This is a genomic window from Nocardioides sp., from assembly GCF_031397825.1.
Taxonomy (GTDB): Bacteria; Actinomycetota; Actinomycetes; order Propionibacteriales; family Nocardioidaceae; genus Nocardioides.
Window position 1 is genome coordinate 1 of record NZ_JANNML010000117.1, and the last position, 56,685, is coordinate 56,685.

Annotated in this window: 49 protein-coding genes, 1 tRNA gene and 2 pseudogenes (1 of these 52 only partly in view); 27 read left to right on the forward strand and 25 right to left on the reverse strand. The window is 72.5% G+C overall.

Annotation, left to right across the window (positions count from 1 at the left end; genetic code table 11):
• Positions 1-532, forward strand: a pseudogene (locus RMN98_RS10080) (hypothetical protein); the annotation flags it as partial.
• On the opposite strand, the gene RMN98_RS10085 reads toward RMN98_RS10080, so the two are convergent.
• Genes RMN98_RS10085 through RMN98_RS10095 form a run of 3 tightly spaced genes read right to left on the reverse strand, consistent with a single transcriptional unit; the run spans position 507 to position 3,540 of the window.
• Positions 507-1,508, reverse strand: a complete 1,002-nt coding sequence (locus RMN98_RS10085; RefSeq protein ID WP_309648682.1) for an NAD-dependent epimerase/dehydratase family protein — start codon at positions 1,506-1,508, stop codon at positions 507-509. The pseudogene RMN98_RS10080 and the gene RMN98_RS10085 sit on opposite strands and share 26 nt — an antisense overlap.
• Positions 1,509-1,531: 23 nt before the next feature.
• On the reverse strand, positions 1,532-2,986 hold the full coding sequence (locus RMN98_RS10090; protein WP_309648683.1) for a M1 family metallopeptidase: 1,455 nt from the start codon (positions 2,984-2,986) through the stop codon (positions 1,532-1,534).
• Positions 2,983-3,540, reverse strand: a complete 558-nt coding sequence (locus RMN98_RS10095; protein WP_309648684.1) for an RNA polymerase sigma factor — start codon at positions 3,538-3,540, stop codon at positions 2,983-2,985. Before RMN98_RS10095 ends, RMN98_RS10090 begins: the two co-directional genes overlap by 4 nt.
• A 57-nt stretch (positions 3,541-3,597) precedes the next feature.
• Here RMN98_RS10095 and RMN98_RS10100 point away from each other — a divergent pair, with 57 nt between their 5' ends.
• The gene (locus RMN98_RS10100) at positions 3,598-5,034 is read left to right on the forward strand and encodes a serine/threonine-protein kinase (protein WP_309648738.1); all 1,437 of its coding nucleotides are present in this window, start codon (positions 3,598-3,600) and stop codon (positions 5,032-5,034) included.
• Here RMN98_RS10100 and RMN98_RS10105 read toward each other — a convergent pair.
• The gene (locus RMN98_RS10105) at positions 5,031-5,693 is read right to left on the reverse strand and encodes a hypothetical protein (protein ID WP_309648685.1); all 663 of its coding nucleotides are present in this window, start codon (positions 5,691-5,693) and stop codon (positions 5,031-5,033) included. The genes RMN98_RS10100 and RMN98_RS10105 overlap by 4 nt on opposite strands.
• A 59-nt stretch (positions 5,694-5,752) precedes the next feature.
• Between RMN98_RS10105 and RMN98_RS10110 the strand changes: the two genes are divergently transcribed.
• Positions 5,753-7,234 (forward strand): amidohydrolase, encoded by a 1,482-nt coding sequence (locus tag RMN98_RS10110; RefSeq protein WP_309648686.1) that lies wholly within the window; start codon positions 5,753-5,755, stop codon positions 7,232-7,234.
• Between the two features lie 6 nt (positions 7,235-7,240).
• Here the strand turns inward: RMN98_RS10110 and RMN98_RS10115 are convergent, their stop codons facing one another.
• Complete coding sequence (locus tag RMN98_RS10115; protein ID WP_309648687.1) at positions 7,241-8,197, reverse strand: SGNH/GDSL hydrolase family protein; 957 nt, start codon at positions 8,195-8,197, stop codon at positions 7,241-7,243.
• A 51-nt stretch (positions 8,198-8,248) separates the two neighbouring features.
• Positions 8,249-9,385 (reverse strand): helix-turn-helix domain-containing protein, encoded by a 1,137-nt coding sequence (locus RMN98_RS10120; protein WP_309648688.1) that lies wholly within the window; start codon positions 9,383-9,385, stop codon positions 8,249-8,251.
• Positions 9,386-9,472: 87 nt separating this feature from the next.
• Here RMN98_RS10120 and RMN98_RS10125 point away from each other — a divergent pair, with 87 nt between their 5' ends.
• The 5 genes from RMN98_RS10125 to RMN98_RS10145 all read left to right on the forward strand — a co-directional run bounded on the left by RMN98_RS10125 (position 9,473) and on the right by RMN98_RS10145 (position 15,953).
• Positions 9,473-10,600, forward strand: a complete 1,128-nt coding sequence (locus RMN98_RS10125; protein ID WP_309648689.1) for a ferredoxin reductase — start codon at positions 9,473-9,475, stop codon at positions 10,598-10,600.
• Between the two features lie 46 nt (positions 10,601-10,646).
• A complete protein-coding gene (locus RMN98_RS10130) occupies positions 10,647-11,888 on the forward strand; it encodes an acyl-CoA desaturase (protein WP_309648690.1) in 1,242 nt (413 codons plus the stop codon).
• 79 nt (positions 11,889-11,967) lie between these two features.
• Complete coding sequence (locus RMN98_RS10135; protein WP_309648691.1) at positions 11,968-14,307, forward strand: DUF6351 family protein; 2,340 nt, start codon at positions 11,968-11,970, stop codon at positions 14,305-14,307.
• A 48-nt stretch (positions 14,308-14,355) separates the two neighbouring features.
• Positions 14,356-14,559, forward strand: a complete 204-nt coding sequence (locus RMN98_RS10140; protein WP_309648692.1) for a hypothetical protein — start codon at positions 14,356-14,358, stop codon at positions 14,557-14,559.
• Entirely contained in the window at positions 14,559-15,953 is a 1,395-nt protein-coding gene (locus tag RMN98_RS10145) for a GAF domain-containing sensor histidine kinase (RefSeq protein WP_309648693.1), read from the forward strand. Before RMN98_RS10140 ends, RMN98_RS10145 begins: the two co-directional genes overlap by 1 nt.
• Before the next feature lie 10 nt (positions 15,954-15,963).
• Here RMN98_RS10145 and RMN98_RS10150 read toward each other — a convergent pair whose 3' ends face one another.
• The 7 genes from RMN98_RS10150 to RMN98_RS10180 form a co-directional block, all read right to left on the reverse strand.
• Positions 15,964-16,638 (reverse strand): hypothetical protein, encoded by a 675-nt coding sequence (locus tag RMN98_RS10150; RefSeq protein WP_309648694.1) that lies wholly within the window; start codon positions 16,636-16,638, stop codon positions 15,964-15,966.
• Between the two features lie 27 nt (positions 16,639-16,665).
• Positions 16,666-16,959: a hypothetical protein gene (locus RMN98_RS10155; protein WP_309648695.1), complete on the reverse strand. Its 294-nt coding sequence runs from the start codon at positions 16,957-16,959 to the stop codon at positions 16,666-16,668.
• A 21-nt stretch (positions 16,960-16,980) separates the two neighbouring features.
• A tRNA-Gly gene (locus RMN98_RS10160) sits at positions 16,981-17,054 on the reverse strand.
• A gap of 65 nt (positions 17,055-17,119) precedes the next feature.
• Complete coding sequence (locus tag RMN98_RS10165) at positions 17,120-17,830, reverse strand: peptidase E (protein ID WP_309648696.1); 711 nt, start codon at positions 17,828-17,830, stop codon at positions 17,120-17,122.
• Positions 17,827-19,485 carry a phosphoglucomutase (alpha-D-glucose-1,6-bisphosphate-dependent) gene (pgm, locus tag RMN98_RS10170; protein ID WP_309648697.1) on the reverse strand — a complete coding sequence of 553 codons (1,659 nt, stop codon included), beginning with the start codon at positions 19,483-19,485 and terminating at the stop codon, positions 17,827-17,829. The genes RMN98_RS10165 and pgm overlap by 4 nt, the downstream gene beginning before the upstream one ends.
• A gap of 34 nt (positions 19,486-19,519) precedes the next feature.
• Positions 19,520-20,272 (reverse strand): polyphosphate--glucose phosphotransferase, encoded by a 753-nt coding sequence (ppgK, locus tag RMN98_RS10175; protein WP_309648698.1) that lies wholly within the window; start codon positions 20,270-20,272, stop codon positions 19,520-19,522.
• A 70-nt stretch (positions 20,273-20,342) separates the two neighbouring features.
• Positions 20,343-20,645 carry a hypothetical protein gene (locus RMN98_RS10180; RefSeq protein ID WP_309648699.1) on the reverse strand — a complete coding sequence of 101 codons (303 nt, stop codon included), beginning with the start codon at positions 20,643-20,645 and terminating at the stop codon, positions 20,343-20,345.
• Between the two features lie 296 nt (positions 20,646-20,941).
• Here RMN98_RS10180 and RMN98_RS10185 point away from each other — a divergent pair, with 296 nt between their 5' ends.
• Both RMN98_RS10185 and RMN98_RS10190 read left to right on the forward strand, forming a co-directional pair.
• Positions 20,942-22,297 (forward strand): DUF222 domain-containing protein, encoded by a 1,356-nt coding sequence (locus RMN98_RS10185; RefSeq protein ID WP_309648700.1) that lies wholly within the window; start codon positions 20,942-20,944, stop codon positions 22,295-22,297.
• Between the two features lie 20 nt (positions 22,298-22,317).
• Positions 22,318-22,836, forward strand: coding sequence for a GDSL-type esterase/lipase family protein (locus RMN98_RS10190; protein WP_309648701.1), 519 nt, complete (start codon positions 22,318-22,320; stop codon positions 22,834-22,836).
• Here the strand turns inward: RMN98_RS10190 and RMN98_RS10195 are convergent.
• Positions 22,823-23,788, reverse strand: coding sequence for an RDD family protein (locus RMN98_RS10195; RefSeq protein WP_309648702.1), 966 nt, complete (start codon positions 23,786-23,788; stop codon positions 22,823-22,825). The two genes, RMN98_RS10190 and RMN98_RS10195, sit on opposite strands and share 14 nt — an antisense overlap.
• Positions 23,789-23,820: 32 nt before the next feature.
• Between RMN98_RS10195 and RMN98_RS10200 the strand changes: the two genes are divergently transcribed.
• Genes RMN98_RS10200 through RMN98_RS10210 form a run of 3 tightly spaced genes read left to right on the forward strand, consistent with a single transcriptional unit; the run spans position 23,821 to position 26,685 of the window.
• The gene (locus tag RMN98_RS10200; RefSeq protein WP_309648703.1) at positions 23,821-24,978 is read left to right on the forward strand and encodes a zinc-binding dehydrogenase; all 1,158 of its coding nucleotides are present in this window, start codon (positions 23,821-23,823) and stop codon (positions 24,976-24,978) included.
• 16 nt (positions 24,979-24,994) lie between these two features.
• The gene (locus RMN98_RS10205; RefSeq protein ID WP_309648704.1) at positions 24,995-25,660 is read left to right on the forward strand and encodes a LysE family translocator; all 666 of its coding nucleotides are present in this window, start codon (positions 24,995-24,997) and stop codon (positions 25,658-25,660) included.
• Positions 25,661-25,695: 35 nt separating this feature from the next.
• Complete coding sequence (locus RMN98_RS10210) at positions 25,696-26,685, forward strand: aldo/keto reductase (RefSeq protein ID WP_309648705.1); 990 nt, start codon at positions 25,696-25,698, stop codon at positions 26,683-26,685.
• 7 nt (positions 26,686-26,692) lie between these two features.
• Here RMN98_RS10210 and RMN98_RS10215 read toward each other — a convergent pair whose 3' ends face one another.
• Together RMN98_RS10215 and RMN98_RS10220 are read right to left on the reverse strand one after the other, a co-directional pair.
• Entirely contained in the window at positions 26,693-27,070 is a 378-nt protein-coding gene (locus RMN98_RS10215) for a response regulator (protein ID WP_309648706.1), read from the reverse strand.
• Positions 27,071-27,170: 100 nt separating this feature from the next.
• Complete coding sequence (locus tag RMN98_RS10220; RefSeq protein WP_309648707.1) at positions 27,171-28,727, reverse strand: adenylate/guanylate cyclase domain-containing protein; 1,557 nt, start codon at positions 28,725-28,727, stop codon at positions 27,171-27,173.
• Between the two features lie 111 nt (positions 28,728-28,838).
• Between RMN98_RS10220 and RMN98_RS10225 the strand changes: the two genes are divergently transcribed.
• From RMN98_RS10225 to RMN98_RS10235, 3 genes are read left to right on the forward strand one after another with little or no spacing between them, the layout of a single operon-like run.
• Positions 28,839-30,911 carry an acyltransferase family protein gene (locus tag RMN98_RS10225; RefSeq protein WP_309648708.1) on the forward strand — a complete coding sequence of 691 codons (2,073 nt, stop codon included), beginning with the start codon at positions 28,839-28,841 and terminating at the stop codon, positions 30,909-30,911.
• Between the two features lie 10 nt (positions 30,912-30,921).
• Positions 30,922-31,662, forward strand: a complete 741-nt coding sequence (locus RMN98_RS10230) for a lytic transglycosylase domain-containing protein (RefSeq protein WP_309648709.1) — start codon at positions 30,922-30,924, stop codon at positions 31,660-31,662.
• Positions 31,663-31,679: 17 nt separating this feature from the next.
• Entirely contained in the window at positions 31,680-32,654 is a 975-nt protein-coding gene (locus RMN98_RS10235; protein ID WP_309648710.1) for an SGNH hydrolase domain-containing protein, read from the forward strand.
• A 3-nt stretch (positions 32,655-32,657) separates the two neighbouring features.
• Here RMN98_RS10235 and RMN98_RS10240 read toward each other — a convergent pair whose 3' ends face one another.
• The 3 genes and pseudogenes from RMN98_RS10240 to RMN98_RS21035 all read right to left on the reverse strand — a co-directional run.
• Positions 32,658-33,554, reverse strand: a complete 897-nt coding sequence (locus RMN98_RS10240; RefSeq protein ID WP_309648711.1) for a sulfite exporter TauE/SafE family protein — start codon at positions 33,552-33,554, stop codon at positions 32,658-32,660.
• A gap of 123 nt (positions 33,555-33,677) precedes the next feature.
• Positions 33,678-34,097 (reverse strand): helix-turn-helix domain-containing protein, encoded by a 420-nt coding sequence (locus RMN98_RS10245; protein WP_309648712.1) that lies wholly within the window; start codon positions 34,095-34,097, stop codon positions 33,678-33,680.
• Positions 34,098-34,237: 140 nt separating this feature from the next.
• A pseudogene (locus RMN98_RS21035) lies at positions 34,238-34,459 on the reverse strand (transcriptional regulator); the annotation flags it as partial.
• Between the two features lie 397 nt (positions 34,460-34,856).
• Between RMN98_RS21035 and RMN98_RS10250 the strand changes: the two are divergent.
• Complete coding sequence (locus RMN98_RS10250) at positions 34,857-35,837, forward strand: TerC family protein (protein WP_309648713.1); 981 nt, start codon at positions 34,857-34,859, stop codon at positions 35,835-35,837.
• Positions 35,838-35,896: 59 nt separating this feature from the next.
• Positions 35,897-36,220, forward strand: a complete 324-nt coding sequence (locus RMN98_RS10255) for a hypothetical protein (protein ID WP_309648714.1) — start codon at positions 35,897-35,899, stop codon at positions 36,218-36,220.
• Between the two features lie 72 nt (positions 36,221-36,292).
• Here RMN98_RS10255 and RMN98_RS10260 read toward each other — a convergent pair whose 3' ends face one another.
• Positions 36,293-37,150, reverse strand: coding sequence for a hypothetical protein (locus RMN98_RS10260; RefSeq protein ID WP_309648715.1), 858 nt, complete (start codon positions 37,148-37,150; stop codon positions 36,293-36,295).
• A 125-nt stretch (positions 37,151-37,275) separates the two neighbouring features.
• On the opposite strand from RMN98_RS10260, the gene RMN98_RS10265 reads away from it, so the two are divergent.
• The 6 genes from RMN98_RS10265 to RMN98_RS10290 are packed head-to-tail and all read left to right on the forward strand — an operon-like array spanning position 37,276 to position 47,492.
• The gene (locus RMN98_RS10265) at positions 37,276-37,779 is read left to right on the forward strand and encodes a nuclear transport factor 2 family protein (RefSeq protein ID WP_309648716.1); all 504 of its coding nucleotides are present in this window, start codon (positions 37,276-37,278) and stop codon (positions 37,777-37,779) included.
• A gap of 47 nt (positions 37,780-37,826) precedes the next feature.
• Entirely contained in the window at positions 37,827-38,318 is a 492-nt protein-coding gene (locus RMN98_RS10270; RefSeq protein ID WP_309648717.1) for a PGPGW domain-containing protein, read from the forward strand.
• Between the two features lie 49 nt (positions 38,319-38,367).
• Positions 38,368-41,748 (forward strand): exodeoxyribonuclease V subunit gamma, encoded by a 3,381-nt coding sequence (recC, locus tag RMN98_RS10275; protein WP_309648718.1) that lies wholly within the window; start codon positions 38,368-38,370, stop codon positions 41,746-41,748.
• Between the two features lie 10 nt (positions 41,749-41,758).
• Positions 41,759-45,088, forward strand: coding sequence for a UvrD-helicase domain-containing protein (locus tag RMN98_RS10280; protein WP_309648719.1), 3,330 nt, complete (start codon positions 41,759-41,761; stop codon positions 45,086-45,088).
• Positions 45,085-46,842, forward strand: a complete 1,758-nt coding sequence (recD, locus tag RMN98_RS10285) for an exodeoxyribonuclease V subunit alpha (protein ID WP_309648720.1) — start codon at positions 45,085-45,087, stop codon at positions 46,840-46,842. The genes RMN98_RS10280 and recD overlap by 4 nt, the downstream gene beginning before the upstream one ends.
• A gap of 44 nt (positions 46,843-46,886) precedes the next feature.
• On the forward strand, positions 46,887-47,492 hold the full coding sequence (locus RMN98_RS10290) for an ACT domain-containing protein (protein WP_309648721.1): 606 nt from the start codon (positions 46,887-46,889) through the stop codon (positions 47,490-47,492).
• A gap of 20 nt (positions 47,493-47,512) precedes the next feature.
• On the opposite strand, the gene RMN98_RS10295 is transcribed toward RMN98_RS10290, so the two are convergent.
• Entirely contained in the window at positions 47,513-48,976 is a 1,464-nt protein-coding gene (locus tag RMN98_RS10295) for an alpha/beta hydrolase (protein WP_309648722.1), read from the reverse strand.
• 65 nt (positions 48,977-49,041) lie between these two features.
• Between RMN98_RS10295 and RMN98_RS10300 the strand changes: the two genes are divergently transcribed.
• A complete protein-coding gene (locus RMN98_RS10300; RefSeq protein WP_309648723.1) occupies positions 49,042-49,839 on the forward strand; it encodes a cyclase family protein in 798 nt (265 codons plus the stop codon).
• Positions 49,836-50,753, forward strand: coding sequence for a 1,4-dihydroxy-2-naphthoyl-CoA synthase (locus RMN98_RS10305; protein ID WP_309648724.1), 918 nt, complete (start codon positions 49,836-49,838; stop codon positions 50,751-50,753). The genes RMN98_RS10300 and RMN98_RS10305 overlap by 4 nt, the downstream gene beginning before the upstream one ends.
• A gap of 58 nt (positions 50,754-50,811) precedes the next feature.
• Here the strand turns inward: RMN98_RS10305 and RMN98_RS10310 are convergent, their stop codons facing one another.
• Positions 50,812-51,591 carry an SDR family oxidoreductase gene (locus RMN98_RS10310; protein WP_309648725.1) on the reverse strand — a complete coding sequence of 260 codons (780 nt, stop codon included), beginning with the start codon at positions 51,589-51,591 and terminating at the stop codon, positions 50,812-50,814.
• A gap of 156 nt (positions 51,592-51,747) precedes the next feature.
• On the opposite strand from RMN98_RS10310, the gene RMN98_RS10315 reads away from it, so the two are divergent.
• Positions 51,748-53,391, forward strand: a complete 1,644-nt coding sequence (locus tag RMN98_RS10315) for a M28 family peptidase (protein ID WP_309648726.1) — start codon at positions 51,748-51,750, stop codon at positions 53,389-53,391.
• A gap of 16 nt (positions 53,392-53,407) precedes the next feature.
• Here the strand turns inward: RMN98_RS10315 and RMN98_RS10320 are convergent, their stop codons facing one another.
• The 3 genes in view from RMN98_RS10320 to RMN98_RS10330 are tightly spaced (at most 10 nt apart) and all read right to left on the reverse strand, a layout consistent with a single transcriptional unit that may run on beyond the window.
• Positions 53,408-54,130 carry an SGNH/GDSL hydrolase family protein gene (locus RMN98_RS10320; protein ID WP_309648727.1) on the reverse strand — a complete coding sequence of 241 codons (723 nt, stop codon included), beginning with the start codon at positions 54,128-54,130 and terminating at the stop codon, positions 53,408-53,410.
• Complete coding sequence (locus RMN98_RS10325) at positions 54,127-54,744, reverse strand: TetR family transcriptional regulator (protein WP_309648728.1); 618 nt, start codon at positions 54,742-54,744, stop codon at positions 54,127-54,129. Before RMN98_RS10325 ends, RMN98_RS10320 begins: the two co-directional genes overlap by 4 nt.
• A 10-nt stretch (positions 54,745-54,754) precedes the next feature.
• Positions 54,755-56,685, reverse strand: partial view of an arylsulfatase gene (locus RMN98_RS10330; protein WP_309648729.1) — the 3' portion only. 352 nt of this gene lie beyond the right edge of the window; the window shows 1,931 of its 2,283 coding nt (coding positions 353-2,283); the start codon falls outside the window, past its right edge — the gene reads right to left on this strand; its stop codon occupies positions 54,755-54,757.

Here is a 56,685-nt window from a genome sequence, read left to right on the forward strand (position 1 = left end):
CGGGCTCTACCTGCTCCTCGCGACCGTCGGCACGACGAGCACGGTGGTCTTCGTGATCCTCGCCGGGTTGATCATCAGCTTCTACGGCGGCGGTTTCGCGACCGTCCCGGCCTACCTGCGCGACCTCTTCGGTCCCTTCCAGGTCGGCGCGATCCACGGTCGCCTACTCACCGCGTGGGCGGCGGCCGGTGTCGCCGGCCCGCTGATCGTCAACGGCATCCTCGACCGGCAGGGCGACCCGTCGCAGCTGGTCGCGGCCGACTACCGCCCCGCGCTCTTCACGATGGTCGGCGTGCTCGTCGTGGGTCTGCTCGCCAACCTGATGGTGCGCCCGGTGGACGCGAAGTTCCACGAGCCCGAGCAGGCGGGGTCCCGCACGACCGACGACGCCCCCGCCCCCGCGGAGGTCGACGGCAACGATGCGCCGGCACCCACCTCGGTCCTGCTGCCGGTCGCCTGGCTGCTGGTGGGGCTGCCGCTGGTGTGGGGCGTCTACGAGACGGTGGTCAAGGGGTCTGCCCTGTTCGGCTGAGGCCGAGCACCTTGGCCTCCCGCTCGCGCGTCATCCCGGACACCACCGCGTCCGGGGTGGCGCGCAGCCACGTGAGCGTGTCGCGCGCTGTCTCCGCGACCGGCCGCGTCGCCAGCCCCGCCGCGAACGACGGGGTCGGGTCGTGCGCCAGCATGCCGTCGTACGACGGACGCGGGAGCCAGAGCGGCAACGACCCCGGACCCGACCACGGCTCCACCTCGTGCGCGGCGAGGACGTCCTGGTCGACCCAGGTCCACGACGGCTCGGCGCCGAGCCCGGCTGCTACCGCGGCCAGCAGGGAGTCGATCGGCATGACCGGCCCGACCCCGTCGAAGTCCCCGGCCAGCCCGCTCTCCACGCCGTCGACGATCCAGGTCGCGAGGTCGCGCACGTCGATGACCTGCACGCGGTCGTCGGGTGACCCGGGCGCCAGCACCGGCTCCCCGGCCGCGATGTCGGCGAGCCGGGCGGGCCAGTAGGTGAAGCGACCGGTCGGGTCGCCGGGACCGACGATCAGCCCCGGTCGCACCACCATGGCCGACGCCGCACCTGCGCGGACGATCTCCTCGCAGCCCACCTTCATCGGGCCGTAGGCCCCAGGGTCGACGGCCAGGTCGACGTCGTCGTGGAGCGGCTGGCGCAGCATGCCCGTGGCAGGGGTCAGGCCGGGTGTCGACTCGTCGGGGTAGACGTTGATCGTGGAGACGAAGACCCAGTGGGCGCTGGGGAAGGCGGCCACGGCCGACCGCACGCGTGCGGGGTGGCGGGCGACGTCGACGACCGCGTCGAAGGGCTCCGCGAGCAGCTCGGCGGGCGGCGCCGGCAGGTCGCGGTCCCACACCACCAGCCGCGCACCGTCGGGCACCGACCCCGAGGAGCCCCGGGCGGCACAGACGACGTCGTGCCCCCGTCGTACGGCCTCGGCCGCGGTCTCGTGGGACAGGAAGACCGTGCCGCCGAGCACCAGGATCCGCATGGCACCCAACCTAGGCCAGCGGATCAGCCGCGGGGAGGAGTCCGCTTCCCCAGCAACCACGCGTCGAAGAACGCCGACAGCTCCCTGCCGGTCTGCTCCTCGAGCCACGGCAGGTAGTCGTCGCGGCCCGCGTTGGTGTTGGTGCGCTCCTCCGGCCAGGCCCGCATGATGCGGAAGAACTCGTCGTCACCGATCCTCTGGCGCAGCTCGTGCCACATCAGCGCCGGGCCGTAGTAGATGTTGCCGGAGCCGAAGGACTGCGGGTCGTAGTCGGCGGGCGGGCCGGCGAGAGCGCGCTCCTCGTCCTCGAAGCGCGCCCACTCGTCCATGACAGCGTCGACGGGACGGCGGTCCTGGTCGGCCTGCCACATGCCCTGGAGGTACATCGCCATGCCCTCGTTCATCCAGACGTCGCGCCAGTCGTCGGGCGTGACCGTGTCGCCGTACCACTGGTGCGCGAGCTCGTGCAGCACCACCGCGGGCGAGGTCGTGTAGTCGGTGTCGCCCAGCGTCACCATCGTCTGGGTCTCCATGCCGCTGTCGGAGTCGACGACCACCGTGCCGAACGTGTCGAACGGGTAGGGCCCGAGCTTCTCCTCCAGCCACGCGATCGCGGCCGGCGTGGTGCGCAGCCCGGGCATCACGTGAGCCGGCGCGTCGGGCTGGACCCAGTAGGTGATCGGGACACCGCTGGGCGAGACGTCCTCGGTCATCTCGAAGTCCCCGAAGGCGACGGTCGTGAGGTAGGACGCCGCCGGCTCGGCCAGGTGCCAGGTCGTCGTCGTGACACCGTCCTCGTCGTCGCGGTCGGTCAGCTCGCCGTTGGCCACGCCCACCCAGGGTGAGGGCACGGACAGCTCGACGTCGTAGAGCGCCTTGTCGGCGGGCTGGTCGTTGACGGCATACCAGGTGTAGGCACCGAAGGGCTCCTGCATCGTCCAGGTCTCGCCGGTGTCGGTGATCGTGAAGCCGGTGTCGCTGAAGTCGCCGCGCATGGTCGGTGCGGGCACGGCCTCGGGGGTGCCGGCGTAGTCGACGCCGAGCACGTAACGCTCGTCGGCCGTCACCGGCGCGGTCACGACCAGGTCCTTGCCGACGTGCTCGAAGTCGACCGTCTCCCCGTCGAACGTCACCTCGGTGACCTCGAGCGGCTCGCCCAGGTCGAGCTGGAAGGTGTCGCCCGTGGTGGTCGCGCGGAAGGTCAGCTCCTGCTCACCCGTCAGGACGCGCGCGTCCGGGTCCCAGGTGAGGTCCAGGTCGTAGTGCAACGCGTCGACCGACGGGTCGCCGACGTCGGGGTAGACCGAGTCCTCCACCGGCTCGCTCAGCGCGACGTCGTAGTCAGGTGCAGCCTCCGGGGTGACGGGTTCCGAGGGGGCTGCTCCGGGTGCCGGCTCGGCGTCGCCGCTGCACCCCGTCAGGACGAGCGCGCCGGCGCAGGCGAGGACCGACAGGGTGTGGCGCGCGGGGTTCCTCACGGGGTGCCTCTCAGCAGGGGGCGGACCAGCTTGCGGCCGTGGTGGATCTGGGCCTTGATCGTGCCGAGGGGGGCGCCGACCTGCTGGGCGATCTCCTCGTAGGACATGCCGTAGACGTCGCGCAACAGCAGTGGCTCGACGAGCTGCGGATGCTCGCGCTCGATCGTCTCCATCGCCTCGAGCAGGTCCAGGCGGGTGCCGGCGATGACGCTGGTGGTGCGGGGATCGGGTCGCTCGAGCTGCGGGGTGTCGGTGGCGACGGCCTGGTTCTTCAGCCGGCGGTAGGTCGTGCGCGCGGAGTTGACCGCGACGACGTGCAGCCAGGTGGTGAAGCGCCCGCGCCCGCCCCACTGGCCGATCTTGGTCGCGACGTTGAGCAGCGCCTCCTGGCAGGCGTCCTCGGCGTCGGAGGAGTGCGGCAGGACGCCCCGGCAGACGTTGAGGGTGCGGGGCCGTACGGCGCTCAGCAGGGTCTCGAGCGCGCCACGATCGCCGTCACGCGCACGGCGTGCCAGCTCGTCGGTCTCGTCGGGCGTGAGCCCCTCGGTCGTCATGCCCACCCTCCTACCCATGCCGCCCCCGGATGAGTCGAACATAATGCAGCGGTGTCCATGCCCAGCCGGATCGGTCGCTACGTCGTCAGACGTCGCATCGGCGCGGGCGGGTTCGCCACGGTGTGGCTGGCCTACGACGAGCAGCTCGACTCCCCGGTCGCGGTGAAGGTCCTCGCCGACAACTGGACCGAGGACCACCACGTCATGCAGCGCTTCCTCGAGGAGGGGCGCTACCTGCGCCGGGTCGAGTCGCCGCACGTGGTGACCGTCTACGACGCCGGCACGCTGGAGGACGGTCGGCCCTACCTGGTCATGACCTATGCCGACCAGGGCACGCTCGCCGACCGGCTCGAGGTCGAGGGGCTCACCACGCGGCAGGCGCTGGAGGTTGTGCGGCAGGTGGCGGCGGGCCTCCAGGCGCTGCACGACCGCGACATCCTGCACCGCGACGTCAAGCCGGCCAACGTCCTGTTCCGCACCGTCGACCACGACCTGCGCGCGATGGTGGGGGACCTCGGGCTCGGCAAGGCTCTCGACATGTCGTCGCGGTTGACGATGATCGCCGGCACGCCGTCGTTCGTCGCGCCCGAGCAGGCCCAGGCCGAGCCGCTCGATGCCCGCGCCGACCAGTACTCCCTGGGCGTCCTCGCCTACCTGCTGATCACCGGACGCCCGCCGTACACACACGCGGACCTGACCGCCGCCGCCTCCCCGGGCGAGGTGCCGCCCCTGTCGACGCCGGAGCGTCCCGTGCCCACCGCCGTCGACCACGTCGTACGACGAGCCCTGGCGCTCGAGCGCGGCGAGCGGTTCGCGTCGGTCACCGGCTTCGCCGCCGCGCTGGCCGACGCCTTCGGCGACGACGTGGCCCCCGAGGGCCAGATCGCCGAGCCGTGGCTGCCCCTCGACCCGCAGCTGACGATGCCGGGGGTGCGGCCCTCGCCGGCGCCGCTGCCGGTGCGTCGCCGCCGGCGCTGGCCCGCCGTGGTCGTGGGTGGGCTCGCCCTCGCGCTCGGTGCGGGCGCGGGGCTGGTGCTCGGCCGGCTGGGCACGCCGGCCGACGTCGAGGTCAGCGACGCCTCGGGCACGGTGTCGGTGATGGTGCCCGACGCGTGGGAAGGCGCGGTGGCCGACGGTGGCTGGGCCCCGCCCAACGACCCCGACGGCGCCTACCCGGCCCTGTCGGTCGGCACCAGCGCGACCTGGACCGCGGTCGAGTCACGCTCCCAGGGCGTCTTCCTCGGGCTCTTCCCGGGCGAGGCGCTGCCGACGCTGCTGCCCCAGCACCCCGAGTGCGAGGAGGTCGAGGACCCGGTCAGCGAGTCCAGCGGCGACCCGTCGACCACGGTCGTGCACACCGACTGCCCCGGCGGGGTCACCATCGAGCGGGTGGTGCAGGTCGCCGCCAACCGGCTGCTGTGGGTGCAGGTCCGCAGCGGTGACCGGGCCACCGCCAACCGGGTGCTCGACAGCGTCGAGACCCATGGCTTCTAGCCGGCGCCCGAGGAGCTCGACCGCACCGCGCCGGCGCTGACCCGCTCGAGCAGGTCGGTGAGGCCGATCCGGTCACGCTCGCGGCCGATCGCGACGATCGTGACGTAGGCCTGGTCCTCCGCGCTCGGGCTCCCGTCGAGCGAGAGGAAGCGCTCCATGGTGAGTCGGCGGTAGTTGTCGTAGACGTAGGACGCGACGAACGTGTCGGCGGTCTGCGACTCGAGCTCGAAGTCGGTCACCACCGACTCCAGGGTGTCGCGACGGTCGGCCAGCGCCTGGGCGACGGTGAGGCGCTGCCCGCTGATGATCTTGACCCGCAGGAGGAACGTGTTGAGCGGGGCACCTGCGGGCGCCCAGGAGGTCTCCTCGAGCAGCCGGTCGTTGCGCACCCACCCGTCGGGCACAGGGAGAAGCACCCCGAAGGCCTTCGAGCCCATCCGCTCGTCGTGCAGGTCCAGCGCCGGCTCGAGGGCCGGGGTGTCCGGGTCGGGCAGGACGTCGACCACCGGGTCGCTGGGGAAGGTGGGCGACTCACCGGCCACCGGGTCGGCGGCGCGGATCGCGGCCGGGGGGCCCTCGCCGCCACGGCCGATCGCCCAGCCGCCGGCGAGCCCGACCAGGGCGAGCACCAGCGCGACCCCGAGCAACCGCACGTTCATAGCCAGCACCGTAGCTGCCGGCGTACGACGGCGCGCGGTCAGCCGCTAGCGTGGTGGGAGTGCTGATCCGCGATGCCCGGCTGGTGCCGGTGACCCCTGGCCAGACGACCGACCACCCTGTCGACGTCCTCCTCGAGGGCGGCGTCGTCGTCGCCGTCGGGCAGGACCTCCCGCGACCCGAGGGTGTCGAGGAGGTCGACGCGGCCGGGCGCTGGATGATCCCCGGCCTCTGGGACCAGCACACCCACCTCGGTCAGTGGGCGCTGACGTCGACCCGGCTCGACCTCAGCGGCACCGACTCGCCCGAAGCGGCCCTCGACCTGGTCGCCGCGTGGTTGGCCGAGCACCCGGGGCAGCCGCTGGTCGGCTTCGGCCACCGCCCCGCCGTGTGGGACCGCCAGCCGACCGTCGACGAGCTCGACCGGGTCGCCGGGCTCGTGCCGGTGGTCCTGATCGCGGGCGATGCCCACCACGCCTGGCTGAGCAGCTGGGCGCAGCGGGCGCTGGGGCTCGAGGTGCGCGACGACAACATCTACGAGAACGAGTGGTTCGCGGCCTACGACGGCCTCCCCGGGCTGGTCGGCAACGACGGGATCTCGCCCGCCGGCTACCGCAACGCGCTGCACCGTGCCGCCGAGAAGGGCGTCGTCGGCACGGTCGACTTCGAGTTCGGCGGCGGGCCCCACGACTGGATCGCGCGCTGGACCGAGGGCTGCGACATCCTGCGGATCCGCGTCGCGATGTATGCCGATCGCCTCGAGGAGGTCATCGACATGGGCCTGCGCACCGGCGACCGCCTCTTCGTGGGCGACGACCGGCTGACGATGGGGCCGCTCAAGATCATCAGCGACGGCTCGCTCAACACCCGCACGGCCTGGTGCTGCGAGAGCTATGCCGGGGGCGAGATGGGGGCGGCCAACCAGACCCCCGAGGAGCTGCACCGTCTCGTGGAGCGGGCCTGGGGCAACGGGCTCGAGGTCGCGACCCACGCGATCGGCGACGCGGCGGTGCGCGACGCGCTCGACGTCTATGCGGCGACCGGCGCCCACGGCACCATCGAGCACGCCCAGCTCGTCACCCGTGCCGACGTACGCCGGATGGCCGGGGTCAACGTCCGCGCCAGCGTGCAGCCCGCTCACCTCCTGGACGACCGCGACCTCACCGAGCAGATCTGGCCGGCGTGGACCGACCGCTGCTTCGCCTTCCGCTGGATGCTCGACGAGGGCGTGCCGCTCGTGCTCGGCTCGGACGCCCCCGTCGCACCCCTCGACCCGTGGTTGGCGATCGCCGCCGCGGTGCACCGCGGCGACGACGAGCGCGAGCCCTGGCACGCCGAGCAGGCGTTGACGCCGCAGGAGGCCCTGCGCGCCTCCGTCGACGGTCAGCCGACCGTCGGCGTCGGCTCCCGCGCCGACCTGGTGCTGCTCGACCGCGACCCGCTGGCTCCCGGCGAGGACAGCCTCGACATCGCCCGTGCGCTGCGCAGCATGCCGGTCGCGCTCACCGTCGTGGCGGGTTGCACCCAGTACGACGCGCTCTGAGCGACGTCAGAGGATCTCGAGGATCATCTCGGCGACGGCGGTCTGCTCGGCGAGGAACGGGTGCAGCGCCAGCGCGGCGTTGGCCTGCGTCTCGATGCCGTTGACCCACGGCTCGTCGGAGCAGATGTCGTGGCCCTTGCTGGCGGTGTAGGCGTCGATCACCTCGGCGCCCGCGGCCTCCCCTCCGGCGCTCACCGCGTCGGAGAGCGCCTTGTTGATCGACAGCGCGTAGGGGTAGTCGCCGGTGGCCAGCGGCAGCCGGTCGGGGCAGGTGCCCTGCGACGGCACGAACTGCGGGTAGTTGACGACGATCACCCGGGCGTCGGGGGCGCGGTCCTGGATGCCGAGCGTGATGGCCTCGACCCGGTCCTGGATCTTGCGCGCGCTCTCGAGCAGCTTGTCGCGGCCTCCCGCGGTGTTGGCGTCCTTGCAGGGCGAGCCCTGCGGGTCCTGCTGGGCGGCCTGCAGGCAGGTGAACATCAGCCCGGAGAACAGGTTGAAGTCGTTGCCGCCGATGCCGAGCGTGACCAGGTCGGCGTCGGGCGTCAGTGAGTCGAACTGCGGGAGCTGCTGGGTGTCGCCGGTGATCTGCACCCCGATCATCGAGGTGCTGGTGGCGCCCGAGCAGCTGACGTCGACGAGGTCGTAGTCGTCGAGCTCGGAGACCACCTGCTGGGGGTAGTTGTTGGTGGAGCGCAGGCAGCCCGTGCTCATGTCGGTCGTCGGCACCAGCGGGGCGGAGACGAAGGAGTCGCCGAGGGCGACGTACAGGTTCTCGGCGGGCGCCTCACCCGTGTCCTCGGTGGGCTCCTCCGAGGGGGTCCCCTCCACCGACGGGCTCGACTGCGGCGTCTCCTCGGCCCCCGGTGAGGCGTCACCGCTCTGGCAGGAGGAGAGCAGGAGCACGACGGGGAGGAGAGCACCTGCGAGCAGGCGCGCTCGTAGGGCGCGGGACGACAGCATGTCCTCAACGGTACGAGACGAGGCCAGACGCCCCGAATCGGCCGACCCGCATCAGCGATCAGGGGCGCCGAGGGCCACCGTGAGGGCCAGCACGGTCTCGGGGTCGTCGAGCCGCTCGCCGTAGAGCTCGCGCAGCTGACCCATCCGATAGCGCACGGTCTGCGGGTGCACGAAGAGCGCCTCGGCGACGTCCTCGCGGCGACCCTGGTGCAGCAGCCACGCGCGCAGCGTCTCGGTGAGCTTCTCCGCGACCGCCGGTCGCAGCTCAGCGAGGGGGAGCAGAGCCTGGGTGCGGAGGTCGCTCAGCGCGTCACCGTCGGCGGTGAGGACCAGCTGCACCAGGTGGGCGTCGGTGTCGCCGTCGAGACCCAGCGTGCGCGTGCGCAGCGCCCGCTCGTAGGACGCCCTCGCCTCCAGCCACGGCCGCGCGGGCCCCGCTACCGCGCCCCGGCCCTGCAACGTCCGCAGGAGCGCGGTGCGGCGGCGACCGTGCGCGTCGGGGACCAGGAGGAGGGCGGCGTCGTCGAGGTCCGGTCCCTCGGCCTGGAGGGTCTGCGGGGAGACCTCGGCCAGCACGGGGCGCACCTGCGACTCGGTCAGGATGATCGCGGTCAGGGTCGTCGGCGCCGGCCACCCGGCACGCTCGGCGGCGTTGCGCACGGTCTCCTGGGGCGAGCCGGCGAGCAGGTGGTGCGAGATCCGCTCGAGCAGGCGCTGCCGCACGCGGCCCGAGGTGGCGAGCTCGTCGGTGTGGCCCGCGACGCTGGAGGCGGACAGCTCGTCGATGTAGGCGAAGACCAGCTCGGCGAAGGAGACCAGCGTCTCGGCCGACAACCCGCTCTGCACGGCGTGCATCGACATCTCGCGCCAGGAGACGCGAGCCCCGATCCGGTACGCCGAGAGGAGGGCGTCGGTCGAGCGTCCGCTGCGGGCCTCGCCGCGGCCCAGCTGGTAGGCGCCCTCGACCGCCGGCGCGGCCGGGGTGCGCGGGTCGGCCCCCAGGCTGCCGCCGGCCAGCGACAGGAAGCCGCCGAGCGCGATCTGCACCGCGGTGCGGATGGTCTCGCCCATGGGGCCGCTGAACGCGTCGTCATAGCTGGGGACCTCGGCGATGATGGCCGCCACGACCTCGTCGGCGACCGCCGGCAGGTGGACGCGGATCTCGGCGATCGCGGCGTCAGGAATCATTTTTTGTCTCCTACGAACAAATGTGACGTGAATCTTCACGTCAGGTGGTCAGGACTTTACCTCTGGCCGTGCAGGAGAGTAAGTGTCATGACCTCCGTTGCCCTGATGCGCACCTCCGGTGGCGCCGACACGCCCCGCTCCCGCTCGCTGCGGGACCGCCTGGTGCGGGTCGCCGAGGCGGCCGTGACGCCCCTGGTGCCGGCCGACGTCCTCGACATCTTCGACCCGCTGCGCTCGGGCGCCGACCTGCGCGGCCGGATCGTCTCGGTCACCGCCGAGACCGCCGACTCCGCGACGATCCTGATCAAGCCGGGCAAGGACTGGGCCGGCCACCTGCCGGGGCAGTACCTCCGCGTCGGTGCCGACGTCGACGGCGTCCGACTGTGGCGCACCTACTCGTTGACCCACGGCCCCCGCGCCGACCGGTGCATCTCGATCACCGTCAAGGCGATCCCGGACGGCAAGGTGTCCAACCACCTGGTCCGTCACGCCGAGGCCGGTCAGCTGCTCCACCTCGGCCAGGCCGAGGGCGACTTCGTGCTCAGCGACCCGATGCCCGACAAGCTGCTGCTCGTCACCGCCGGTTCGGGCGTCACGCCCGTGATCGGCATGCTGCGCAACCTCTTCTCCAAGGCGGCCCCGCTGCCCACCGACATCGTCCTGCTGCACTCGGCGCTCTCGCGCTCCGAGGTGATCTTCGGCGAGGAGCTGCGACGCTACGCGGCGGAGGGCCGGCTGCGCCTGGTCGAGCTGCACACCGACACCGACGGGATGCTCGACGTCGCCGACCTCGACCAGATCGTGCCCGACCTCGCCGGCCGTACGACGTACGCCTGCGGCCCGGTGGGCCTGCTCGACGCCCTCGAGGCTCACCACACCGAGCGTGAGCTGCCGCTCCACATCGAGCGCTTCCGCAGCGCGGTCGTCGCGACCGCCAAGGATGGGCAGAGCGGCGGCTCGGTGACCTTCGCGAAGTCCGGCATCACCGTCGAGGGCGACGGCTCCACCCCGATCCTCGACGCCGCCGAGGCCGGTGGCGTCCTGATGCCCAGCGGCTGCCGCATGGGCGTCTGCTTCGGCTGCGTGCTGCCGCTGCGCGAGGGCGCCGTGCGCGACCTGCGCAACGGAGAGATCACCGTCGCGGCACCCGGCGACGGTGTCGCCATCCAGACCTGCATCAGCGCCGCTGCCGGCGCCTGCCACATCGACCACTGACCCATCCGATCGACCACCCACCCGATCGAACGCTGAGGAGATCGACATGACCGTCATCCAGAAGAAGTCCGAGTCCACCAACCCGGTGGCCCACCTGACACCCGAGGAGATCGAGCGCATCGGCGTCGAGCTCGACGCGATCCGCCAGTCGATCCTCGACACCCGCGGCGAGGCCGACGCGGCCTACATCCGCAAGGTCATCGACGCCCAGCGCAAGCTCGAGCTCGCCAGCCGCGCGGTCCTGCTCGCCAGCGTCTTCCCGCCGGCCTGGGTGCTCGGCACCGCGGGCCTGAGCGTCGCCAAGATCATCGAGAACATGGAGATCGGGCACAACGTCATGCACGGCCAGTGGGACTGGATGCGTGACCCCAAGATCCACTCGACCACCTGGGAGTGGGACAACGCCTCGCCGGCCGAGCAGTGGAAGCACTCGCACAACGAGCTGCACCACACCTACACCAACGTCGTCGGCAAGGACAACGACCTCGGCTACGGCATCATGCGCGTCGACGAGGACCAGCGCTGGATCCCGATGTACCTCGCCCAGCCGCTGTGGAACTTCATCAACGCCTGCTTCTTCGAGTACGGCATCGCGGCCTACGACCTCGAGCTCGGCAAGAACCTCGCCAGCGAGAAGCGTCGCCAGAGCCCGGAGTTCAAGGCCCGCTACCAGCAGACCCTCAAGAAGATCCGCGCCCAGGCGACCAAGGACTACGTCGTCCACCCGCTGATGTCGCTGCCGACCGGCTCGCTGCTCCCGACCCTGGCGGCCAACTTCACCGCCAACCTGGTCCGCAACCTGTGGACCCACTCGGTCATCATGTGCGGCCACTTCCCCGAGGGCGTCGAGACCTTCGAGCGCACCTCGATCGAGGGCGAGACCCGCGGCGACTGGTACCTGCGCCAGATGCTCGGCTCGGCCAACATCTCCGGCTCCAAGGCCATGCACTTCATGACCGGCAACCTGTCGCACCAGATCGAGCACCACCTCTTCCCCGACCTGCCCAGCAACCGCTACGCCGAGATCGCCCCGCAGGTGCAGGACGTCTTCCAGCGCTACGGCCTGAGCTACCACATGGCCCCGCTGCCGCAGCAGGTCGCCAGCGCCTGGCACAAGGTCGTCCGGCTCTCGCTGCCCAACGACTTCCTGTCGCAGACCACGGTCAAGAACGCCCCGCAGCAGCTCAAGCTGCTCTGGGCCATGACCACCAAGGGCCCCAAGGTCCGTCGCGCCGCCCAGGCCCGGCTGACCCAGCAGGCTCGCAGGGCGAAGATCGCCGCCGCCTGATCGACGTGCGCCGACTCGGCCGTGTCTGTGACGGCAGTCACGCGTTAGACCTCCTGAGAAACCCTCAGGAGGTCTTCGCATGTCACGTCGTCTGGTCGCCCTCGGAGCGACCCTGCTCCTCCCGCTCGTCGCGCTCGCCCCCATCCCGTCGGCCCCGGCCGCGCCGCCCGCGGCACCTGCCGCACCTGCCGCACCTACATCAGAGCAGCGCCAGCGGCCGGCCCTGATGATCAAGGTGCTGTCCAACCGCGCCGACCTGGTCTCCGAGGGCGACGCGCGGGTGGCGGTGGCGCCGGCGAAGGGCGTGCAGCTGCGCGCGATCCGGGTCAGCCTGGGCCAGCGCGACGTCACGAGGCGTTTCGCCCTGCGGCCCAACGGCCGCTTCGAGGGGATCGTGACGGGGCTGAAGATCGGCCGCAACGTGCTGACCGCGCGTGCCGGCGGGTTCTCCACGAGCGTGACGATCACCAATCACCCCGCCGGCGGGCCGATCTTCTCCGGCCCGCAGCTGGGCCCCTACGAGTGCCAGGCCACCGCGCGCGACGCGCAGTGCAACGAGCCGGCGTCGTACTCCCTGCTCTACCAGTCCTCCGACCCCAGCAAGGGCGGACTCCAGCCCTACGACCGGGAGGACCCGCCGAGCGACGTGGCGACCACGACGACGGACACCGGCGTCACCGTCCCGTTCGTCGTACGCCGTGAGGACGGCTTCCAGGACCGCGACCGCTACACGATCCTCACCCTGGTGCAGCTCGGGAAGCCGTGGGCCCCGTGGGCGCCCCAACCGCAGTTCAACCACAAGGTGCTGATGACCCACGGTGGCAACTGCGGCGCGGCCTACGCGCCCGGCGAGCCGCCGCTGGAGGACTACTCCGGCACCATCCCGGCCGACACCCCGGGCATCACGCAGAGCTACGTGACCGCGCTCGGGCTGGGCTTCTCGGTCATCTCGACCGCCCTCGACAACACCGGGCACAACTGCAACGTCGCGATGCAGGCCGAGTCGCTGATGATGGCCAAGGAGCGGTTCGTCGAGCGCTACGGGCTGATCCGCTACACGATCGGCACCGGCTGCTCGGGTGGCTCGATCGCCCAGCACACGGTGGCCAACGCCTACCCGGGCATCTACCAGGGGCTGATCACGACCTGCTCCTACCCCGACACGTTGTCGGCCGGCGCGCAGTTCGCCGACTACCACCTGATGCGGCGCTACTTCGAGGACCCGAGCGGCTGGGCGCCGGGCGTGGTGTGGTCGCCGACCCAGATGGCCGACGTCGAGGGGCACATCTCCATCGTCAACTCCGTCGTCGCCGACGAGGGCCTCTTCAAGGCGGCGCTCGACCCCGAGACCCCGTGCCCCGGCACGAAGGAGCCGGTGGCCGGCAACCGCGCGACGCGCTACGACTCCGAGACCAACCCCGGCGGGGTGCGCTGCTCGGTGCTCGACATCATGCAGAACGCGATCGGCCTGCGGCCCCGCTCGGTCTGGACGCCGCAGGAGAAGGCCGCGGGCCGTGGGTTCGCGGGGGTGCCCTTCGCCAACAAGGGCATCCTCTTCGGACTCGAGACGTTGAAGGCCGGCCGGATCACCGCGGCCCAGTTCCTCGACCTCAACGAGAAGTTCGGCGGGCTCGACGTCGACTCGCAGCCGATCGCCGGGCGCACCCAGGGTGACGACGCGTCGATCCGACGGGCCTACCGCACCGGGCTGGTCAACGAGGCGGAGAACCTCGACGACGTCGCGATCATCAACTTCGGCGGGCCCGACCCGGGCATCGCGCACGACTACGCCCACGCGTTCTGGACCGAGGAGCGCCTGATGCGCGACCAGGGCCACACCGACAACCGGGTCATGTGGTTCGGCGCCGCGCCGCTGATCGGCGACCCCGGTTGGGCCAACGAGGCCCTGACCGAGATGGACCGGTGGCTGCGTGCGGTGGAGCGGGACCGCCGTACGGTCCCCCTGGCGCGCAAGATCGTCCAGGACAAGCCCGCCGACCTCACCGACCGCTGCTCCAACGTGCCGGGGGTCGGCGACGTCGCCGGTGAGGAGGACGAGGTCGACTGCGCGCTGCCCGAGTCACTGCAGCTGCGCCTCAGCACGCCGCGCGAGATGGCAGGGGACGACGTCTTCAACGACCGTCTCGCCTGTCGCCTGATGCCGCTCGAGCGCAGCACTTTCGACTTCCTGCTGCTGCCTCTCACCGACGCCCAGTGGGAGCAGCTCCAGGCGGTCTTCCCCGACGGCGTCTGCGACTACTCCGTGCCCGGTCGCGGCCGGGTGCGCACGCAGACCTGGCTGAGCTACTCCGACGCCTCCGGCGAGGTGGTCCACGGCGGGCGCAACCTGCCGCCGCTGCCCGCCGGGTCGGCGGACGGCTGGTCGAGCGCGTCGTTCCGGGAGATCCTCCGACGCTGAGCCGCTGCATGGCGCACAATCCCCCTGGGAGCCGAGGGGGCGGGGGCCATGGCGGTCGCAGGGCATGAGGGCTGGTCCGACTCGTCGGCGCGCGCCGTGCTGCAGCTGATGGTGGAGTCGGTCGCGGAGCTGATCGGCTTCGAGGTGGCGGCGCTCTCGGTGGTGGTCGACGACCAGCTCGCGACCGTCGCCTACACCGGGCCCGAGGAGTACCGCACGGCCCCGACGCCTGGCGGCCGCACGACGTGCTGATGGCGCTGCTGACCGACGACGACGGGCGGCTGGTGGGCGTGCTCTCGGTCGACCGGCCGGTCTCCGGGCTACGGCCCGACGAGCCACGGCGACGCCTGCTCGAGCGCTATGCCGCGCAGGCCGAGCGTGCCGTGCTCACCGCCTTCGAGCGCGAGGAGCTCGTGCGCCGCGTCGCGCACGCCGAGTCGGCCCGCCGGCTGATCCGCTCGGCCTCGATGCCGGCCCAGGCCTCGCTCGAGGCGGTCCTGGACCACACCCACGGCCCGCTGGTCGAGGGCTTCGGGGCGAGCGGCTCCTGGATCCAGGTGCTCGACCCGGAGGGCCACGACCGTGGCCGGGCCCGCGCCCACGACGGGACGACCATCGAGCTGACGGGTCGCATGGTGGAGCTCGCCCACCGGCTGGCTCCGCGGCTCTGGGCCCACCAGCAGGTCCTGGAGCTCAGCGCGGACGAGCCGACGATCGACGACCGGTTGCACGACGTCGCGCGGCAGCAGCTGGCCGATCTCGGGCTGGCCCGCGCACTCGGCATCCCGCTGGGCGTGGGGGCGGAGTGCCTGGGCTTCCTGGTGCTGACCCGCCGTGCCACGGACCCGCCGTGGTCCTCCGACGAGGTGGACTCGGCGCTGCCGATCGGCCACGATCTCGGCGCCGCGCTGATGACCGCGCGGGCCTTGGAGCGGGAGCGTTCGGTGGTGCGGGAGCTCCAGGCGCTCGACGACTACCGCCGCCAGCTGATCTCCACGCTCTCCCACGAGCTGCGCACGCCGCTCGCGGTCATCGCCGGCAACCTCGAGCTCATGGCCGACCTCGACCTCGACGGGTCGGGCGTGCGCTACCGCGACGCGATGAACCGTGGCACGACACGCATGCAGAAGGTCGTCGACGACCTCCTCCTGCTCGCCCGCGTCAGCCACCCGCTGCACCCGATGGACCTCGTCGACGTCGACCTGTGCGAGGTCGTCGGCGACATCGTCGAGCTGGTCGCCTCCACGGCCGTGGCCAAGGCCCTCAGCCTGCGGCTCGAGCTCGAGCCCGGCGGCCTCGTGGTGCCCGGCGACGCCGGCGAGCTCGACCGCCTCGTGGGCAACCTCGTCAGCAACGCCGTGAAGTACACCGCCGCAGGCGGCACCGTCACCGTCTCCGCCTGTCGTCGCGGCACCGATGCGGTCCTCCAGGTCGCCGACGACGGCCTCGGCATCTCCGACGAGGACCAGATCGGCCTCTTCCACCCGTTCTTCCGCACCACCAACCCCGAGGCGCTCCGCGAGCCCGGCACCGGCCTGGGCCTCGCCATCGTCGCCACGATCGTCGAGCGTCACGCCGGCCGGGTCGAGGTGCGCTCGCAGCGCGGCGTCGGCACGACCTTCGTCGTGACGCTACCGGCGGGCTGACGTCGCCGGGCTACGGAGCCGGGTGCTCGAGCTCCTCCGCGAGGTCCACGATCGCCCGACCGACCCCCGCGGGGTCGTGCAGCTGGTGCAGGTGGCCCCCCGCGATGGTCCTCGTCGGCCAGCCCGCCCGGATCGCGAGGTCACGCTCCTCGGCGTAGGTGTCGCCGAACGCGAGGTATGCCGCCCCTCGCTCCCGCCAGTCCCTCGGGGTCGGGACGAGGCTGGTGAAGTAGTCCAGGGGCAGCCGCTGCTGCTCGGCCTCGATCGCTGCTCGCGTCGCCTCGTCGGGGAAGAGGTCGGCGACGTCGTCCCACCACTGCGTCCACGGCGGCAGCACTCCGTCCTCGTCCGCCAGCGTGCGCAGGAGGTCGAGGAACGCCGGCGGCGCCAGGGGTGTCTCCTCCTCGCTCGCCGGTCCCGGCAGCGCCGCGTCGACGTAGACCGTGGCCCGGACGTCGACCAGTGTGGCGAGGTGGGGAGCATAGAGCCCGGCGTTGCTGTGCGGCACCAGCACCACCTCGCGGTCGCCGGCCGCTGCTGCCACGGCGGTGAGGACTCCGTCCGGCGTGCGGCTCCGCGCGCCGAGGTCGACTGTCTGCGCCTCGTGGGCCTGCTGGCTCAGCCATCGCTCCACGCCCCGCCACGTAGCGGGGCCCAGCAGCGGGCTCGGGACGAGGAGGAACACCGGATCAGTGTGGCTGGGGCGCTCGTCTCAGGACTCGCGAGGCGCGTTGCGGCGTCGTCCGAGCCGGAAGCCGAGCCCCCCGGCGAGCACGACCAGACCCGCCGCCGTCACGGCACCGCCCATCAGCTGCCATCGCGACACGACCATGGCCGAGGTGCCGCTCAGCGTGTCGCCCCACCCCATCTGCCAGTCGGCGCCCTCGCTCGGCGGCGTGTAGGCGAACCAGCCGACGTCGCTCGAGGACGTCTGGGAGGACAGCACGACGGCGACGCCGCCGAGCACGAGCGCGAGGCCGAGGACCCACCACAGATGACGAAGCACTTGGCGAGTATCCGCTGCTGGTGGAGCGGACGCGAGGATTTGAACCTCGACCCCTTCCCTGGAAGGGAAGCGTGCTGCAACTACACCACGTCCGCGGAGCCAGCCTCTGACGAGCCTGACGCGTCAGAAGTATGGACCATGACGTCGGGCGTCAGGCAGGTCACCCCAGGTAGCGCACGTCGATCGGGGTCTCGCCCGTGAGGTGGACGCGCCAGGCGCCGGCGCCCGGGCGAGACGAGACGGCCTCGTGGAGCTCGCCGTCGCGGAAGACCAGGGCGCAGCCGTCGTCGGCCGCGACGCCGGCGGGGAGGGAGCCGGTGGTGACGAGGTCGACGTACGTCGGGCGACGCTCGGCCTCGCCGTCGAAGTGCGGGCAGGCGGAGCCGGTGAGGAGGCCGAGGCCGTCGTGGAGCGGGGCGAGGGGACCGAAGGAGTCGGTGACGGACGACTCGAACCAGCAGTTCATGCCGGCGCTGATGCCGGCGAGGACGACGCCGGCCTCCGCCGCCTCGGCGAGGATCTCGTCGAGGCCGTGCAGGCGCCACAGGGCCAGCAGGTTGGCGGTGCTGCCGCCGCCGACGTAGATCACGTCCTGGTCGAGGACGAAGGAGCGCAGGTCGACGTGGTCGAGGTCCTCGAGGTGGAAGAGCTGCAGCGTGCTGGTCTCGGCGCGTCCCTCGAAGGCGGCGAGGAAGCGGTCGACGTAGCTCTCCGCGTCACCGCTCGCCGTCGGGACGAAGCAGACCCGGGGCAGCCCGTCCGCGCCTCGGCGGCGGGTGGCCAACGAGAGCACGTGGTCGTCGAGCAGGGGGTTGTCGGGCTCCATCGAGAAGCCGCCGCCCCCGAGGGCGACGATGGTTCCGCGCCTCATCCGAGAGCGGCCGAGACGACCACGCGGGCTTCGTCCTGCACCCGGGCGAGGTGCTCGGGCCCCTGGAACGACTCGGCATAGATCTTGTAGACGTCCTCGGTGCCGGAGGGCCGCGCGGCGAACCAGGCGGAGGCGGTGGTGACCTTGAGGCCGCCGATCGTGGCGCCGTTGCCGGGGGCCTCGGTGAGCTTGGCGGTGATCTCCTCGCCGGCGAGCGTGGTGGCGCTGACGTCGTCGGGCGAGAGGGCGGCCAGCTTGGCCTTCTGGGCGCGGTCGGCGGGGGCGTCGATGCGGGCGTAGGCCGGGTCCCCGTGCTCGGCGACCAGGTCGGTGTAGTGCTGGCTGGGGGTGCGGCCGGTGCGCGCCAGGATCTCCGAGGCCAGCAGGGCCAGGATGATCCCGTCCTTGTCGGTCGTCCACGTGGTGCCGTCGGTGCGCAGGAACGACGCGCCGGCCGACTCCTCGCCGCCGAAGCCGAACGACCCGTCGATCAGGCCGGGAACGAACCACTTGAAGCCGACCGGCACCTCCACCATCGGCTTGCCCAGCGACGCAGCGACGCGGTCGATCATGGAGGAGGAGACCAGCGTCTTGCCGATGCGGGCGCTGTCGGGCCAGCCGGGGCGGGCGCCGCCGAAGAGGTAGCCGATCGCGACGGCCAGGAAGTGGTTGGGGTTCATCAGGCCGCCGTCGGGGGTGACGATGCCGTGGCGGTCGGAGTCGGCGTCGTTGCCCGTGGCGATGTCGAAGGCGTCCTTGCGGGCGATCAGCGACGCCATGGCGTTGGGGGAGGAGCAGTCCATCCGGATCTTCTCGTCCCAGTCGAGGGTCATGAAGCGCCACGTCGGGTCGACCAGCGGGTTGACGACGGTGTGGTCGAGGCGGTGCCGCTCGGCGACCGCTGCCCAGTAGTCCACGCTCGCCCCGCCCAGCGGGTCGGCGCCGATCCGCACGCCGGCCTCGCGGATCGCGTCGAGGTCCACCACGTGCGGGAGGTCGTCGACGTAGGTGCCGAGGAAGTCGTAGGAGGACGCCGCGGCCCGGGCACGGGCGAAGGGGACACGTCGTACGCCGTCGAGGCCGGCCGCGATCAGCGCGTTGGCGCGCGCCGCGATCACCGAGGTCGCGTCGGAGTCGGCGGGGCCGCCGTGGGGCGGGTTGTACTTGAAGCCGCCGTCGCTCGGCGGGTTGTGCGAGGGGGTGACGACGATGCCGTCGGCCAGCCCGGCCGAGCCCGCCCCCGAGCGTGACAGCGACTTGCCGAGGTTGGCGCGCAGGATCGCGTGGGAGACCGCGGGCGTGGGGGTGAAACGGTCGTCGGCGTCGACGAGGACCGTCACGTCGTTGGCGGCGAGGACCTCCAGCGCCGTGGCCCAGGCCGGCTCGGAGAGCCCGTGGGTGTCGCGGCCGATGAAGAGCGGGCCGTCGTAGCCCTGCTCCTTGCGGTAGTCGCAGATCGCCTGGGTCGTCGCCAGGATGTGGTGCTCGTTGAACGACGTCCTCAGGCTGGTGCCGCGGTGCCCGCTGGTGCCGAAGGCGACCTGCTGGTCGACGTCCTCGGGGTCCGGCGTCTGGGTGTAGTACGCCGTCACCAGGTGTGCGACGTCCACGAGGTCCTGGGGCTGGGCGACGGTGCCTGCGCGGGATTCGGCCATGGCGCCATCATGCACCGCGTCGGCGGGGGTGCGGCTAGAAGCGACCCTCGCGGGCGTAGAGCGCGGCGCCGATGATGCCGGCCTTGTTGCGCAGCAGGGCCGGGATGATCGGCGTCTCGATGTCGATCATCGGCAGGAACGTCGCGGCGTGCTTGCTGACCCCGCCGCCGACGACGATCAGGTCGGGGGAGAAGAGCCGCTCGAGCACGCGGTAGTAGGTGGTCAACCGCTCGGCCCACTCCTGCATGCTCAGGTCCTCGCTCTCGCGGGCGCTGTTGGCTGCGCGGTGCTCGGCGACGTGGCTGTCGATCTCGAGGTGCCCGAGCTCGGAGTTGGGGACCAGGACGCCGTCGTGCACCAGCGCGGAGCCGATGCCCGTGCCGAGGGTCGTGAGGATGACGAGGCCGCGCTGGTTGCGGGCCGCCCCGAAGCGCACCTCGGCGATCCCCGCTGCATCGGCGTCGTTGAGCACGTGCACGTCGCGACCCGTGGCGGCGGAGAACAGCTGGTCGGCGTCCGCGCCGATCCAGGCGTCGTCGATGTTGGCGGCGCTCCCGACGACCCCTCGTCGTACGACGCCGGGGACGGTCACTCCCACCGGGCCGGTGTGGTCCGGGAAGCGGCCGAGGAGCTCGGCGAAGACCTCGGCGACGGCCGCGGGGGTCGAGGGCTGCGGGGTCGCGATGCGCTCGCGCTCGGCCGCGAAGTCGCCGGTCTCGAGGTCGACCGGTGCCCCCTTGATGCCGGAGCCGCCGAAGTCGATGCCCAGGGGGTGGTCCGTGCTCATGACGGTCATCACATCACGGCCACAGGATGCGTCACCGAGGTGCACGCGGGTGAGCTGGTCCCGGCGGCGGCTACGGGCCGGTCTTGATGCGCAGGTCGGTGCCGATGGTCTGGGTGCCGCGCTGAAGGCCGTGGGAGTAGGTCAAGTCGACGCCGTCGGTGCGGACGACGCCCGGTCGTGACGCGGTGACGAGCAGGACCAGCTGCTGGGAGAGCGTCGAGCCGGTGTCCAGGACGGTGTCGTCCGCCAGCGGTGTCCGGTCCGCACAGACGTCGGCGAGGATGTCGCGGCCCCCGACGCCGAGCGCGCCGGTCCGCTCCGGCTCGACGGTGCACACGAAGAAAGCGAAGGTGGCGTCGGCCGTGTTCTCCACGACCCTCGCCTCGGCCGCGTGCAGGTGTGCCCATGGTGACGTCTCCTCGAGTGACGGCATCTCAACGGACTTGGTATCACGCTCACAGCTCTCGGACCGGCAGAGACGTGGGGCACTGAAGTGGTGGTTGCAACTGTGGTGGGTGAGAGGCCATGCGGTCATGGCTGGAGCACGGTTGACGGTGGAGGAGCGGCGAGTGGCCGCCTCCAGCACGAACCCTCGACGCGAGGTTCGTTGCAGCAACAGGTTGAGCTGAAGCGTTGACCCTGAGGGGGAATTGACATATAATCAAACGTATGTTCGATATCTCGGCACTGGCTGGAGCGGTGGGGTGCGCGGCCGCACCCACCGATCGCTCCGGCCTGCCGGTCGACGCGGCCCTCGCCGCCGACGACCGCTGTCTGGTGGACCAGCTCGAGGCCCTGGAGCGGCGGACGAGCGCGGCGGCAGCAGCGAAGGCCCGTCTGACGGCCGAGCTCCACGCCCGCCGGGTCGCCCGCGACGTTGAGCGGAAGGTCCCGACGGCGCGCCGCGGACGCGGGGTGGCCCACGAGGTGGCGCAGGCCCGCCGCGAGTCGCCCCACCACGGCCGGGAGCACCTCGCGCTCGCGCTGGCCCTGGTCCACGACCTCCCCGAGACCCTGGCCGCGCTGGAGCGAGGTGACATCGACGAGCGCCGCGCGATGATCATCGCCCGCGAGTCCGCCGATCTCCCGCGCGAGGACCGGCTGGCCCTCGACGCGGGCCTCGCCGGCTCGACGCCGTCGCTCGGCGAGCGCGAGCTCACCGTCGCCGCACGCCGCCTGGCCTGCGAGCTCGACGGCTCCGGGGCCGACCAGCGGTCCCGTCGCGCCCGCTCCCGCCGACGGGTCACGATGCGTGCCCTTCCTCATGCGATGGCCCGGATCAGCGCCGAGGTCCCGGCCGAGGACGCCGTGCTCGTCTGGGACTCCCTAAGCGAGCACGCCGACCTGCGCCGTTCGATCGGTGACGATCGCGGCCGTGACCAGGTCCTCGCCGACGAGCTCGTGCAGCGGCTGGTCCGTCCCGTCACGTCCACGGCGCGCAACGTCGAGGTCCAGCTCGTCATGGACGCAGCCACCTTGCTCGGCGCCGAGGACACCTCCCCGCCCCACCTGGTCGGTCACGGGCCGATCCCGCACGGCGTCGCCACCGAGCTCCTCGCCGACGAGGACGCCCACGTGCTGATCCGGCGCCTCTTCGCCCACCCCGACGACGGCACCCTGGTCGCGATGGACTCGAAGGGCGTCATGTTCACCTCGCGGCTGCGCCGACTGCTCTTCGCGCGCGATGGCGAGACCTGCCGCACTCCGTGGTGCGACGCCCCGGTGCGTCACGGCGGCCACGTCACTCCGCGGGCCCGCGGCGGCGCCACGACCCTCGACGGGGGTCAGGGGCTCTGCGAGGCCTGCAACTACGCCAAGGAGTCACCCGGCTGGCGCCACCGCACCCGTTCGGCGTGGCCGGCGCGACATCACGTGGAGATCACCACTCCCACCGGGCACATCCACGACTCCCACGCCCCACCCCTGCCGGTCGGAGCGAGCCCGGCGTGCACGTGTCGCACCACGGCCATGACCGTCGAGATCTACCGACCCCTGCGCCAGGTCGACGTCCAGCTCACCGCCTGAGCCTTCCTAGGGTGGGGGTCATGCGCACCGTGCTGCTCGGGGACAGCCACCTGGCCCGCGTCCGCCGCAGGCTCGACGTGATCGGCGCTGACGTCCTCAACGCCGCGGTCGGTGGTGCCTCGGTGCAGGCGCTCGGGGTGCAGGCTGTCACCGCCGGTCTCCGCAGCGACGACATTGTCGTGGTCTCGGTCGGCACCAACGACGCGGCGCCGTGGAAGCAGGTGCCCCTGGCGGACTTCAGCACCCTCCTCAGCGAGTGGGTGCGCTCGATCGACGTCGACGGCTGGGTCTACGTGGCGCCACCCGGTATCGACGAGCGCCGGCTCACCGGACCGGGCGATCGCACCAACCAGGTGATCGACAGCTACCGCGCCGTGGCGATCGAGGTCTTCGGGTCGGCGGGTGCCCGCGTGGTCCGCGCCGACCGGCTGCTGGCTCCGCTCGGGCCGGCTGCCTTCGTCGACGACGGGCTGCACCTCACGGGCAGGGCCTACGACCTGGTGCTCCCGGCCATCGCGGCTGCCGTCACCGTGCCGTAGCCGGTCCCGACCCGTCGAGCATCGAGGCCGACACGGCGGGCGGCAGCTCGACGCGTCGGGGCGTCCAGTCGTGGACCACGGAGGAGCCGGCGACCAGGTCGTGGAGCGCGCGGCGGTCGGGGTGCACGACGGCGAGGAGGTAGCCCAAGCCCAGGAGCAGCGCGCTCACTGGCAGCATGACGGTGCGCACCAGCGACCCCCAGGCGCCCAGCGGCGCGCCGTCACGTCGTACGACGCGGAGGCCGACGAGCGTCATCCCGGGGGTCCGGCCGGCCACCTCGAGGCTGAGGAACACGTAGGCGAAACCAGCGAGCGCGGCCAGCGCCAGCCACCACGGCTGGGTCGACAGGTCGACGGTGATCGCGGTGTCGAAGAGCGTGCGGGAGAGGAAGTCGAGCCCGGCCAGCGCGAGCGTGCCGGAGGTCGCGAGCAGCCAGACGTCGGCGGCCGCGGCGGCGAGGCGGGTCACGGGCCCGGCGTAGCGACCGGTCACGTCCAACCGACCGTCCCGGCTCACCACGGGCTCGGTGGTCCCGAGCCTCGAGGGTGACTGCCCCCAGGCCGAGCGCCGTCGGCGCAGGAGCGAGTCGACGACACGGGCGACGAGGACGTCGATGACCAGGAGCTGGCGACGGGCGGTGTCGAGCGCGGTGCCGGCGAAGCGCCCGGTGCTCTCGGCGACGATGTCGGGGACGCCGGAGCGGCGCACCAGCGCGTCGACGTCGGCGCGCTCCAGGAGCCGGTCGATGTCGACCCGGTCGAGCAGTCGGTCCACGTCGACCCGCTCGAGGAGCCGGTCGACGTCCACCCGGTCGAGCAGGGCGTTGACGTCGACCTGGTCGAGCACGATGTCGGGGTCGATGGCGCCGACCACCCGCCCGGTCACTGCGCCGCCGAACCGGCCGAGGATTCCGGCGAGATCCGCATTGCGGGACGGATCGGGATCGGTCACCTCGACATCATCGCACCGGTAGCCTCACGCAGGTGAAGGCTGTGACCTGCCAGGACGGCGTCCTCGACGTCGCCGACGTGCCCGACCCGCAGCCGGCCCGCGGGCAGGTGCTGCTCGACGTCCTGGCCTGCGGCATCTGTGGCTCCGACCTCCACGCGCGACACCACTGCGACGACATGGCGCAGGACGCGGCCGAGTCCGGCTACGACGCCTTCATGCGCTCCGACGAGTCGGTCGTGATGGGCCACGAGTTCTGCGGCGAGGTCGTCGACCACGGCCCGCGGACCCGCCAGCGCTTCAAGCCCGGCACCCCGGTCGTCGCCATGCCCCTGCTCCGCAACGCCGGCGGCGTCCACACGACCGGCCTCTCGACGCTCGCCCCCGGCGCCTACGCCGAGCAGGTCGTCGTCCAGGACGCCCTGACCTTCGCCGTCCCCAACGGCCTCGACCCCCACGCCGCCGCGCTGACCGAGCCGATGGCCGTCGCCCTCCACGCCGTACGACGGGGGCAGGTGGGCAGGCGTCAGGTCGCCTTCGTCATCGGCTGCGGCCCGATCGGCCTCGCCGTCATCGCCATGCTCAAGGCCACCGGAGTGCGCACCGTGGTCGCCAGCGACTTCTCCGCCGGTCGGCGCGCGCTGGCCACGGTCGTGGGCGCCGACGTGGTCGTGGACCCGGCCGTCGAGTCGCCGTACACGTCCTTCGAGGACCGCTTCATCACCGCCGCCGGTCTCTTCGAGCTCGCCGTCGGCACGATGGAGAAGCTGCGTGCGGTGCCGCTGCTGCCCTGGTCGAAGGTCATGCACGCCGCCGAGGCGGCCGGTGCCAACCCGTCGGGTCCGGTGGTCTTCGAGTGCGTCGGGGTGCCCGGCATCATCAACCAGATCGTGACCGACGCACCGATCTACTCCCGCGTCGTGGTGGTGGGGGTCTGCATGGGCGCCGACCAGCTGCGCCCGGCGATCGCCATCAACAAGGAGATCGACCTGCGCTTCGTGCTGGGCTACACGCCCCGCGAGTTCCACGACGCGCTGCAGCTGCTCGGCGAGGGCACCGTCGACCCGACGCCGCTCATGACCGGCACCGTCGGCCTCGGCGGCGTCGACGCCGCCTTCACCGCCCTCGGCGACCCGGAGAAGCACGCCAAGATCCTGGTCGTCCCGCGCAGCGCAGCCACCACGGTCGTCTGAGGTGGGGTCACCTGAGATGGACGTCCCCTCGCCGACCGGCAGCGCCTGGCTCGCCTTCCTCGTCGCGAGCATCCTCTTCATCCAGGTCCCGGGCCCGAGCCTGCTCTTCACGATCGGGCGCGCCCTGACCGTCGGGCGCCGCGACGCGCTCCTCTCGGTGGTCGGCAACGCGCTCGGCATCCTGGCGCAGATCGTCCTGATCGCCCTCGGCCTCGGAGCGGTCGTGGCCGCCAGTGCGACGGCCTACACGATCCTCAAGCTCGCCGGTGCGGCGTACGTCGTGTGGCTGGGCGTGCAGTCGATCCGGCACCGCCGCGACGCGCGGGCGGCGCTCGTCGGGCTCGAGAGCGGGGCGATCTCCCCCCATGCGGTGCGGACGAAGGCGACCCGGTCGCTGAGGATCGGCGCCATCGTCGGGGTGACCAACCCCAAGACCCTGGTGTTCTTCGTCGCGTTCCTGCCGCACTTCGTCGACGAGTCAGCCGGCAGCACCGGCGTCCAGGTCGTCCTCCTGGGCGTGGTCTTCTGCCTCCTCGCGGTGGCTTCCGACAGCGTCTGGGCCCTGGCCGCGAGCAGGGCGCGCGACTGGTTCTCCCGACGCCCCGAGCGCCTCGACACCCTCGGCGCCGCCGGCGGCACGATGATGGTCGGCCTCGGCGTGACCATGGCCGTCGTGGAGTAGTCGCCGAGTAGGACCCGTCTCCTAGGGTCGGACCCATGGAGCAACGGACACTGGTGACATCCCCGATCTCGGTCGTGGGCCTCGGGACCTGTCAGCTCGGCGCCGACTGGGGCGAGGTCTCGGAGAGCGACGCCCGCGACGTGCTCGAGGCCTCGGCCGAGGCGGGCGTGACGTTCTACGACACCGCCGACGTCTACGGCGACGGCCGCAGCGAGAAGGTCCTCGGCCGCTTCCTCGCAGCCCACCCCGACGCCGGACTCACCGTCGCGACCAAGATGGGCCGCCGCGCCGAGCAGGTGCCGGAGAGCTATGTCGCCGCCACCTTCCGCCAGTGGATCGACCGCTCGCGCACCAACCTCGGCGTCGAAACCGTCGACCTCGTGCAGCTGCACTGCCCGCCGTCGGCCACGATCGACGACGACCGCACCTACGACGCCCTCGACGCGCTGGTCGAGGACGGTTCGATCGCCGCCTACGGCGTCAGCGTCGAGACGGCCGCCCAGGCGCTCAGCGCCATCGCCCGGCCCCACGTCGCGTCGGTCCAGATCATCGTCAACGCCTTCCGCCTCAAGCCCCTCGACGAGGTGCTGCCGGCCGCTCAGGCCGCCGGCGTCGGCATCATCGCCCGGGTCCCGCTCGCCTCGGGCCTGCTCTCGGGCCGCTACGACCGCGAGACGACGTTCGCCGCCGACGACCACCGCACCTACAACCGCGACGGCAGCGCCTTCGACATCGGCGAGACGTTCTCGGGTGTCGACTTCGAGACCGGCGTCCAGGCGGCGCAGGACTTCGGCCGGCTCGTGGCGGCCGAGGCACCCGAGGGCGTCACACCCGCCCAGGCCGCGATCGCCTGGATCTGGCAGCAGCCCGGCGTCACCACCGTCATCCCCGGGGCCCGCAACACCGAGCAGGCGCGGGCCAACGCCGCGGCCGGCGACGTGGCGACGCTCGGCGAGGACTTCCTCGCCGGGGTGCAGGACCTCTACGACGCGCGGATCCGCCCGGCGGTGCACGACCGCTGGTGAGGGTCGACTAGCCGGTCTGCGCCTCGGCCAGCAGCCTGTCGACGAGGACGACCAGCCCCCTGAGGCTGAAAGGCTTCGTCACGTAGTCGTTGGCCCCGGCCAGCAGCCCGCGCTCGCGGTCGTTGGGGTGGGCGAGTGCCGTGAGCAGCACGATCGGCATGTCCGGGTGTCGGGTGCCGGCGCGCACCTCCCGGATGACGTCGAGCCCGGACTTGTCGGGCATCGACACGTCGAGGACGGCGACGTCGAAGTCCTGCTCCGCGTGCCTCGCGAGGGCGTGCGCGCCGTTGGACACCGCGACGACGTCGTGGCCGGACTTGGTCAGGTGCAGCTCGAGCAGGAAGCAGATGTCGGGGTCGTCGTCAGCGACCAGCACGGACGCCATCAGTCACACCCCCACCCCCGGGCCGCGCTCCCGCGGCTCTCCTCGCAGCCCAGCATGTCACCGGGGCCTGCGTCGTGGAGGACGAATCGGTGAGGAGCTGTCAGACAGGTACGGCGAGGTCCGTCGGCCCCGTGCGCCCGCGCAGGACCGTGCTGCCCTCCCGACGCCAGCGCCGGGCCTCGTCCTCACCGGCCGACTCGACGCTCTCCCAGGAGACCAGCAGCCGACCCTCGACGTCCTTGGCCAGGTCGGTGAGCCGGGACGCGGAGTTCACCGCGTCGCCGATGACGGTGTACTCGAAGCGCTCGTGGTGCCCGACGTTGCCGGCCACCACCTCTCCGGTGGCGACGCCGACGCCGGCACCGATCTCGGGGACCTCGACCGCCAGCCGCTCGGCCATGGCGCGCGCGGCGGCGAGCGCGGCACCGGCGTGGTCGGGCAGCTGGACCGGAGCGCCGAAGATGGCGAGCACGGCGTCACCGATGAACTTGTTGACCAGGCCGTGGTGCCGGTCGACCTCGTCGACCACGACGCCGAAGAAGCGGTTCAGCACCGCGACCACCTCGGCGGGCGAGTGCTCGCTGGCATAGGTCGTGGAGCCCACGAGGTCGACGAAGACCACCGAGACCACCCGCGTCTCGCCGCCGAGCTCGACCAGGCCCGAGGAGGCAGCCTCCGCCACCTCCCGACCGACGTGGCGGCCGAAGACGTCGCGGATGTGCTCTCGCTCGCGCAGCCCCTGAACCATCTGGTTGAAGCCGCTCTGGAGCATGCCGAGCTCGGTGCCGTCGTAGACCACGACCTCGCGGTCGAAGCGGCCCCGCTCGACGTCCAGGAGCGCGTCGCGCACCGACAGGATCGGTGCGACGACCGACCGGGCGTTGAGGATCGTGATGAGCAGGCCGAAGCTCAGCACCACCGCGCAGAGCACCAGCGTGATGACCGCCAGGCGCTCGAGCGAGGTCTGGTCGTCGACGAGCGCGAGGATGGCCGCGATCGCCAGTCCCGTCACCGGGGTCGCCGTGCCCAGTATCCAGAAGATCACCACCCGCGCCCCCACGCCGGCTCCGCGGGGGCGTGTGCTGACTCGTTCGTCGGCCAGCGCGCGCGCCGAGATCGGCCGCAGGGCGAACTCCGAGAGCAGGTAGGCCACCCCCGACACGATCAGCCCGGCGATCCCGACGGTCAGACCGGTCGCCGTAGCGCGGCCCGGCTGGATGAGCACGGCGAGCAGGGTGAACAGCACCGTCGCCCCGAGCCACAGCAGCGCCTGCATCTGGGTGAGTCGCAACGGCACCCGCAGAGCCGTACGACGGTCCCCGTCGTCGGGCGAGCGGCCCGAGGTCGCCCAACGCAGGGCCCGCAGCGTGGTCGCCGTACCGACCGAGGCGCCGACGACCACGGCGACCGCGACGTAGACCGGCACGGCGATGGCCAGGGCGACGACCGTGGCGGCGCTCGGCCGGGGCGCGGGCACCATGAAGGAGGAGATGAGGAAGACCAACCCGGCGCCGATCAGGTTGGTCGTGACGAGCAGCAGCGTGAGCAGGACCTGGACCCGGATCCGCAGCGCACGGGCGGACTGGTCCACCGCGCCGAGGAGGCGCGAACCGAAGGGGTTGCGCCGCCGTGCCCCGGGATCGTCGCGCTGCGGCATGCTCGGACCCTAAGGCCAGGGTCCCCGTCGCGTGACCGCATCCCGGCTTTCCCGCCCGCGACTAGGCGCGACATCGCATACTTTGCGGGTGAGCGCCATGGGGAGCAACAGGTGAGTCAGGCGACGGCTGAAGCCGTCGACGCTCCGAAGCGCACCCGGCTGAACTACCGCCCCGACATCGACGGGATCCGCGGCGCCGCGGCGATCGGCGTCATGGGCTACCACGCCAACGTGCCCGGCTTCGAGGGCACCTTCATCGGGCTCGACCTGTTCTTCGTGCTGTCGGGGTTCGTCATCGCCAACCTGCTGCTCAACGAGTACGACCGCAGCGGCACCATCAAGTGGGGCGCGTTCTACGCCCGTCGCGCCCGGAGGCTGATCCCCGCCAAGATCACCATGCTCCTCGGTGTGCTGATCCTGAGCTACTTCCTGCTCACCCCGGTCGGTGCGCAGCAGGAGACCGCCCGCTCGGTGGCCGCCGCTGCCGGCTTCGTGTCCAACATCTTCTTCTGGCAGATCTCCGGCGAGGTCGAGTACTTCGCCCACCAGCCCGGCACCGGGGTGCTGCTGCACACCTGGTCGCTCTCGGTGGAGGAGCAGTTCTACCTGGTCCTCCCGATCCTGCTGATCCTGGCGGTGGCGATCTCCCGCCTGCTGCGCTTCGACGTACGCCGGATCCTGCTGGTCGCCTGCCTCGGCCTCACCGCCGGCTCGGTCTACCTCGCGGTCGCCTGGGCGGAGTCCAGCCCCGAGGCCGCCTACTACCTGCCGATGTCGCGGGCCTACGAGTTCCTGCTCGGGGTCGCGCTCTCGCTGGTCGTGGCCAAGGTGAGCCTGCCGCGCTGGATCCGCGAGATCCTCGGCGTCGTCGGGCTCGCGATCGTCGTCTACGCCGTGATCTTCCCGCTCTCCACGGTCGGCTACCCCAACACCACCGCGCTCGTGCCCTGCGCTGCGGCGATCGCGTTGGTGTGGGCCGGCTGCGGCTCGGACACCCTGGCCACGAAGGTGCTGAAGTTCCCTCTGTTCGTGGGCCTCGGCCTGGTCTCCTACGGCTGGTACCTCTGGCACTGGCCGCTGCTGGTCATCGGCGAGTCGGTCAACCTGGCCCCGCCGCCGCTGGCCATCCGCATCGGGCTGGTGCTGCTGGCGCTGGGCATCGCCCTGCTCAGCTATCGCTACATCGAGGGCGTCTTCTACGCCCGCGGTGGCGGTGCGGCGCCGTCGATCAGCTTCAAGCCGCGCAACGCGATCCTCGTCGGGGTCACCGCCATGGCGACGGTCGCGGCCCTCGGCGGCGGTGCGCTCGCCGTGGCGCGCGACCAGGCCACCTCGGACAAGTGGACCCAGGTGCAGGCCCAGCTCGACGACTACCCGCTGATGCCGCCGGTGTGCGTCAAGCGTGAGGACCTCATCCCCCAGCGGCCCGGGGCCTGCAACCTCACGGCGTTCGACGCGGACCGCCCCACCATCGTGCTCTGGGGCGACTCCCACGCCTGGATGATGATCCCGGCCGCGCGGGCCGCGATCGCCAACCGCGACGTCAACCTGGTCGCCTTCGTCATGGGCTCGTGCCCGCCGATGGACCCGGATCGGTCGGCCACGGCCCGCAAGCGGCCCCTCGACTGCGTGGTCAACAACGAGCTGGCCCTGGACTACGTCCGCGACCTCGTCGATCGCGGCCGGACGGTGCGCGTCGTGCTCGGCGCCAGCTGGGAGATCTACCGCGGGGTCGAGTCGGGCTCACTGATGACCAGGCGCGCCACCGAGCTGGGCCAGCCGCGCTACCTCGACACCATCCAGCCCTACTTCGAGAAGGGCACCCCACGGGTCTTCCAGACGCTCGGCCGCCTGGGCGTGCCCGTGGACGTCATCGCCCCGACCGCCGAGCTGCCGCGCAGCGCACCGCTGTGCCTGTCGGGCCCCCGGCCCTACTCCTGCGACTCGGTCGCCGCCGAGATCAGCCGCAGCGAGGCCTCGACGCGCATCTGGCTCGCCGGGCAGATGGGTCGCCTGGCCGGGAGACCGCGCCTGATCGACGTCAACAAGACGATCTGCGACGACGTCTACTGCCGCGCCGAGATCGACGACACGATCGCCTATTTTGACGACGACCACCTCAGTGCGACCATGGCGCGTTCCCTGAAGAACTACTTCAAGCCGACGGTCGACAGCCTGCTGTGATGCTCCCCTGATGCGCCGCCCCTTCCGCAGTGCCGCGTCGTTCGTGCTCGCCCTCGTGGCGGTCTCGGCCGTGGTCTTCCTGCTCCAGCAGATGCTCTACCCGCGCCAGGAGATCCTCGACCTGACCCCGACGTCGGCGCCGCCGACCGCTCCGCCGCCGGCCACCGCGGCGGCTGCTCCCGTCAGCAGCGCCTCGGTCGTGGATCCCGCGTGGGTCGGCGACACCGCGGCGCGCACGGGCATCCCGGGTCCGGCGCTGCTGGCCTACGCGCGCGCCACCCTGCGGGCGCCCGAGTCGTGCGGACTGGGCTGGACCACGCTGGCCGGCATCGGGTGGGTGGAGTCGCAGCACGGCACGATCGGTGGTCGCAGCCTGCGTGAGGACGGCACCTCCTCCAGACGCGTCCTCGGTCCCGCGCTCGACGGGGTCGGGCCCGTCGCAGCGATCCGCGCGACCCCGGAGTCGACGTCCTGGCACGGGGACCCGGAGTGGGACCACGCCGTGGGTCCGATGCAGTTCATCCCCTCCACGTGGGAGATGTGGGCCTCCGACGGCGACGGTGACGACATGGCCGACCCCAACGACATCGACGACGCGGCATGGGCCGCTGCGCGCTACCTGTGCGCCGGCGGACAGGACCTCACCACCGGCTCCGGCTGGGCCGGCAGCATCTACTCCTACAACCACGCGCAGGTCTACGTGGACATGGTCTACACCGCAGCCACGACCTATGCGGAACGGATCGGCTAGACGCTCGTTGAGGTGGCATGACCCGCCTGATCCGTGCACTGCTCGTCCTCGCTGTCGCCCTCGTCGGCCTCACGGTGACGGAGCTGACGATGGCGGGGCCCACCAGTGCCAGCGCCTCCCCTGAGAGGGCCAAGAACCCCCGCACCGACTACCCGTCGATGCCGAGCAGGTGCGTGGCTCGCAAGGACCTCATCCCGCAGACCCCCACGCGGTGCGAGATGAACGCCTACGACGGCTCCCGACCCACGCTGGTGCTCTGGGGTGACTCGCACGCCTGGGAGATGATCCCCGCGATCCAGGCGGCGCTCGGCGACCGCGACATCAACTTCGTCGCCTACGTCCTCGGCGGCTGCGCGCCGCTGGACGCCGCCATCAACACCCGCGCCAAGCGCGCCAAGGCCTCCGACTGCGACCTCAACAACGACATGGCGCTGCGCTTCGTGCAGGAGCAGCAGCAGGTCGCGCCCGTGAAGGTGATCCTCGGCGGCGCCTGGCACTACTACCTCGAGGAGATCCGCAAGGGGTCCAAGCCCGACGACAGCTACCGTGCGCGCATCGCCAACGACGTCAAGACCGACACCCCCCGCCTCTTCCGCACCCTGGGCGAGGCCCGCGTCGACGTCGACGTCGTGGGGCAGACGCTGACCGTGCCGGAGCAGGCCACCTGCAAGCAGGGTCGCCACCCCTTCGTGTGCTCCCTGCCGCGCACCCGCGCCGTGCCCAAGGCCGCGGCCAACAAGAACTACCTGCGCAACGTGATGAAACCGCTCGCCGGCTCCCCCCGCTACATCGAGGTCAACGATGCGTTGTGCTCGAAGAAGACCTGTCGCGGCAAGATCGACGGGATCTTCACGTTCTACGACGACTTCCACATCAGTGCCACCCGCTCCGGCACGCTGGGTCGGTTCTTCGCGCCCAGCGTCCGTGACATCACCCCCGCGGCGACGCCGGTGGACGGTGGCGACGGCTGCGTGCTGATCTTGTTCTGTTGAGACCTACGCCCCCGCGTACGACGCCTCGAGCTCGGCGACCTCGCGGGAGCGGCGCTCCTGGCGCACGGCCCACACGATGCCGGTGATCCACAGCGCGGCCAGCGTGGCGACGACGCCCCCGACGGTCCAGCCCGTGGCGCCGAGGGTCTCGGCGATGGTCTTGGAGTTGGTGACGACGATCAGGCCGCCGGCCGCGACGCCGAGCACCCGGGCGGCGAGCTTCTTGACCAGCCAGGCGGCGATCGGAGCGGCCACGACACCGCCGCAGAGCAGCGCGAGCGCGTAGCCCCACGGGATCTCCGAGGAGCTGAGGGCGAAGAGGAAGCCGAGGGAGCCTCCGACGGCGACCACGAACTCCGAGGTGTCGATCGAGCCGATGACCTTGCGCGGCTCGAGTCGACCCGAGGAGAGCAGGGTGGTCGTGCCCACGGGGCCCCAGCCGCCGCCACCGATCGCGTCGAGCGCGCCGCCGACGAGGCCCATCGGGGCCAGCATGCGCGCCGAGGGACGGCTCTTGAAGGTGGGCCGACGACCGCCCAGCACCAGGAAGCGCCAGATCACGTAGACGCCCAGCGTCAGCAGGATGCCGGCCACCCACGGCTTGGCGGCGTCACCGTCGAGGCTGGCGAGGAACGTCGCGCCGGCGAAGGCGCCGACGAAGCCGGGGATCGCCAGGATCGACACGGTGCGCCAGTCGACGTTGCCGAGCTTGTGGTGGGAGAAGCCGGAGACCAGCGAGGTGCCGATCTCGGAGAAGTGCACCGCGGCGGAGGCGGCGGCGGGGGCGAGCCCGGCGGCCAGGAGCAGCGTCGAGGACGTGACGCCGTAGGCCATGCCGAGCGAGCCGTCGATGAGCTGGGCCAGGAAGCCGACGACGCCGAGGACGAGGAGCTTGCGCATGTGGTGCACCTTTCGGCCGTTCGGACCCTGCACCGGGCCCGACTAAGTCGAGTGGAAGTAAATGATGTAGTGAATTACTAGAGATTATGCACCGGATCGACTCGATCGTCCAACTTCGGGAGATCAGACCTGCGCGGGCGGGCGCAGCACCATGAGCTGCACACCGTCGGCCAGGCGGTAGGGGTTCGTCGACACGAGCGCGCCGACCACCCGTCGCAGCCGTGAGATCTCGGCGCGCACGGTCACCGCGTGGGCGGGGTCGCCGTAGATCGCGACGCTGAGCTGCTCGGCCGTCAGGCCCACGCGACCGACGTCGCCGAGGCGCGCCAGCAGGTCCGCGTGGCGCGGAGTGAGGGCGGTGCGCCAGGGCTCGTGGTCCGAGCGGACCTCGAGCACCGGGTTGCCCGGGGAGCCGGTGAGGTCGAGCCGGGCGGTGATCGTGTGGTCGAGCTCGGTGGGGCGCACGAGCCAGCCGTCACCGATCCGCTCGGGCAGGCACAGGCCCAGTCCGGGGATGGCCAGGGCCCGATGCGCGACCGGCACCTCGATCCGGTCGCGCCGCGCGACTCCGCCAGGCGTACGGCGCTCTCGATCAGCGCGCCGATCGCCGGGTGCAGCGTGAGGGCCGGTCCGCTGACGTCGACGACCCCGAGGAGCTCTCCGGTGCGGGGGTCGTGCAGCGGGGCCGCGGTGCAGTACCAGGGGTGCTGCTTCTGCTCGTAGTGCTCCGCCGAGAACAGCTGGACCGGGGCCGCCTCGGCGAGCGCGGTGCCGATCGCGTTGGTGCCGACGACGCGCTCGGTCCACGTCGCCCCCTCGGAGAACCCGAGGTCGTCGGCGCGCACCCGGACCCGGGCGGCGCCCTCGCGCCACAGGATCACGCCGTCGGCGTCGCACACCACCATGAGGAACTGGGACGCGTCGGCCACGCTGGTCAGCACCCGCCGCAGCTCGTCGACGACCGGCGCCAGTGGCGAGGCTCGGCGTCGGCGCACCAGCTCGATGTGGGGGAGCGGGAGGGTGGCCGGCTGCCGCCGATCACCGCGTCGTGGATGCGCCGGAGCTCCCGCGCGCGACGCGACAGGTCAACTGGCATGGGCCCTCCTGTGAGCCCGGTCACTGTGTCACGCCCAGGGTTGGCGCACTGTTGGTGACATGTCCTAAACTTGTCCGCGAGGGGAGTACCCCGCTCAGCACCACCCGGTCAGTACGGCGCCCCCACGGGCGTCCCGGGTGGTCGCCGCCCGGCTCGGGCGGTGGGGGAGACCTCAGGCGCACCACCATGTCTGAGGAGAAACCTTCATGCTCGACACCATCGGCACCCCCACCCTGTGGGCGGTCACCATCGGCGCGGTCATCGCACTGCTCGTCGTCGACTTCATCGCCACGCGCAAGCCCCACGAGGTCTCGATGCGCGAGGCCGTCGGCTGGTCGGCGTTCTACATCGCCCTTCCGCTCGCCTTCGGCGGCTACATCTGGTCGCAGCACGGCAGTGAGCGCGGGGTGGAGTACTACACCGGTTACCTGGTCGAGAAGACGCTCAGCGTCGACAACCTCTTCGTCTTCATGCTGCTGCTGGCGGCCTTCGCCGTCCCGGCGGCGCTCCAGCAGCGGGTGCTGCTCTACGGCATCATCGGCGCGCTGGTGCTGCGTGGCATCTTCATCGCCCTGGGCGCCGCCGCCCTCGGGGCCTTCGACTGGGTCTTCCTGGTCTTCGGCCTGATCCTGCTCGCCACCGGCGTCAAGCTGCTCCGCGACGCGCTGCGCGGCCAGGAGCACGACGTCGACATCTCCGAGATGCGCGTGGTCAAGCTCGCCCGCAAGCTGATGCCCGTCACCGAGGAGTACGACGGCCCGCGCATGACCGTGATGCAGAACGGCAGGCGTGCGCTCACCCCGCTCGCCCTCGTCGTCGCGGCCGTCTTCGCGACCGACCTGGTCTTCGCCATCGACTCGGTCCCCGCGGTCTACGGCATCACCGGCGACCCCTACCTCGTCTTCGCCACCAACGCCTTCGCCCTGCTGGGCCTGCGCGCCCTCTACTTCGTGCTCCAAGGCGCCCTGGCCAAGCTCGTCCACCTCAGCTACGGTCTGGCCGCGATCCTGGGATTCATCGGCGTCAAGCTCGCCCTGCACTGGGGCCACATGACCTGGGCCTCGGTCCCCGAGATCCCCACGCTGGCCTCGCTGGGCGTCATCGTCGGCATCCTCGTCGTCACGACCACGACCTCGCTGATCGCCGCCAAGCGCGCCGAGGCCGAGCGCGAGACCGTCGACGCCTGAGGGCTGCAACAGCCTGCAACCCTGGTGCGGGCGGGCGGTGGCGGTGTGGTCTGGCTCCCATGACCCAGACCGTCGATCCCCCGACCACCACGTCCCCGCAGACCCGCACCGATGCCTGGCTCGCGTCGTTCGAGGAGGCGCTGCGCGGCACCCACCGTCCGATGGGCGCCCAGCACGGCGCCGACAAGCACCGCACGACGTGGCTGGAGAAGCAGCAGGAGGAGGCCGTGTCGCTCGGCTCGACGACCCAGCCGGAGGTGCTGGTCATCGGCGGGGGTCAGGGCGGCATCGCGCTTGGCGCCAGGCTCCGCCAGCTCGGCGTGCCCAGCGTCGGGATCGACACCCCGGTCTACGGCCGCCAGGAGGTCCACCACGTCAGCTGATCGTCAACGACACCGCGCCGCCACCCAGCAGGGTGACGGCGCGGTGTGCGTTGCTGCGGCGCTGGGAACTGCTCAGCCGACGAGGTCGCAGACGACCGGGATGTCGAGCGTGTCGCAGACCGTGCCCAGCGGGAGCTGGTTGGTCAGCGGCGAGAGCAGGGCCAGCAGCGTGTCCAGGCCCGGGACGTCCGGGATGCCCGGGAACGCCGGGAAGTCCGGGATGCCCGGCAGGCCGCCGGGGATCGGCAGGGTGTCGAGACCGACGCTGCCACCGGCGAGGTCGCAGATGCCCTGGGGCAGACCGGCGTCGCAGAGGGCCTGGATCGGGTTGTCGGCACCGGGCACCGGAAGGTTGGTGGCCGCGTCGCAGATCGCCTGGGGCAGACCCGCGTCGCAGAGGGTCTGGATCGGGCTGGAGGCGCCGGGGACGCCGCCGGGCAGCGGGAGGCTGTCCACCGCGTCGCAGACGGCCTGGGGCAGACCGGCGTCGCAGACGGGCTGGAGCGGGCCGGCCGTGCCGCCACCGCCACCGGCCTGCTGGCAGGCACGCAGCTGCTGGGCAGCCACGGCGACCAGGTTGCGGGCCTTCTTCAGGTTGCGCGTCTTGACGGCCTTGGTGGCCTTGGCGCGCTTGACGCCCTTCTTGGCGTTCTTGATCAGCGCCCTCTGGCCGGACTTCTTGGCCTTCACCAGGCGCCTGTTGGCCTGCTTGAGGACCTTGGCCGCCTTGGCGAGCTGGGCTCGCTTGATCTTCGCGTTGCGCTGGGTCTGGGCCACGCGCGCCTGCTGCTGGCCGCACTCGTTGGCCCGCTCGGCGCCTTGGCCGGCCGCCGCACGCACGGGTGCCGCGGTGGCGCTCGTGCCGGTGAATCCGGCCACCAGCGCGATGGCGACGAACGTCGCAAGCGCCAGCTTCCACAACTTGGTCATATCCGGGTTTCCCTCCCTCGGTTGCTCGGATGGAGAGTTCCGAGCGGACGAAACGTAACCCCGCTCGGGTGCCCGGCGGGGTGCTTCTCGTGACATCGGTCACCGAGGATGGGACCTTAGGCCCCGTGACAGATCCCGTTTTCCGTGCTGAGGAGATCACCGAGGCCTACGCCGCCATGCACGCGCGCGTCCAGGAGCACGCCCGCACCGGCGACTGGGACGACTTCGCCCTCAACTTCACCGAGGACGCCGACTACGTCGAGCACGCCTTCGGCACCTTCCGCGGCCGCGACGCGATCCGCGAGTGGTCGGTGGCCACCATGACGTCCTTCCCGGGCGGGGCGATGACGTCGTTCCCGCTGGCCTGGCAGGTCGTCGACGAGGCAACGTCACGGCTGGTCTGCGAGGTCCGCAACCTGATGCCGGACCCCGGCGACGGGTCGCTGCACGAGGCCTCCAACCTCACGATCATGACCTACGCCGGCGACGGGCTCTTCAGTCGCGAGGAGGACGTCTACAACCCGCTGCGGTTCATGCGGATGACGATCCGGTGGGCCAAGGTCGCCGAGGCGCACGGGCGCCTCGGCGACGAGGGGCGCGCCTACCTCGCGACGTACGCCGGCACCTGAGAGCGCGTCCGCGCGCGCGCCTTGTGCCGGTCTGCCAGAGTCATGGCATGAAGGGTGCCGCGAAGAGAGTCGCGCTCGAGGTCGTCGGTTGGGTGCTGGTCGTCGCCGGCATCGCGGCGCTGATCCTGCCCGGACCCGGGCTGCTGATGGTCTTCGGTGGCCTCGCCATCCTGTCGCAGCAGTACGAGTGGGCCGAGCGGCGCCTCGCGCCCATCAAGTTCCGCGCGCTCAAGGGCGCGGCCGAGAGCGTCGAGACCGTCCCGCGCGTCGTGGCGTCGGTCGTTGGCGCCCTGCTGCTCTTCGTCGCGGGTGCCGTGTGGATCTGGAGCCCGCCGGTCCCCGGCTGGTGGCCGGTGAGCGACGCGTGGTGGCTGCCCGGCGGCATCGCGACCGCGGTCACGCAGATCGCGTCGGGCTTCATCGCCCTCGTGCTGGTGGTCTACAGCTACCGCCGCTTCCATGGCGACCCCGACGCCGTCGCCGAGCTCGAGGAGGAGCGCGAGCGGGCCGACGCCGACGCCCATCGGGGCGACGACTGACCGTCACCCTCGGTGCCGTCGTCGGCGGCGCCGTCTAGGGTCGGCCGCGATGAGCCTGCACCTGCACCGCGCCTCGCGCACCGACCAGCTCGCCGCCGCGCTCGGCGACCTGCTCGCGACTCCGCTCGAGGACCCCTTCGCCCAGGAGCTGGTGGTGGTCCCCGCCAAGGGCGTCGAGCGGTGGCTCACCCAGCGGCTCTCGCACCGGCTCGGGGTCGGCGGGGGCGGCGCCGACGGGGTCTGCGCGGGGGTGCGCTTCCTCAACCCGCGGTCGCTGGTCTCCGTGCTGCTCGACCGCGGGCGCGAGGACGTCTGGGACGCCGACCGCCTGGTCTGGCCGCTGCTCGCCACGATCGACGCGAGCCTCGACGAGCCCTGGGCGGCCACGCTCGCCGCCCACCTCGGCCACGGCCGCGACGGCGAGGAGGGAGGGCTGCGGCGCGACCGACGCTTCTCCGTCGCGCGGCGGCTGGCTGGCCTCTTCTCGTCCTACGCCGTCCAGCGGCCCCAGCTGGTCACCGACTGGCGCCACGGGCACCTGACCGACGGGGCCGGGGGTGTGCTGGCGCCCGACCTGGAGTGGCAGGCGGTGCTGTGGCAGCGGCTGCTGGAGCGGGTCGACGCGGAGCCTCCCGACGTGCGACACGACCGGGCACTGGACCTGCTGCGGTCCGGGGGTGTCGGGCTCGACCTGCCTGACCGGCTCTCCCTCTTCGGACACACCCGGCTGCCCGCGACCGAGGTCGCCCTCCTCGGCGCGCTGGCGACCTCGCGCGAGGTGCACCTCTGGCTGCCGCAGCCCTCGCCGGCGCTCTGGGACGCCCTGGTCGAGGGAGGGGTCGAGGGAGGGGTCGAGGGAGGGGTCGGCGTCGGTGGCGTGGTCGCCCGGGCCGACGACGAGTCGGCCGCTGTCGTGGGCCACCCGCTCCTGGCCTCGCTGGGCCGCGACGCCCGCGAGCTGCGCCGCACCCTGGCGCTGGTCGCCTCCGTCGACGAGCCGGTGGGGGTGCCGATCGAGGAGCCCTCGACCCTGCTGGGCTGGCTCCAGCACGACCTCCGGGCCAACGCTGCGCCGACGCCCCAGGCCCGTGAGGTGCGGCTGCCCGTCGCCTCGGACCGCAGCCTCCAGGTCCACGCCTGCCACGGCGCCGCCCGCCAGGTCGACGTCCTGCGCGAGGTGCTCGTCGGGCTGCTCGCCGACGACCCGACGCTCGAGCCGCGCGACATCCTCGTGATGTGTCCCGACATCGAGACCTACGCGCCGCTCTTCTCCGCGGGCTTCGGCCTCGCCGACGTGGTCGACCAGGCGGCCGGTGGCGGCCACCCGGCCCACCGGCTGCGGGTGCGCCTGGCCGACCGGGCCCTCACCAGCACCAACCCGCTGCTCGCCGTCGCGGCAGGCCTGGTCGAGCTCGCGTCCGGGCGACTCACCGCGTCCCAGGTCCTCGACCTCGCAAGCACCCCGGCGGTGCGGCTGCGCTTCGGCTTCACCGACGACGACCTCGACCGGGTCACCCGCTGGGTCGGCGAGGCCGGCATCCGCTGGGGGCTCGACGCCGCCCAGCGAGGTCGTTTCGAGATGCAGGGCTTCGAGCACAACACCTGGCGCGCCGGTCTCGACCGGATGCTGCTGGGCGTCGCGATGAGCGGCGACGACCACCGCCACGTCGGGCGCGGCCTGCCGGTCGACGACGTCGGCAGCAACGACGTCGACCTGGTGGGGCGGCTCGCCGAGCTGGTCGACCGGCTCGGCGCCTGCGTCGTGGCGCTCGAGGAGGCCAGCGGTGTCGACTCCTGGATGCAGGCGCTCACCGCCGGCGTGCTCGGGCTGACCGATGTCGCCCCCGACGACGCCTGGCAGGTGCCCCAGCTCGAGCGCGAGCTCACCCGAGCGGCGCTCTCGGGCCACGAGGCCCCCGAGGTGCTGCTCCGGCTCGCCGACGTGCGGGCCCTGCTGGCCTCCCGGCTGGGGGGGCGCCCCACCCGGGCCAACTTCCGCACCGGCACCCTCACGGTCTGCACCATGGTCCCGATGCGCTCGGTGCCGCACCGCGTGGTGTGCCTGGTGGGCCTCGACGACGGGGTCTTCCCCCGTGCCAGCGTCGAGGACGGCGACGACGTCCTCGCCCGACGTCCCCTGACCGGTGAGCGCGACGCTCGCAGCGAGGACCGCCAGCTGCTGCTCGACGCGTTGCTCGCCGCGACCGAGACGGTCGTGGTGACCTACACCGGCGCCAACGAACACTCCGGCGCTGCACGTCCGCCCGCCGTGCCGCTGGGGGAGGTGCTCGACGCCGCCGACCGCACGGCGGCCGTGCCCGTGCGCGGGACCGTGCTGGTCGAGCACCCGCTCCAGCCCCACGACCCGCGCAACCTCCAGCCCGGGCGGCTGGTGCCCGGCGACCCCGGTCGGCCCTTCAGCTTCGACCGGGCCGCGCTGGCCGGCGCGCGCGCGATGGTCGGCCCCCGGACCCCCCGGCCACCGCTGCTCGACGGGCCCTTGCCCGAGCGACCGACCGAGGACGTCTCGCTCGCCGACCTCAAGGCGTTCTTCACCCACCCCGTGCGCGCCTTCCTCCGTCAGCGGCTCGAGGTGTCGGTGCCGCTGTCGCCCGACGAGCTGCGCGACGCGATCCCCGTGGAGCTCGACAACCTCGAGGCCTGGCAGGTCGGTGACCACCTGCTCCGCGAGGTCCTCGCCGGTCAGGACCCGACCGCGGTGATGACGGCCGAGCAGCTGCGCGGCACCCTGCCGCCCGGTGGGCTCGGCTCGGGCGCGCTGGCGAAGGTCGTCGCGGAGTCGCAGAAGCTCTTCGACCGCACCGCCGACCTGCGGGTCGGCGAGGCGCGGTCGGTGGACGTCGACGTCGACCTCGGCGGCGGGCGCCGGCTGTCCGGCACGGTCTCCGGCCTCTACGGCGCCAAGCTGGTCTCCCTGGGCTACTCCCGGCTCAAGCCCCGCCAGCGGCTGCACTCCTGGATCGACCTCCTCGCGCTGAGCGCGGGCCGGCCCGACTCCAGCTGGACGGCCCACGCGGTCGGTCGCGAGCGCGCGGGGCCGCGGCGCGCCCTCGCGGGGCCGCTCGACCACCGTGCCGTCGACCACCTGCGCACCCTCGTGGAGCTGCGCGACCTCGGCCTGCGCAGGCCGCTGCCGCTGCCGATCCAGACGGCGGCCGCCTGGGCGGAGGGCCAGGCCCGCTCGCTGATGGGCGACGACGTCTCTCCCGTCGAGCTGGCCCGCCGGGCGTGGACGACCGACCCGCACAACGCCTTCGGGATCGAGGGCGAGGACGCCGACGACCACCACGTCCGCGCCTTCGGCCCCGACCAGCCCGTCGAGGTGCTCCTCGACGCCGGCCTCGCGACCCACGCGTGGCAGGTGTGGGAGCCGCTGCTCACCGGCGGCGAGAGGGTGGCAGCCCTATGAGGAATGGCCTGTGACGAGCGACCTGCCCACCTTCGACATCACCGCGCCGCTGCCCGGCGTCGGCACCACCCTGCTCGAGGCCAGCGCCGGCACCGGCAAGACGTGGACCATCGCCGCCCTCGTGACCCGCTACGTCGCCGAGGGCGTCGTCGGGCTCGACGAGATGCTGGTGGTCACCTTCGGCCGTGCCGCCAGCCAGGAGCTGCGCGAGCGCGTGCGCGCCCAGCTGGTCGAGGCGGAGCGGGCGCTCGACGGCGACCCCGCGGTCGACGTCGCGGAGTCCTCGTTGCTGACCCTGCTGGTCGCCGGCGACGAGGAGCAGCGGGTGCTGCGCCACCGGCGGGTCGTCGAGGCCCTGGTCGGCTTCGATGCGGCCACGATCGCCACGACCCACCAGTTCTGCTCGCTGGTGCTGAGCTCGCTGGGCGTGGCCGGCGACACCGACGCCCGGGCACGCCTGGTCGAGGACCTCGACGACCTGGTGTCCGAGGTCGTCGACGACCTCTACCTCCGCGCCTTCGCCTTCGCGCCCGGCGGCCCCGTCTTCAGCCACGCCGAGGCCCTCGAGATCGCCCGCGCGGTCGTGCGCGACCCGCAGGCCTGGCTCGAGCCGGTCGACGCCGACCGCACGACCCCCGCCGGTCGCCGGGTGGGCTTCGCGCTCAAGGTCCGCGAGGAACTCGAGCTGCGCAAGCGCAGGCTCGGGATCCTCTCCTACGACGACCTGCTCAGCCAGCTCGCCGACGCGCTCGAGCCCGAGGACTCGCCCGCCCGGGTGCGCATGCGGGCCCGGTGGCGGATCGTGCTGGTCGACGAGTTCCAGGACACCGACCCCGTCCAGTGGAAGGTCCTCGACCGTGCCTTCAGCGGCGTCGCCACGATGGTCCTCATCGGCGACCCCAAGCAGGCCATCTACGCCTTCCGCGGCGGCGACGTCACGACCTACCTCGCGGCCGCCGAGACCGCGACGACGCAGCAGACCCTCGGCACCAACCGGCGCAGCGACGCCGGCCTGCTCGCGGGCCTCCAGGAGCTCCTGGTGGGAGCCGAGCTCGGCGACCAGCGCATCGTCGTACGACCGGTGACGGCGCACCACCAGGAGCCGCGGCTGGTCGGCACCCCCGTGGCTGCCCCGTTCCGGCTGCGGGTGGTGCGGCGCGACACCTTCGGCCGGTCGCCCGGGGCGTCGCTGGGGGTCGCCGACGTGCGCCCGCACGTCGCCCGCGACCTCGCTCTCGACGTACGCCGTCTCCTGGCGTCCGGTGCCACCTTCGACGGGCGTGCGCTGGAGCCGCGTGACGTCGCGGTCATCTGCTATCGCCACGCCGACCTCGCCGCGTCCCAGCGTGAGCTGCACGCGGTCGGTGTCCCCGCCGTCATCGCGGGCGGGGGCAGCGTCTTCGCCACCCCGGCGGCGCTGGAGTGGCTGAGCCTGCTCGAGGCCCTCGAGCAGCCGCACCGCGCGCCCCGGGTGCGTGCCGCGGCGCTGACCTGCTTCTTCCCCCACACCGCCCGCGACCTCGACGAGCGTGGTGACGCGCTCACCGAGGAGGTCGGCGAGGTGCTGCGCGAGTGGGTCGAGGTGGTGCCCCGCCGCGGCATCGCCGCTGTGCTCGAGGCCTCCTCGGCGGCCGGCCTGCCGGCCCGGGTGCTCCGTGAGGTCGGGGGCGAGCGGTCGCTGACCGACCTGCGCCACATCGGCGAGGCCCTGCACGAGGTCGCCACCACCGAGCACCTCGGCGTCGTCTCGCTGCTCGCGTGGCTGCGGGGGCAGGTGGCCGAGGGCCGGGCCGGGCGCGGGCTCGAGCGCACCCGTCGGCTCGACTCCGACGCGGCGGCGGTCCAGCTGGTCACCATCCATGCCAGCAAGGGACTGGAGTACCCCGTCGTCTACCTCCCTGCCCTCGGCGACCGGTTCGTCCCCAAGCCGACCCGACCGCTCTTCCACGACGACGAGGGCCGCCGCTGCCTCGACGTCGGTGCCGGCGGTGGCGACGGGTGGCCCGAGCACGTGCGCCGCTGGGCCGACGAGGAGGCCGGGGAGTGGCTGCGGCTCCTCTACGTCGCCATCACCCGGGCGCAGTCGCAGGTGGTGTGCTGGTGGGCCCCGACCAAGAACGCCGTGGCCTCACCGCTGCACCGGTTGCTGATGCGGCTCGACCCGACCGACGGCCAGGTCCCGCCCTCGCCCTCGGTCCCGACCGACGACGACGTCGTGGGCCTGTTCGCCCGGTGGCGCGACCGCGGCGGTCCGTCGCCCGAGCTCGCGGCCCTGGCCGATCCCGGCCCCGACCCGGTGCTGCCCGGGGTCGGCGACCTCGCGGTGCGCACGTTCGGCCGCAGCGTCGACACGGAGTGGCGCCGCACCTCCTACTCCGCGCTCAGCCACGTCGACGTGGCGCCCGGTGCCGTGGCCGTCACCAGTGAGCCGGAGCTGCTCGCCAAGGACGACGAGGACGTCGACGTCGCCGGTGTGGCAGATGGCGAGACGTCCGACTCGGTGCCGTCGCCGATGGCGGGCCTGCCCGTCGGGGCGACGTTCGGGTCCCTGGTGCACGCCGTCCTGGAGCACACCGACCCCGACGCGGCCGACCTGCGCGCCGAGCTGGGCGCCCACGTCGACGAGCAGCTGGGGTGGTGGCCGGTCGACCTCGACCGCGAGGAGCTGGTCGACGCCCTCGTCGCGGTCTGCGACTCGCCCCTGGGCAGCGTCGCCGGCGGCGCGACGCTGCGTCAGGTCCCGCTGCGCGACCGGCTCCGCGAGCTCGACTTCGAGCTGCCGCTGTCGGGTGGCGACCTGGGCGTGAGCGCGGGATCCGACGTGCGCCTCGGCGATCTCGCGCCGCTCCTGCGCCGTCACCTGCCCGAGGGCGACCCCGTGCGCGGCTACGCCGAGGCGCTGGCCCTGCCGGCGCTGGGGGAGCAGACGCTGCGCGGCTACCTCACCGGCTCGGTCGACGTCGTGCTGCGTCTCGGCACCCCGGCGTCCCCGCGCTACCTGATCGTCGACTACAAGACCAACTGGCTGGGCCCCCGCGACGAGCCGCTCACGGCCCACTCCTACCGTCCTGCGGCGCTCGACGACGCCATGGGCCACTCCGACTACCCCCTCCAGGCGCTGCTCTACGCCGCGGTGCTGCACCGCTTCCTGCGCTGGCGGCAGCCCGGCTACGACCCGGAGGTGCACCTCGGCGGGGTGCTCTACCTCTACCTCCGCGGCATGTGCGGCTCGGAGACCCCGCTCGTGGACGGCGAGCCCTGCGGCGTCTTCACCTGGCGTCCGCCCGTGGCGCTGGTCGACGAGCTGTCCGACCTGCTCGACGGAGAGGTGCGCCCGTGACCGAGCTCTTCGAACCCGTGGGCGACCACGACCGGCGACTGGCGCTGGGGGCCGACGGCCTGCTCGCCGTCTTCAACCGGGCAGGCGTGCTGGAGGCGGGCGACGTGCACGTCGCCGGTCGCGTCGCCGACCTCGCGGCCGAGACCGACGAGCGGGGGCTGCTCGCGGCCGCGCTCGCCGTGCGGGCGGTGCGCTCCGGCTCGGTCTGCGTCGACCTGACCACGATCGCGTCGCTCGCCCCCGAGCTGCCCTGGCCCGAGCCGGAGGAGTGGGTAGCCGCCCTCGACGGTTCGCGCCTGGTCGCCGAGGGCGTGCTGCGCCACGAGGGCTCGCTGACCTACCTCGACCGCTACCACCGCCTCGAGACCCAGGTGGCCACCGACCTGCTCACCCGCGCCGGTGCCGACGCCCCGACCGTCGACGAGACCGCGTTGGCGGCTGCCCTCGCCCGGGTCCGCGGCGACCACCTCAGCCCCGAGCAGGAGGCTGCCGCCGCGGGGGCCGTGCGCAGCTGGACCACGGTGCTCACGGGCGGTCCGGGCACCGGCAAGACCACGACCGTCGCGCGGATGCTGGTCCTCCTGGCCGACCAGGCAGCCGCCGCGGGGCGCCGCTGCTCGATCGCGCTCGCCGCCCCCACCGGCAAGGCCGCGACCCGGCTCCAGGAGGCGGTGCTCGGCGAGCTCGCGGGCCTCGACCCCGCCGACCAGGAGCGCGTGGGCCGGCCCGACGCGATGACGCTGCACCGGTTGCTCGGCTTCCGCCACGACAACCGCACCCGCTTCCGCCACGACCGCGCCAACCGGCTGAAGTACGACGTCGTGGTGGTCGACGAGTGCTCCATGGTCGAGCTCACCATGATGGGCCGGGTGCTCGAGGCGGTCCGGCCCGAGGCCCGGTTGCTGCTGGTCGGCGACCCCCGCCAGCTCACCTCGGTCGGGGCCGGAGCGGTGCTCGCCGACGTGGTCCGCGGCTTCGAGGGGCACCCCACCTCGCCCGTGGCTTCGCTGACCGAGAACTTCCGCTCCACCGAGGACATCAAGGACCTCGCCGAGGCACTCCGCGTCGGTGACGCCGACGCCGTGCTGGCCACGCTGCGTCGCGCCAGCGACGAGGTGGAGTTCGTCGAGACCGACGACCCGGCCACCGCGCTGCGCGAGGACGCGCTGGCCTCTGCGCTCGCCGTCCGCGAGGCGGCCGTCGCCGGAGACCACCAGCGCGCCCTCGCGGCCCTCGACGGGCACCGCCTGCTGTGTGCCCACCGGGAGGGACCCTTCGGCGTACGACACTGGAACGCGCAGGTCGAGCGCTGGGTCGCCGAGGAGACCGGGGTGCCGATCTACACCTCGTGGTACGTCGGTCGCCCGGTCCTGGTCACCACCAACGACTACGCGTTGGGGGTCTACAACGGCGAGTCGGGCGTCGCGGTGCTCCAGCCCGACGGGCGGCTCCGGGTGTGGATCGCGGGCTCGGAGTCGCCGCGCGACCTCGCACCGGGCCGCCTCGAGGCGATCGAGACGATGCACGCGATGACCATCCACAAGAGCCAGGGCAGCCAGGCCGAGCGGGTCACGGTGCTGCTGCCGGAGGCGGGGTCGAGGCTGCTGACCCGCGAGCTGTTCTACACCGCCGTCACCCGGGCCCAGTCGCGCGTGCGCGTGGTCGGGTCCGAGGAGGCGGTGCGAGCGGCGGTCGCGACCCAGGCCCAGCGGGCCACCGGGCTGCGGCTGCGGCTGCACGGGTCCAGCGGGTGAGTGGCCGAAACGGCGCGGCAACCTCCGGAGGCTAGGGTCCTCGGGTGCCTTACCTGTTGCGTGTCGAGCTGCCCGACGTCCCGGGGTCCCTGGGTCGCCTCGCGTCCGCCGTCGGTGAGGCCGGCGGCGACATCGAGGCCATCGAGATCGTGGAGAAGCGCCACGACGGCACCGCGGTCGACGACGTGCTCCTGGAGATGATCGACGGGATCATGCCCGACTCGATCGTCTCGGCCTGCAACGCGCTCGACGGCGTCAGTGTGGTGTGGATCAGCCGCTACGCCGCCGGCGGCAACCTCTTCCTCGACCTCGAGGCGGTCGAGGACCTCACCGCGCACCCGGCCGAGGCGATCAACCGCCTCGTCGACCTGCTCCCGATGACCTTCCGCTCCGACTGGGCGCTGCGCCTGCACCGGGTCGGCGGCGTCGTCCACGCCACCGGCGCGGCTCCCGACGAGCTGGGGTTCGTCGACCTCGACCGGGCCACCCGGCTCGAGTCCGACGACGACACGCTCTACGCAGCAGCCCGCCTCGACGGCAACGAGATCGTCGTCATCGGCCGTCGTGGCGGCCCGGAGTTCCTCGACTCCGAGATCGCCCGACTGGGCCACCTCACCGGCCTGGCGCTCTCGATCGCCCGCGTGGGCTGAGGGATCTTCCCGCGTCAGCCCTAGCAGCCGACCCCCGTCACGTCGCCCGTACGACGAGCACCGGCGCCGCCGCGCGGGTCCAGGCTGTAGGCCGAGCAGTAGTAGAAGCTCAGCAGCGCGTCGCGGCGCAGCGTGACCGGGCTCCAGCGGCCCTCGCCCGCGGGCTCGAGGTAGCGGAACCGGCCGCCCAGCAGGGCCGCGGTGTTGTCGCTGTGCTTGAGGTAGCGGTCCAGCCAGAGCTGGGTGTAGACGCTGGTGAGGTCCTGGCCGTAGCGGCTGGCCGGCAGCACCAGCGGGATGTCGGTGTAGTCCAGGTGGGTCGACGCGCGCGGCACCACGAGCATCGAGTCGACGCCGGCCGCGCGCCAGGCGTCGAAGCCGGTCTCCCGCTCCCGCAGCGGGTCGGGGCCCTCCGGCGAGGGCTGCGGGGTGATCGAGCTGCCCCCGCTGGTGAACCAGGGGGAGACCGTGAAGCCGTACTCCGACTGCACCGCGAGCGCCGGCACCACGGGACGGATCCCGTCGCCGCCGCGCAGCTTGTCGAGCGCGACGACCGCCGCGACGCGACGGTCGGTGGCCTGCACCTGCGACACCGCCTGCGCGCCGAGCGAGTGGCCGATGATCGCGATCCGGCTGGTCCGGCCCGGGGTCGCCGTACGACGGTCGGGGGAGCGGTCGAAGAGGCGCCAGTAGGGGTTGAACGGGTCCGCCTCGCCAGGTGCCGCCGACGGGTTGGCGTAGGGCTGTGACGGGGTGGCGGTGAAGAAGTCGAGCGCGTTGCGGGTGCCGACCACGAAGTTGGACAGCTGCTGGAAGGGCACGCCGTCGCAGCAGGTGGGGAAGACATCACCGGTGCTGTGCGGCAGCGTCTCGCTGGTGCCCTGGCCCTGCACGTCGTAGGTCAGCACGACGTAGCCGCGCTCGGCGAGGTCCTGGGCCAGCCACTCATGCATCCCCTCCGAGCCCTGCACCGAGCCCTCGGTGAGCACCACCCCGGGGAACGGGGCGCGCAGCACCTGCCCGGTGTAGGGGTCGCGGGCGCCGGGCTTCGGCCGCCACACGGTGCCGCGCAGGAGTGCCCCGTGCTGGTTGGTGAAGGCGACCTTGCGGCTCAGCCCGCGGGTGCCGGACCAGCCGTCGCGCAGCGGGTTGCCGACGTTCCACCCCGGGAAGAAGTTGCCGGCCGTCACGGCGGGTCGCGTCGGGGAGGCGACCTGGGTCAGCATCTGCTGCACGCTCCGCGCCGTCGTCGCCTGCACCAGCGCCGGGAGGTAGGCGGGGTTGCGCAGCTGGCCACCCGGGCCGTCGATGCGGCCGTAGGCGTCGGCGATGTTCTGCACGTCGCGCGCGGTGTACGCCGGGTCCGACGGCTCCAGCTGGGGCTGCCGGTCGGCGTTGGCCGGGCTCGCGGCGACGGCTGCGCACAGCATCAGGAAGAACGGGGCCAGGGAGAGCAGGGCCGTGGTGCGTGACGGTCGTCTCATGCCGTGCTCAACGAGCGACCCGCCGTGAGGTCTCACGCAGCCACCCGCGTGCCAGGGTGGGCGCCATGAGCGACCACCCCCTGTGGGACCTGCAGCGCAGCCTCGTGCAGGACCACGTCTTCACCGACCTGACCCATGCCTTCCACCCTGACCAGCCGCACTTCCCGGCGTTCCCCAACGAGGAGCGCAGCCAGGTCTTCGACGTGGCGGCCGGTGACGGGTTCAGCGTGCATCGCTACACGATCGTGGGGCAGTGGGGCACCCACGTCGACCCGCCGTCGCACTTCGTCGACGGCGCGCGGACGCTCGACCAGGTGCCGGTGGAGCAGATGGTGCTGCCCCTGGTCGTGCTCGACATCTCCGAGCGTGTGCGCGTGGACGCCGACGCGGTCGTGACCCTCGACGACGTCACGGCCTGGGAGGAGCGGCACGGACCGCTGCCGGGCGGCTGCTTCGTCGCGCTGCGCACCGACTGGAGCCACCGTTGGCCGGACCCGGCCGCGATGGCCAACCATGACGCCGACGGTGTCGCGCACTATCCCGGGTGGTCACGCGAGGTGCTCGAGCACCTGGTCGAGACCGTCGGGATCACCGCGATCGGCCACGAGACGACCGACACCGACCCGGGCAGCGCCACGTCGCAGGGCGACTATGGCCTCGAGCTCTACCTGCTCGAGCAGGACCGCTGGCAGATCGAGCTCCTGGCCCACCTCGACCAGGTGCCGCCCGCGGGAGCGCTGGTCGTGGCCACGTGGCCGAAGCCTCAGGGGGGCTCCGGCTTCCCGGCGCGGGTCTTCGCCATCGCGCCACGCGAGCAGGGCTGGGCGCGCTCGGAGGACCGGCCGCTAGCCTCGCCCTCATGAGTGCGATCGACGGAGTGTCCGAGACCTTCGACCCCACGGCCTGGGACGAGGTGCCGGGCTTCGAGCACCTCACCGACCTGACCTACCACCGGGCCAAGGCCCACGGCACGGTGCGCGTCGCCTTCGACCGACCCGACATCCTCAACGCCTTCCGCCCGCACACCGTCGACGAGCTGCTCCAGGTGCTCGAGCACGCCCGGACCTCCAGCGACGTCGGCTGCGTGCTGCTCACCGGCAACGGGCCGAGCGACAAGAACGGCAAGTGGGCGTTCTGCACCGGCGGCGACCAGCGGATCCGCGGCCGCGCGGGCTACCAGTACGCCGAGGGCGAGACCGCCGAGACGGTCGACAAGGCCAGGCTCGGGCGGCTGCACATCCTCGAGGTGCAGCGGCTGATCCGCTTCATGCCCAAGGTCGTCATCTGTGTCGTGCCGGGTTGGACCGCCGGCGGCGGCCACAGCCTCCACGTGGTGTGCGACCTGACCATCGCCAGCCGGGAGGAGGCGCGCTTCAAGCAGACCGACGCCGACGTGGGCTCCTTCGACGGCGGCTTCGGGTCGGCGTACCTCGCCCGTCAGGTCGGCCAGAAGTTCGCCCGCGAGATCTTCTTCCTCGGGGCCGAGTACTCCGCCGAGGACGGTGTGCGGATGGGCACGGTCAACAAGGCCGTCCCGCACGCCGAGCTCGAGGCGACCGCGCTGGAGTGGGGTCGCCTGGTCAACGGCAAGTCACCGACGGCCCAGCGGATGCTGAAGTTCTCCTTCAACGCCATCGACGACGGCCTGATCGGCCAGCAGATCTTCGCCGGTGAGACCACCCGGCTCGCCTACATGACCGACGAGGCCGCCGAGGGGCGCGACCAGTTCCTCGAGAAGCGTGACCCCGACTGGTCGCAGTACCCCTGGTACTACTGAGTTCTCGCGTTTGTGCGGGTCAGTTCCGATTGGGTCGGCGGCTCGGTCTACGACCCACTCAGCTCCGCAAGTAGGACGCACCGTTGACGTCGATGATCGTGCCTGACGAGAAGCGGGCCCCGGGCGAGGCGAGCCACACCACTGCGGCGGCGACCTCCTCGGGGTGGGCTACCCGGCCGAACGGAGACTGAGCTCGCACGTCGTCCCCACCCTCGCCGTCGAGCACCTCGCGAGCCATCTCGGTCTGCACGAAGCCGGGCGCCACGGTGCCGACAGAGATGTCGTACGGCGCCAGGACGAGCGCCATCGACTGCCCGAAGGCGTTCAACCCGGCCTTGGACGCGGCGTACGCCGGGCAGTTCGGCTCGCCGCGGAACGCTCCCCTGCTCGACACGTTCACCACCGCGCCACCGCCTGCAGCGCGCAGGTGCGGGATGGCGCAGAAGGTGGCGTTGGCAGCGCCGGTGAGGTTGGTGGCGATGGTCTGCGACCAGGTGGCCTGCCAGTCGTCGTACGACGTCGACAGCGGCGGGTGGGCGAGGAACACCCCGGCGTTGTTGACCAGCACGTCGAGGCGTCCGAGCTGGGCGGCGGCCGAGCCCACGGCGGCGCTGACGTCGTCGGGTCGGGCCATGTCGGCCTGCACGACGACATGACCCTCGCCTGCCAGGGAGACGCGCACCGCCTCCGCCTCATCGGCTGACGTGCCGTAGTGCACCGCGACCCGGTCGCCCTGCTCGGCGAACGCGCGGGCGACGGCGGCGCCTATGCCGCGCGAACCTCCGGTGACGAGAACTGCTCGGGCCTGGTGGGGGGAGGGGGATGCATCGCTGGTCATGGCCCCATCCTTCCTTCCCCTCGGCGCGGCCCGGCAGGAGGATCTGCGCCGGACGAGGAAAGTCGCCGCAGGACCTGTCGCCCGGGGTCGCCCCGCCCCTAAGGTGGCCGGACAGTGGCGTCATCGGGGCGCCCCTGACGATCTCGGAGACCCTTGATGCGTAGGACTCGCACCACCGTCGGCCTCGCGCTGACCGCCTCGCTCGGCGTGGCCCTCACCTCGGCCCTGGGCGGCTCGCCCGCGTCGGCCAAGCCCAACGACACCTTGCCGGACAAGCTGGTCAAGGAGGTCCGCACCGCAGCGGTCGCCGACCACCTGCGTGCCTTCCAGCGCATCGCGGACGCCAGCGGCAACGCAGACCGCGCGGCCGGGTCGAGCGGCTACGACAGCAGCCTCGACTACGTGAAGGCCAAGCTGGACGCCGTCGGCTACGTCACCGAGGTCCAGGAGTTCCCCTTCGTCTACACCGAGGAGCTCAAGGAGTCCTTCCGCCAGCTCAGCCCCACCGCCCGCGACATCCCGGTCGACGTCATGACCTACTCCGGCGCCTCCCCCGAGGGCGGCACGACCGCGGCGCTGGTCGCCGTCCCGGCCACCGACACGACCCCCGGCTGCGAGGCGGCCGACTTCACCGGCCGCGTGGCCGGTGCGGTCGTGCTGGTCCCGCGCGGCGCGTGCTCCTTCCTCGTCAAGGCCCAGAACGCCGAGGCCGCCGGCGCGGTCGGCGTCGTCGTGAGCAACAACGACGCCGCTCAGCCCGACCTGCTCGTCAACGGCACCCTGGGCACCCCCGACGCGGTCGACATCCCGGCCGGCGGCACCTCGCTCAACGAGGGCAACGCCCTGCGCGCGACGCTCGCCGCGGGACCGGTGCAGGTCAACCTCGACCTCGCCGAGCTGACCGAGGACCGCGTCACGACCAACCTGATCGCCGAGTGGCCCTACGGCGATCCCGAGAAGGTCGTCATGGCCGGCTCCCACCTCGACAGCGTGCCCGAGGGCCCGGGGATCAACGACAACGGCACCGGCTCGGCCGGCGTCCTGGAGACCGCGCTCCAGCTGGCGGCGAAGGGTGGCACCAAGGTCCCCCACCGCGTCCGCTTCGGCTGGTGGGGCGCCGAGGAGTTCGGTCTGGTCGGCTCGACTGCCTACGTCGACAGCCTCTCCGCCGCGGAGCGCGACAAGATCGCGCTCTACCTCAACTTCGACATGATCGGCTCGCCCAACTACATCTTCGGCATCTACGACGGAGACAACTCCGACGCCGTGGGTGCCGGCGCCGGACCCGCTGGCTCGGCGCAGATCGAGAAGGTGCTCGAGCGCTACTTCGACACCCGCGGCCAGGACCACGTCGGCACCGACTTCTCGGGTCGCTCCGACTACCAGGCCTTCATCAACAACGGCATCCCCGCCGGTGGCCTCTTCACCGGCGCGGAGACCCAGAAGACCGCTGACCAGGCCGCGCTCTTCGGCGGTGTCGCCGGCGCCGCGCTCGACCCCTGCTACCACCAGGGCTGCGACAGCCTGACGCCTGTCGCGGACGGTGCTGACGCCGACCTCTACGCCCAGCTCGACCAGGGCTACGACCTGCTCGGCAACGTCAACGTCTTCGCGCTGGGCCACAACGCCGACGCCATCGCCTACTCGGTCGGCACGTTCGCGCTCAGCCTCGACGAGCTGAGCACGCCGGTCGGCCTTCGCTCCGCTGCTGTGGCACCCACGCAGAACGGGATCACCGGCGTGCACACCGACCACGGTGACGGTGCGGAGCACCACGACCCGGCGGACGTCCTGCGCTGAGCCCCGCACGACCGGGTCAGGCGCACGGGCGTGCGCCGAGGCGGGCCCGGACCGTCGGCTCGAACGCGCCGGCGAGCGCGGCGTAGCCCGCGTCGTTGGGGTGGAAGTAGTCGCTGGCGAGGCGTCCCTTCCAGGACGAGGGCCCGGTGACGCGCAGGTCGACCATGGCGACCCGTCCGGCGGCGGCGGCGCGCTCGACGTGCACGTTGGCGCGAGCGGCCGCCCCGCTCGGCTGGGGCAGTGTGGCGACGACCGATCCGACCGGCACCCGCTCGACCATGGCGGCGAAGCCGTCGGGCAACCGGTCGCGCCGGGCGCGCGCTCCGAAGAGGTCGTTGGACCCCACCAGCACCGTGACGAGGTCGTCGTCGCGCGAGCCGATCTCCTCCAGGACCGGGAGCTGCTGCTCGAGCACGTCGGACACCCCGGCGCCGGTGGCCGCGAGGTTGAGGACGCGGAGGCCCTGGCCGTCGTGCGCCAGGCGCCGGGCGAGCTGGCCGACCCAGCCGGCGTCGTACGACGTCGCGCCGATGCCCACCGACATCGAGTCGCCCAGGACGACCCAGCGCCGCCCGGGCAGGTCGAGGTGGGTGAGGTTGTGCGCCCGCCAGGACTCGGCGTAGGGCTCGACCTGGCTCCAGACCCGGGCGACCCCCGGCAGGACCGCACTCATCGTCCGCACCATGCGACCGGGGCCGCGTCCGGTGCGGTTGTCGTAGCTGAAGCCGGGGTGGGTCACGCCCTCGATCCTGCCCGACCGAGCCCAGCGACGGCCTCCGCGAGGAGGTCGCCGAGGTCGGGGTCGGCCCGATCGTCCAGCCAACGCGCCACGACGGCCTGCCAGACCCCGATCGCCGCCGCAGCAGCGCTCAGGGCGGCGAGGTCGTCGGGCGGCGCGCCACGCCGTGCGGCCAGCGCCACGGCCAGGGTCTGCTGCCAGGACTGCAGGACGTCGTAGGTGCGACCACGCAGCGCCGGCGAGGTGATCACGGCCTGTCGTTGGAGCAGGAGCCGCTCGCGGTCGGTGCCCAGGTCGGCGGCGAGGGCGGCCAGGGCGGCGAGCGCCACGTCGAGGTCGTCGGGGTCGTCGGGGTCCTCGAGGGAAGCCGCGGCGACGACGTCGCGCAGGCGGGCCTGCCGGGCCCGCCGCTCGGGGTTGAGGACCTCGTCCTTGGTGGCGTAGTAGCGGAAGAACGTCCGGGGGGAGACCTCGGCCGCGGCGCAGATCGTCTCGACGGTGGTGGCGTCGAAGCCGTCGCGGGCGAAGAGGCGCAGCGCCGCGTCCTCCAGCGCCCGCCGGGTGGCGTCGCGTCGTCGCTCCCGCAGCCCCGGTGCCGGGTCGGTGGAGGGCACGCCCCGGTCCTCAGTCCGAGGCCAGGGCGCTGCGCAGCACCGTGGCGTCGTCGGGGCGCGCGTCGGGGCGTCCGCTGCTCAGGTCGACGCGGCGCAGGTCGCCGGTGAAGGTGAACGGCGGGCGGTAGTCGCCGCACACGGCCAGCCCGCGGTCGCGCCCGATCAGCAGCCCCGTCCCGGCGGTCGAGAGGTTGGGCAGGAACATCAGTCCGGCGTAGGGGGCGCGGGCACGCTCGGTGCCGTCGACGTGCAACGAGATCGCGGCGTCGCGACCGGGGGAGTAGCGCAGCGCCACCACGTGCTGCCCCGGCGCGAGGGCGGTGTCGTCGGCGAGGCGGATCGAGGTGTCGAGCATCGCGAAGGTCGCCACCGGCCGCCCGTCGAGGAGGTAGCACGCCCAGCCGCCGTGCCGGTCCCCGATCGCCGCGATGATCCCCTCGTCCCCGGCCTCGATGACGACCTCCGCCCTCAGCTCGAAGCCACCGACGAGGGAGGGCATCTGGGTGGTCGGGACCGGCCCGCCGCCGGGCCGGTATGTCGCGTGGCCCGGCTGCACGAACTCGCCGGGGTGCATGTGGGCCATCGACGCGGGGAACTCGAAGAGCGGCAGGACCTGGTTGCGCCCCGCCTCGGCCCACCAGAGCTCGACGAGCCGGGCGACGACGTCGGGGTGCTCGTCGGCCACGTCCAAGGACTCCGAGAAGTCGTCGGCGAGGCGGAAGAGCGACCACCGGTCGGTGTCGAAGTCGAAGCTCCCGGGGATGACCTCGCGCTCCCCGAACTGGTCGGAGACGTAGTCGGTGACGGCCTTCCAGCCGTCGAGGTAGATCGCCCGCGAGCCCATCATCTCGAAGTACTGCAGCGGGCGGTGCTCGGCCGCGGCGTCGTCGTCGAGGGACGAGAGCAGGGAGGCGCCGTCGACCGGCTGCTGGGTCACGCCGTCGACGGTCGCAGGCACCGGGACGCCGGCGGCGTCGAGCACGGTGCTGAAGACGTCGACCGCGTGGCAGAACTGCTCGCGCACGCCGCCGGGGTCGGGGACGCGCGCGCCCCACCGCACGACCAGCGGGGTGCGGACGCCCCCGAGCCAGGCGTGCCGCTTCCACAGTCGCAGCGGGGTGTTGCCGGCCCAGGCCCAGCCGAAGGGGTAGTGGTTGTAGGCGCTGTGGCCGCCGATCTCGTCGGTGCGTGCGACCGCCTCGTCGACCGGCTCCCCGTGACCCAGCCAGCCGGCCGCCTCGTTCATCGTGCCGGTCACGCCACCCTCGGCGCTGGCGCCGTTGTCCGAGAGCACCATGACCAGGGTGTCGTCGGCGATGCCGAGCTCCTCGAGGTGGTCGAAGAGGCGACCGAGGTGGTGGTCGGTGTGGGTCATGAAGCCGGCGAAGACCTCCATGTAGCGGGCGAAGAGCCGGCGCTGGTCCGCGGGGAGCCCGGACCACTCCGGCACCCAGGACGGGCGCGGGGTCAGGACCGTGCCCTCGGGCACCACCCCGGTGGCCACCTGGCGCTCGTAGACCCGCTCGCGCCAGGCCTCCCAGCCGTCGTCGAACTGGCCCTCGTAAGGGCGGACCCACTCCTCGGGCACCTGGTGGGGCGCGTGCGCGGCGCCGGTGGCCAGGTGCAGGAAGAACGGCTTGCGCGCCTCGGCCTGCTGCTGGTCCTGCACCATCCGGATCGCCTCGTCGACGAGGTCCTCGGTCAGGTGGTAGCCCTCCTCGGGCGTGCGCGGGGCCTCGACGTGGGTGTTGTCGCGCACCAGCTCGGGCGCCCACTGGCTGGTCTCGGCGCCGAGGAAGCCGTAGAACCGCTCGAAGCCCATGCCGAGGGGCCAGCGGTGGAACGGCCCGGCGGCGGAGTACTCCGTCTGCGGGGTGAGGTGCCACTTGCCGACCGACATCGTGTTGTAGCCGGCGTCGCGCAGGACCCGCGCCAGCATCG

What these genes read in the sequence shown, in the direction of transcription:
- RMN98_RS10085 (WP_309648682.1), bottom strand. Translation starts at nt 1,508, where the DNA reads ATGCGGATCCTGGTGCTCGGCGGCACGGTCTTCCTGTCCCACGAGACC.
- RMN98_RS10095 (WP_309648684.1), bottom strand. Translation starts at nt 3,540, where the DNA reads ATGACGACCGAGGGGCTCACGCCCGACGAGACCGACGAGCTGGCACGC.
- RMN98_RS10100 (WP_309648738.1), top strand. Translation starts at nt 3,598, where the DNA reads ATGCCCAGCCGGATCGGTCGCTACGTCGTCAGACGTCGCATCGGCGCG.
- RMN98_RS10105 (WP_309648685.1), bottom strand. Translation starts at nt 5,693, where the DNA reads ATGAACGTGCGGTTGCTCGGGGTCGCGCTGGTGCTCGCCCTGGTCGGG.
- RMN98_RS10115 (WP_309648687.1), bottom strand. Translation starts at nt 8,197, where the DNA reads ATGCTGTCGTCCCGCGCCCTACGAGCGCGCCTGCTCGCAGGTGCTCTC.
- RMN98_RS10120 (WP_309648688.1), bottom strand. Translation starts at nt 9,385, where the DNA reads ATGATTCCTGACGCCGCGATCGCCGAGATCCGCGTCCACCTGCCGGCG.
- RMN98_RS10125 (WP_309648689.1), top strand. Translation starts at nt 9,473, where the DNA reads ATGACCTCCGTTGCCCTGATGCGCACCTCCGGTGGCGCCGACACGCCC.
- RMN98_RS10130 (WP_309648690.1), top strand. Translation starts at nt 10,647, where the DNA reads ATGACCGTCATCCAGAAGAAGTCCGAGTCCACCAACCCGGTGGCCCAC.
- RMN98_RS10135 (WP_309648691.1), top strand. Translation starts at nt 11,968, where the DNA reads ATGTCACGTCGTCTGGTCGCCCTCGGAGCGACCCTGCTCCTCCCGCTC.
- RMN98_RS10140 (WP_309648692.1), top strand. Translation starts at nt 14,356, where the DNA reads ATGGCGGTCGCAGGGCATGAGGGCTGGTCCGACTCGTCGGCGCGCGCC.
- RMN98_RS10145 (WP_309648693.1), top strand. Translation starts at nt 14,559, where the DNA reads ATGGCGCTGCTGACCGACGACGACGGGCGGCTGGTGGGCGTGCTCTCG.
- RMN98_RS10165 (WP_309648696.1), bottom strand. Translation starts at nt 17,830, where the DNA reads ATGAGGCGCGGAACCATCGTCGCCCTCGGGGGCGGCGGCTTCTCGATG.
- pgm (WP_309648697.1), bottom strand. Translation starts at nt 19,485, where the DNA reads ATGGCCGAATCCCGCGCAGGCACCGTCGCCCAGCCCCAGGACCTCGTG.
- ppgK (WP_309648698.1), bottom strand. Translation starts at nt 20,272, where the DNA reads ATGAGCACGGACCACCCCCTGGGCATCGACTTCGGCGGCTCCGGCATC.
- RMN98_RS10185 (WP_309648700.1), top strand. Translation starts at nt 20,942, where the DNA reads ATGTTCGATATCTCGGCACTGGCTGGAGCGGTGGGGTGCGCGGCCGCA.
- RMN98_RS10190 (WP_309648701.1), top strand. Translation starts at nt 22,318, where the DNA reads ATGCGCACCGTGCTGCTCGGGGACAGCCACCTGGCCCGCGTCCGCCGC.
- RMN98_RS10205 (WP_309648704.1), top strand. Translation starts at nt 24,995, where the DNA reads ATGGACGTCCCCTCGCCGACCGGCAGCGCCTGGCTCGCCTTCCTCGTC.
- RMN98_RS10210 (WP_309648705.1), top strand. Translation starts at nt 25,696, where the DNA reads ATGGAGCAACGGACACTGGTGACATCCCCGATCTCGGTCGTGGGCCTC.
- RMN98_RS10215 (WP_309648706.1), bottom strand. Translation starts at nt 27,070, where the DNA reads ATGGCGTCCGTGCTGGTCGCTGACGACGACCCCGACATCTGCTTCCTG.
- RMN98_RS10220 (WP_309648707.1), bottom strand. Translation starts at nt 28,727, where the DNA reads ATGCCGCAGCGCGACGATCCCGGGGCACGGCGGCGCAACCCCTTCGGT.
- RMN98_RS10230 (WP_309648709.1), top strand. Translation starts at nt 30,922, where the DNA reads ATGCGCCGCCCCTTCCGCAGTGCCGCGTCGTTCGTGCTCGCCCTCGTG.
- RMN98_RS10235 (WP_309648710.1), top strand. Translation starts at nt 31,680, where the DNA reads ATGACCCGCCTGATCCGTGCACTGCTCGTCCTCGCTGTCGCCCTCGTC.
- RMN98_RS10240 (WP_309648711.1), bottom strand. Translation starts at nt 33,554, where the DNA reads ATGCGCAAGCTCCTCGTCCTCGGCGTCGTCGGCTTCCTGGCCCAGCTC.
- RMN98_RS10250 (WP_309648713.1), top strand. Translation starts at nt 34,857, where the DNA reads ATGCTCGACACCATCGGCACCCCCACCCTGTGGGCGGTCACCATCGGC.
- RMN98_RS10255 (WP_309648714.1), top strand. Translation starts at nt 35,897, where the DNA reads ATGACCCAGACCGTCGATCCCCCGACCACCACGTCCCCGCAGACCCGC.
- RMN98_RS10260 (WP_309648715.1), bottom strand. Translation starts at nt 37,150, where the DNA reads ATGACCAAGTTGTGGAAGCTGGCGCTTGCGACGTTCGTCGCCATCGCG.
- RMN98_RS10270 (WP_309648717.1), top strand. Translation starts at nt 37,827, where the DNA reads ATGAAGGGTGCCGCGAAGAGAGTCGCGCTCGAGGTCGTCGGTTGGGTG.
- recC (WP_309648718.1), top strand. Translation starts at nt 38,368, where the DNA reads ATGAGCCTGCACCTGCACCGCGCCTCGCGCACCGACCAGCTCGCCGCC.
- RMN98_RS10295 (WP_309648722.1), bottom strand. Translation starts at nt 48,976, where the DNA reads ATGAGACGACCGTCACGCACCACGGCCCTGCTCTCCCTGGCCCCGTTC.
- RMN98_RS10300 (WP_309648723.1), top strand. Translation starts at nt 49,042, where the DNA reads ATGAGCGACCACCCCCTGTGGGACCTGCAGCGCAGCCTCGTGCAGGAC.
- RMN98_RS10305 (WP_309648724.1), top strand. Translation starts at nt 49,836, where the DNA reads ATGAGTGCGATCGACGGAGTGTCCGAGACCTTCGACCCCACGGCCTGG.
- RMN98_RS10310 (WP_309648725.1), bottom strand. Translation starts at nt 51,591, where the DNA reads ATGACCAGCGATGCATCCCCCTCCCCCCACCAGGCCCGAGCAGTTCTC.
- RMN98_RS10315 (WP_309648726.1), top strand. Translation starts at nt 51,748, where the DNA reads ATGCGTAGGACTCGCACCACCGTCGGCCTCGCGCTGACCGCCTCGCTC.